The following is a 56,277-nucleotide window of genomic DNA, read 5'->3' as shown; positions in this document are numbered from 1 at the left end:
CCGGCAGTGGATCGCGTGATCCCGGTGGCCATTCGCCGCTGGCGCAAAAACTGGTTCGGCAGCGACACCCGACAGCAGCGCTGCGACTTCAAGCGCGCGCTGCAAGAACGCCGTTACGATGTAGTGATCGACGCGCAGGGCCTGATCAAAAGCGCCGCGCTAATCACCCGCGTCGCCAAAGGCAACAAACATGGCCCAGACTGCAAGAGCGCGCGCGAGCCGTTCGCCAGCTGGTTCTACAACGTGCGCCATGAGATAGACAAACAGCAGCACGCGGTGGAACGCACGCGCGAGCTGTTCGCCAAAAGCCTCGGCTACGATAAACCGGGCAGCTACGGCGATTACGCCATCGCCGCGCGTTTTCTCAGCCGGCCGCCGGTCGATGCCGGTCAATATCTGGTGTTTTTGCACGCGACGACGCGTGACGACAAGCACTGGCCGGAGCAGAACTGGCGCGAGCTGATCGCGCTGGCGGCCGACAGCGGGCTGAAGATCAAACTGCCGTGGGGCGCAGAACATGAACATCAGCGCGCGCTGCGTTTGGCGGAAGGTTTTTCACATGTCGAAGTGCTGCCGAAGCTCAGCCTGCAGCAGGTGGCCGAGGTGCTGGCCGGCGCCAAGGGCGTGGTCTCGGTCGACACCGGGCTCAGCCATTTGACCGCCGCGCTCGACAAACCGAACATCACGCTGTTCGGGCCAACCGATCCCGGCCTGATCGGCGGCTACGGGCAAAATCAGCACTCGCTGATTTCGCCGGAAAAGAGCATGGCGACAATCGACGCCGATACGGCATGGCAGGCGTTGCAAAAGGTTATAGCATGAAAAAACTGCATATTATCAACCTGGGTAAAATGGGCGGCGTCGAGCGCCTGTTCCTGCAGTACATCAACGATACCACCGACGGTAGCAACCAGGTGTTGTGTATCAGCGGCGACATTGGCGAAGAGATCCGCCGCCAGTTGCCTGCGCATCAGCCCGTCACCTTCGCCAATCGCCTGATCAATGCGCTGCCGCTGCGCTGCCCGCAGTTCCTGCGTAAATTTTTGCTGAAGTGGAAAATTGAACGGGCGAACGCCGACGTGGTGATCGTCTGGGACCTGGTACCGGGGCTGGCGGCCAAACCCAAGCGCGGCAAGCTGGTTTACTACGATCACGGTTGCTCCTGGCGTTACCCCAAGAATAAAAAGACGCTGAGTTTCTTCGCCATGCTGGACGGCGTCATTTCCGCCTCGCACGCGTCGAAGCGGGTGATGGAGCTGCGTTTTAATCTGCCTTGCCCAAATCACGTGGTGATCAACCGCATCAAGACGCCGGCGGGGATCGACACTGCGCCGAAAACGCTGTCGCAGCCGGTCAGGATCGGCACCGCCTCACGCCTGGTCAGCCTGAAAGGCATCAGCGTTTCATTATTGATGATGCAGGAACTGCTGCGGCGCGGGCATGACGTCACGCTGGAAGTGGCCGGCAAAGGGCCGGATCGCGCGGCGTTCGAGGCACTTGCGGCCCGGCTTCAGCTCGGCGATCGCGTCACCTTCAGCGGTTATCAGGATGACGTCGCCGGCTTCTTCAATCGCACGCACATCTACATGAGCACGCCGATCACCGAGCCGTTCGGCTTGTCCTGCATGGAATCGCTCTATTTCGGCGTGCCGGTCATCTTCCCGCAGGTCGACGGCCAGCCGGAAGCGGTGAAGGACGGGGTCTGCGGCATTGGCCTGACGCCGTCGGTCACCGTCGAACAACACCGGCAGCTCACCGATATCGAGGTCGACTTCCCGCATGAGGTCTACGATCCGTTGACCGACAGCCTGGTGGCGCCCAAGCTGCTGTCGCATCTCGACTGTGCGGATGCCGTTGAGACATTGCTGGCGCGCGACACCTACCAGACTCTGAGCCGAAATGCGCAGCGCTATCCTGCGGAACATTTCAACTATGCTCAGTTCAAAGCTGAGTTCGACGACACGCTGCGATCCTTTATCGCTTAATTGAAACGTGAGCCGGAAAACACGCCCGATGCTAAAACACAGAACGCCGCACCCTGCCTTCAGCTACTTGATCTATCTGGGATGCGCCATCGCTTTTTGCACCATTCCTTTCGGTTCCGCGACCGGACGCAATCTGTTCTACGTTTCCAGCTACATCGCCTTTATCGCCGTTTGCCTGTACCCGCGCTACTACTTCAGCAACGTTAGAAATCTGCTGCTGCCCGCGCTGATGTTCAGCGTGGGGATGGGAACCATCCTCTGGATGCATCACTTCAAACAGCCGGGCGAATATATCAATGTTTATCGTTCCTATATGTCGACCGGCAAACTGCAGCTCGCGACCGCTTTCATCTTACTGATCGCACTCAATGAGCGGTTGTGCGTGCAGCGCCTGCTCATCGTCGTGGCTCTCGCCACCGGCCTGGCGGTCAACGGCTATTCCCTCTATCAGGGATTGCGGCTGGATATCCCGCGCGTAGAGCTCAACTTCGATCGCGCCACGGTCGCCGCCTACCTGATGACCGCCATCGATCTGGTGATGATGCAAGCCATTCTGATGCTGCGCACCCGCTACCGCCTGGTGTTGTACATCGCGGCATTCCTGCTGTCCTTCTCTGCGCTGGTGCTCACCGGCACGCGCGCGGCCATGTTGGTCTACCCGGTGGCAGTCTGCCTGTCGTTGCTGGCGACCAAGCAGCTGGTATCCAGAAAACACAAGTTTATACTGGTTTGCTCGGTGCCATTGTTGCTGTTCATTTGTGGATTCGTCTTTAAAACGCAGATTGAGCAACGCATTGCCGACTTCAAAACCAACATGCAACTGATCGATCAACCCGAGATAGATAACTCCATCATTTCCCGTCTATCGATGCAGGTTATTGCATGGCGCACGGGAACGGATGCCCCATGGGGCCAATCCGCCGAACAGCGCGGTGAAGAGATCCGCACCATGGTCGCACAGCAGCCACACCTGTCTGGCGTCATGCCCTATATCAACGTGCATCTGCATAACGAACTGCTGGAAACCTATTCGCTCAAGGGCGTTTGGGGGGGGCTGCTATTGCTGGCGCTCTATATCAGCCTGCTTTTCTCTTCATTTCGACCACAGCGCAACGCGCTGCTGCTGAGCGTGAGCGCCAGCCTGTTTGTCTACGGCTTGAGCGATGTCATCTTCTTCAGCACGGAAGGCACCGCCATGTTCTGTCTGGCGTTGATCGCAGGGGTGCTCTCCGTGGCGAGACAGCCTTCCGCTCAGGAGCAGACCACGTGAAAATTCAACCACCGCTGCTCAGCGTTATCGTGCCGTTTTATAATAACGAAGCGTTCGTTATCACTGCGTTGGATTCGTTATTTGCACAGATTAGCGACGATATCGAGGTGGTGATCATCGACGATGGCTCTACCGATGCATCAGGGACGCTGGTCAGCCGATATCTGGCGCAGCGGCGGCACCCCCGTGTGATCTTTACTTCACAGGCCAATGGCGGCATTGCGTACGCCCGCAACGTCGGCTTACGGTTGGCTACCGGACGCTATCTCACCTTCCTCGACGGCGACGATCTGCTGAGCGACGACTATCTGGCAATCCTGCGCCCCCTGCTGATCGCCGATGAATATGACCTGATCGATTTTAATTATCAGAAGTTCACCGAACAACCGCCGAAATCCGAGAACCGCGCGACGCAGCCCGTAGCCTACGACTTCTCACAGTTGGGGCTCGGCTGCCTGCAACCACTTTTCGCACGCTCGATGTGGCATCTCTGGAGCCGGGTATATAAACGCACGCTGCTGGAAGGGGAAACGTTCGAAGACGGCAGGCGCTATGAAGACGTGATTTTCACGCCTTTTCAGTATTTCAAAACCCGCCGCATCGCCCATCTGGACTGCGAGCTCTATTTCTATCGGGATAACAGCCAAGGCATCACTCGCAATATCAAACCCAAAGATATTGAAGATCTGCTGTTCGCCATGGAGAAGATGCTGCGTTTTGTGGCGCAGCATCCCGGGGATGAGCCGCTGCGCCGGTTGGCCGCCCTGATGCTGGCCAACTGCTTTTCCGAGGTGAAAAGCATGTCGAAGGTGGTGTACGGCTATTATCATTACGCGCCGACAACGCTGCACATCCTGCGCCGCGCCGCCGATATCTGCCGCAACAGCGACGTGCCGGGTAAAAAAGTCCGCCAGATGCGCTATGCGCGAGTGGATACCTTGCTTTCGAAGCTGCGCAGGCCACGCTAACCGCATCGGCCGAGCGGCCGATGCGTCGCCGCGCCCTCAGCGCGTCAGAGGCACGTGCGCGACCAGCTCATCATAAATCCGCTGCGGCTGGATGACCCCCATCGGGCTTTCTGCCTCCAGCGGCATCGTATAGCCGGTACGCGACACCTGAATGATGCGGTGCAGCTCAGCATCCTGAATCGGGCCGGTGGAGCGTGAGTCGGCGGTCACGAACAGGCTGATGGTTTTCACCTTCAACGCCACCGCCAGATGCAGCGGCCCGGTATCGCCGGTGACCAGAACATGGAAACTGTCGATCAACGTCAGCAAGCCTTGCAGCCCCGTTTTACCGATCTGGTTATCCACGCAGGCCTGCGTTTGCGGGCCGATCAGGCTCATAAACTGTTTGGCCTTGCCGTCGTCGAACGGTGCGCCAATCAGCACGATGCGCACATTTGGGTGCTTCGCCACCAGCTCATCGGCCAGCTGCGCATAGTGCGAAACCGGCCAGCAACGCGACTCTGTTGACGCCCCCAGCTGAAAACCGATGGTGGGATGCTCGCTGCTTTTGACGCCGCGCTGATAATCCACGGGAATTTCCATCGTCGGATCGTCGCTGCGGCAGCCTAAGATGGAAATCAGCTCCAGTTTGCGGCGTACGAAGTGGCCGTAATAATGGAAGATATAGTTGGTCAGCCAAGGCTCCAGCCCGCAAATGCCCGAGCTGTAGTTATCCCTGATAATGTACTTCGCACCGGCCAGTACGGCGCTGATGATGTCATAAGGCAGGTGGGAGTGCAGAATCAGCGCCAAATCCGGCTGATGTTCGCGCAGCGATTTCAGCAACGGGCGTATCGTCTTGATCTTGCTGTCCCAATACACCACGCGATCGTAATAACGGCCGTTTTCCACCAGCTCGCGGTTTTTCTTGTGCACCACCAGCGTGATGTGCGCATTGGGGTAGCGTTCCCTCATCGCCCTCAATGCCGGCGTGTTGAACATGAAGTCGCCCAACGCCGTGGTGGAATAGATGACGATATTGTCAAACTGCTGGGCGCCGTCGAACGTCGCCTTGTCCTGAAAGCGGCCGTACTTCGCCGTATAGCGCCGCAAGAACCAGTCGGCAACCTTAATTTTCCATTTCTTCGACATGTGCGTGCTTAGTTCGCTTTAAGTTGATAATACTCGGCCAGCGTCATGCCTACCGTGCGCTGCTGCAGCCAGTCAAACAGCTGCTCCAGATCGCGATACAGCCCTTCGATATCCTGCTCGGTTTCGAACGTCGGGCTGCCGCCCGGCATAAATTCGGAGGAGTGCAGCATAAATTCGACGTAGTCATGCCCCTGCGCCAGCGACGCTTCAGCCACGCTGATCATCTTGGCCACGTTGCCGCCACTTGGCCGCAGCCAGTTGACGGACGGCGAACGGCGCTTGCCGCGCAGCCGATCATAACCCTGCTTGAACGCGTTCATCAGCGCAGAATGCTTGTACTGAATGCTCATCGGCACTTCCAGCAGCGGCGACGCGCCCGGTTTGGCAATGTTCTGCGGATCGATGAAATAGGCCTGCGACGGGAACCGGCTGTAATCGGTGCCGCCGTTGCCCTGCGGATTGCCCGGCGAAAACTGCCAGTTGACCCGCGGCGTCACCGAACAGTCCACCTGATAGCCGTATTCCAGCAGCAGCGAGGCATAATATTCGTTGAACGCCCAGCGGCCGGCGCGATGGCTGAGCATTTTGGTCTGGAAGGCATCTTCCAGCAGCTTGGTCATGTGATCGACCTTGGCGCGGATCTGATCGACGGGATACTCGATCAAATAAGGCTTGTGTCGCCAGTCGTCGTCGGTCAGCGGCGTCAGCGGCGGGCTGTTCCAGGCGTGCAGGTGCATGCCCACTTCACCCGCACCGCGGGCGATCACGTCGCGCGCGAACTCGACGTAAGCCGGATCCATCGCCATTTCATAGTTGGTGAGATAAACCGGTTTGAAGGCGTATTTTTCGCACAATGCCTGAAAGCGCGGCAAGAAACGCGTGTTTTCGGTCGCGATGCGATCGTGGTTTTGCCACAGATTATCGCCTTCGGTATCAATGGTGATGAGAAACGCCGGTTTAGTCATGAATATCGAGCCTGATATCAACAGAATGCACTATGTTACGCAGGCCGTTTCGCCAGGGCAAACGACTTTGCTGCCTGGTTTGGACAACGTTGAAGCGCATTCGTCCCCGGCCCGGCGATTTTTTTGCAGCCCGGCAAGAAAACCTTGCAACAGTAGCCACATGCGATCGGGTCATTTAGAATCAAAGATTGGTTTCCCAGATAGCGACTCATGATGAACGACGCGCCAGCCCCAACTTCCGCCCCATCCGTACAGCGTATTTTGATCATAAAACTGCGCCATCACGGCGATATGCTGCTGGTCACGCCGGTCATCAGCAGCCTGCGGCAAAACTACCCGCAGGCACAGATCGATGTGCTGCTGTATCAGGAAACGCAGGAGATGCTGGCCAGCAATCCGGAGCTGTCGACGCTGTTCGCCATCGACCGCCAATGGAAAAAACTGGGCGCCCGCGCGCATCTGGGGCACGAGCTGGCGCTGCTGCGCCGCCTGAAGGCGCAGCGCTACGATCTGGTGGTCAACCTGGCCGATCAGTGGCGCAGCGCCATTATCACGCGCCTGACCGGCGCGCGCATCCGTCTGGGCTTCGATTTTCCCAAACGCCGCGGCTTTCTGTGGCGCCACTGCCACACGCAGCTGGTGCCGGTCGACAATCACGCCCACCTGCATACCGTCGAACAGAATCTTTCGCTGTTGGCGCCGCTGAGCCTGCCCGCGCTCAGCGAACATGTGACCATGAGTTATCAGCCACAAGATTGGCAGGCTTGTGAGCAACGGTTGCAGAAACAGGGCGTCGCCGGCAGTTATATTGTGGTACAGCCCACCTCGCGCTGGTTCTTCAAATGCTGGAGCGAAGAGAAAATGGCCGCCACCCTCACCGCCTTGCAGGCCGACGGCCACCAGCTGGTGATCACCTCCGGCCCCGACGCCAGAGAACAAGCCATGGTAGAACGCATTTTGGCGCTCTGCCCGCCGCAGGGCGTGATCTCGTTGGCCGGCCAGCTGACGCTGCGCCAGCTGGCCGCCCTGATCGACCACGCCAAGCTGTTTATCGGCGTGGATTCGGTGCCGATGCACATGGCCGCCGCGCTGCAAACGCCGTGCGTGGCGCTGTTCGGCCCTTCCAAGCTGACTTTCTGGCGGCCATGGCAGGCTACCGGCGCCGTGATCTGGGCCGGCGACTTCGGCGAACTGCCCGATCCGGACGCCATTGATACCGGCACCGACGAACGGTATCTCGACCTTATTCCTACAGACGCGGTGATTGCAGCCGCGCGGAGCACGCTGGCATGAAAGCATTTCGTTTGGCGATCGTTCGCCAAAAATACCGCCCGGACGGCGGAGCCGAACGTTTCGTTTCCCGCGCCCTGGAAGCGCTGGAACAACAGGATCTCGATCTGAACGTCATCACCCGCGAATGGCAGGGTGACGCCAATCCCAACTGGCATATCCACCTGTGCAACCCGTTAAAACTCGGCCGCATCAGCCGCGAGCGAGGCTTCGCCGTGGCGGCCAGGGCGCTGTGGCAGAAAGAGCGTTTCGATCTGGTGCAAAGCCACGAGCGCATTCCCGGCTGTGACATCTACCGCGCCGGCGACGGCGTACACCGCCGCTGGCTGCTGCAGCGTGCGCGTCTGCTGCCGGAATGGCGCCGCAAATGGCTGTTCTCCAATCGCTATCACCGCTATGTGATGTGCGCCGAACGCGCCATGTACGCCGCGCCGGAGCTGAAAGCCGTCATCTGTAACGCCGAGATGATCAAGCAGGAAATCATCGCCGACTTTGGCGTGCCCGCCGACAAAATCACGGTGATCTATAACGCCATCGACAATCAAAAGTTCCCGCCCGCCGACGAGGCCCAGCGCCAACGTCTGCGCGAGCAGTATCAGATCCCACAACAGGCGCACTGCCTGATCTTCGTCGGCTCCGGCTTTGAGCGCAAAGGGCTGGCCGCCGCCATCCGCGCCGTGGCGGCGACCGACAGCCACCTGTTAGTGGTCGGCAAAGACAAGGCCGAAAAACGCTACCGGGCGCTGGCGCAGTCGCTGGGCTGCGGCGATCGGGTTCACTTTATGGGCGTGCAGAAGCAGACCTTGCCGTTCTATCAGGCCGCGGACGCGCTGCTGCTGCCGACGCTGTACGATCCGTTCCCGAATGTGATTCTGGAAGCGATGTCGTGCGGCCTGCCGGTTATCACCAGCACCACCTGCGGCGGCGCCGAGTTTATCACCCCCGGCCAGAACGGCTTCGTGACCGACGCGCTCGACGTACCGGCCATCACGGAGGCCATTCGGGCGCTGCCGCGCCAGGCGCTGGGATCATCCATGGGCGAAGCGGCGAGATTGCGCATTATGACGGCTACGCCGGCGCATCTATCCGAACAGCTGATTTCCCTCTATAACCGGTTACTGGATTAGCTATGCGTATTCTGATGATCATCGACGGCCTGCCGGGAGGCGGCGCGGAAAAAGTGGTGCTGACCCTGTGCCAGGGCATGCAGCAACATGGGCATGACGTCAGTCTGATCTCGCTGCGCGACGTCTGCAATTACCCTATCCCGTCAGGCATTGATTATCAGGTGGTGGCCGATCGCAGCCGTGCCCCCTGGCGCAAGCTGACCGAGCTGTCGCGCCGCGCCGCCGCGCTGGATCGGGCGATAGCCGAACACGAGCGCCAACGCGGCGCGTTCGATCTGGTGTTCTCCAATCTGCATAAAACCGATCGCATCGTCAGCCGCAGCAAGCGGTTGGCTGCGGATCGCCTGTGGTTCTGCATTCACGGCATTCTCTCCACCTCCTACCTTGGCCACCGCAAGGGCCTGGACCGCTGGCTGAAGCAGCGCAAAATCGCCAACGTTTACCAAGGGAGAAATATCGTCGCCGTTTCACGGGCGGTTGGCGACGATCTGCAGCAGAACTTGCCGATTCGCCCACGCCGGCTGGCGGTCATCAACAACCCGTTCGACATCGACGCCATCCAACAACAGGCGGCTGCGCCTTGCGAACTGGCCGGCCAGGACTATCTGGTGCACGTCGGCCGCTTTCACGCCACCAAGCGGCATGACCGTCTGCTGAAAGCCTATGCGCACTCGGGCATTCAGGCACCGCTGGCCTTGATAGGCACCGGGGACGACGCCCGCGTCGCCGAGGTCAAACGTCTGGCAACAGACTTAGGTATCGCAGAGCGCGTGCTATTCCTCGGTTTCCAGGCCAATCCCTATCCGTTTATTCGCCATGCCTCGCTGCTGGTGCTCAGCTCCGACAGCGAAGGGTTTGGTAACGTGCTGGTGGAATCGCTGCTGTGCGGCACGCCGGTGGTCAGCACTCGCTGCCCGGGCGGCCCTGCGGAAATTCTGGAAAAAGCCGGCATGGCTAACGCGCTGGCGGAATTAAACGAAGCGTCGCTGGCAGAAAAAATGGCGGAAATTTACGCCAATCCGCCGCAGATAAATCAACAGCAATTGCTGAGTTATGGGCTGGAGCCTATTTGCCGTCAATATATTGAGCTGAAAGAAAAATAATAGAGAAATAAATAAGGCAGGGGATACCTGCCTTATTTTCTTCGTTAGCTGAGCGCCTGCATTTTCTGCCAAACCTCATCGACAGAAACATCTTCACAGTGCCCCGACTCACTCTGCAAAATATGATGACGGCCGGTCCATGGATGCCAGGAGGCTTTATCGGTATCGCCAAAGAACACCACCATGTCCTTATTCAGCGCGGCGGCAAGATGCATCTGCCCACCGTCGCTGCACAGCACCCGGTCGCATAAATCGAACCCGCCCAACAGCTCGCGCACCGAGGCCGTCGGATAAAGTGCGACGCGTTCGTTTTGGCACAGCGCCAACAGCTGTTCGGCGCGCTGCCGATCGCCGATGTCGTCCGGCGCCAGCGTGCCCTGCGGTGACCAGAAGATCAGCACGCCGGTGTGGGGATCGGCAACCAGACGGTTGATGATTTCGGCATAGCGTTCAACCGGCCAACGTCGTTTCGGGCTGCGGCTGCTGATGTGTACGGCGCATACGCGTTCGACCGGCGGCAGGCTTTCTTGCAACCGCTGCGCCGCCAATTGCCGCTCTTCAGGCGTCAGAAACACCCGCACCGGCGGGATCGGAATGGATTGGTCGGTTATCGCCGATAAATAACTGTAGGTGTGTTCGACCTGATGGAGGCCGCGGAAATCGTCCTTGCGGAACGGGCGATGAATCTCTTTCGTACCCAAATCGGCGCCGATGATATGGGTGGCGCCGGCCATTTTCGCTAAACGCAGGCTGTATTTACAAGGCACCGGGTTGGCCAGAATGACCGCATCGAACTTTATTTTTCGCAGCTTCAGGAAGATCATCAGGCGTTCGAAATAAACGCCCAACGTCGTTTCATTTTTCGCTTTGTGCTTGGCCTTTTTATAGACAAAGACTTTCTCGAGATGAGGATTGTTTTTAACAACGTCCTGGCTGACTTTATTGATCAGCAGATAAACTTTAGCGTCCGGATAGGCAATTTTCACCCCTTCAATCAGAGGCGTGGTGCAAACAAGATCGCCGATGTTGTCGCGGCGAATAATTAAAATATTCTTCATTCCGAGCCTGTCGGCGAAATCGCTCGCCGGTTGTCTGAAACTGACACCCAAGGTTACCAAATTAGCGCCTTTCCCTTCCAGTTATGGTACTATTCCGAATAACCCATATAAATGAAATTGATAGAATGTTGCTGCGTTTATATCAGGTACTACTCTACCTCATCCAACCCCTGATCTGGCTCCGCTTACTGCTGCGCAGCCGCAAAGCTCCAGCCTACCGTAAACGCTGGGCGGAACGCTATGGCTTCTGCGCCGGGAAAGTCGTGCCAGGCGGCATCATGCTGCATTCCGTCTCCGTCGGCGAAACGCTGGCGGCCATCCCGTTGGTACGGGCGCTGCGCCATCGTTACCCCGCTTTGCCGATAACTGTGACCACAATGACCCCAACAGGTTCAGAACGCGTCCAGTCCGCTTTCGGCAAAGACGTACATCATGTCTATCTGCCCTACGATCTGCCCGGTTCCATGAACCGCTTCCTCGACCAGGTGAATCCCAAGCTGGTGATCATCATGGAAACCGAGCTATGGCCTAACCTGATCAACGCGCTGCATCAGCGGCAGATCCCCCTGGTGATCGCCAATGCGCGTCTGTCGGCCCGCTCCGCGGCCGGCTATAAGAAAATTGGCGGGTTCATGCGCGATATGCTGCGCCGCATTACGCTGATCGCCGCACAGAACCAGGAAGACGGCGATCGGTTTATCGAACTGGGCCTGAAGCGCTCGCAGCTGGCCGTAACCGGCAGCCTGAAATTCGATATCTCCGTCACCCCGGAGCTGGCCGCCCGCGCCGTTACGCTGCGCCGCCAATGGGCGCCGCGCCGCCCGGTGTGGATCGCCACCAGCACCCATGACGGTGAAGAAACCATCCTGCTGGAAGCCCACCGCAAACTGCTGGAAAAACACCCCGACCTGCTGCTGATCCTGGTGCCACGTCACCCGGAACGCTTCCCGACTGCCAAAGAGCTGGTGCAGAAGGCCGGCTTCAGCTACACCCTGCGCAGCAGCGGCGAAATCCCGTCCGGCAGCACCCAGGTGGTGATCGGCGATACCATGGGTGAGCTGATGCTGCTGTACGGCATCGCCGATCTGGCCTTTGTCGGCGGCAGTCTGGTGGAGCGCGGCGGGCACAACCCGCTGGAAGCGGCCGCGCACGCCATCCCGGTGCTGATGGGGCCGCATACCTTCAACTTCAAAGACATCTGCGCCAAGCTCTCGCAGGCCGAAGGCCTGATCACCGTGACCGACGTGGATTCGCTGGTGAAGGAAGTGGAAACCCTGTTGACCGACGAAGACTACCGTCGCTACTACGGCCGCCATGCGGTGGAAGTGCTGTATCAGAATCAGGGAGCGTTGCAGCGCCTGCTGCAGCTGCTGGAACCGCACCTGCCGCCCCGGAGTCACTGAATGAGCAGCCGCAAAAGCCTGTCGGTGGTGATGATCGCCAAAAACGAAGCCGGGCTGTTGCCGGACTGTCTGCGATCGGTCGAGTGGGCCGATGAAATCATCGTGCTGGACTCCGGCAGCGAGGACGACAGCGTTGCCGTCGCCGAAAGCCTGGGCGCCAAAGTCTTCACGCACACCGACTGGCAAGGGTTCGGCAAGCAGCGTCAGCTGGCACAAAGCTACGCCAGCCATGACTACGTGTTGATGATCGACGCCGACGAACGCGTCACGCCCGAGCTGCGGCAATCCATCGAGCAGGTGTTGAACGCGCCGGACGACGGCGCCGTCTACAGCTGTGCGCGGCGCAACCTGTTCCTTGGCCGTTTCATGCGCCACAGCGGCTGGTATCCCGACCGCGTCAATCGCCTGTACGCCAACCAACGCTATCGCTATAACGACGATCTGGTGCACGAATCGCTGAACATCGGCGGCGCCAAAGTCATCCCCCTCAGCGGCGATATGCTGCACCTGACCTGCCGCGATTTCTTCGCCTTCCAGCGCAAACAGCTGCGCTACGCCGAAGAGTGGGCCACGCAGCGCCACCGGGCCGGCAAGCGCTGCGGCTATCTGTCTATCCTGACCCACACGCTCGGCGCCTTCGTCAAAACCTGGCTGCTGCGCGCCGGCTTCCTCGACGGTAAACAGGGGTTGCTGTTAGCGGTGGTCAACGCGCAATATACCTTCAATAAATATGCCGCATTATGGGCATTGGGCCGCAACTACTCAGAGAAGTGAATCATGACCAGCAAAGCCATCTATCCCGGGACCTTCGATCCCATGACCAACGGCCACCTGGATTTAGTGACGCGCGCGTCACTGATGTTCGATCACGTGATTCTGGCCATCGCCGCCAGCCCAAGCAAAAAGCCGCTGTTCAGCCTGGATGAGCGCGTGGCGTTGGCGACGCAGGTCACCTCGCATCTGGACAATGTGGAAGTGCTGGGCTTCAGCGAGCTGATGGCGCACTTTGCCGCTCACCAAAATGCCAATATCCTGGTGCGCGGCCTGCGTGCGGTGTCTGACTTTGAATACGAATTGCAGCTGGCGAACATGAACCGCCATTTGATGCCGACGCTGGAAAGCGTGTTCCTGATGCCTTCCGAGGAGTGGTCGTTCATCTCCTCCTCTCTGGTGAAGGAGGTCGCGCGTCACGGCGGCGATATCGCGCCTTTCCTGCCTGACGTGGTCACCCAGGCACTGATGGCGAAGCTCGCCGCCGAGTGATGCTCAGCGCTGGCAGCGGCGGCAAAAGAAGGTGCTGCGCTGCCCGTGCTTGGCGGATTCGATCGGCGTGCCGCACGCGCGGCACGGCTCTCCTGCCCGCCCATAAACCTGCAGCTCCTGCGCGAAATACCCCGGTTTGCCGTCCGACTGCAAAAAGTCGCGTAATGTCGTACCGCCCTGCTCGATAGAACGCTGCAACACCGCCTTGATGGTCTTCACCAGCAGTTCCGCTTCGGCTTTGCTCAACGATCCCGCCGGACGATCGGGCAGGATCCCGGCGCTGAACAGCGATTCGCTGGCGTAAATATTGCCGACCCCGACCACCAGCTTGTTATCCATCAGCCACGGTTTAATCAACGTGCGCTTATTGCGTGATTTTTCATACAGGTAGTCACCGTTGAACGCTTCGCTCAGCGGTTCCGGCCCCAGGTGCGCCAACACGCTGCTGGTCGCCAAATCTTCGCACCACAGCCAGGCGCCGAAACGGCGCGGATCGGTATAGCGCAGGATCATGCCGTTGCTGATCACCAGATCGACGTGGTCGTGCTTGCCGGCTTCGTCTTCGTTTTCCTCGCGCAGCATGCGCAGGCTGCCCGACATGCCCAGGTGCACGATAATCCAACCGTTCTCCAGCTCGATCAGCAGGTATTTAGCCCTGCGCTGCACGCTGAGCACCGGCCGATCGCTCAGCGTCAGGATCTGCTCGGAAACCGGCCAGCGCAGGCGCGCGTTGCGCACCACCGCATACTGAATGCTGTGGCCGACAAGATAAGGCTCTATACCGCGTCTGCTCGTCTCAACTTCCGGTAATTCAGGCATCTGGCTTCCCCTCCGACGTTTTCTACCCTTTATAAAACAAAAAACCCGGCCAAGGCCGGGTTTTTCATTAATCCACTAAAATTATTTAATTTTAGCTTCTTTGTATACTACGTGCTGACGGACAACTGGATCGAATTTCTTCAGTTCCAATTTTTCCGGCTTAGTACGCTTGTTCTTCGTGGTGGTATAGAAGTGACCAGTACCAGCAGAAGAAACCAGCTTGATCTTCTCGCGAACACCTTTAGCCATGATTCAGTTCCTTAATACTTCTCACCACGGGCACGCAGATCGGCCAGAACCGTCTCAATACCCTTCTTATCGATAACACGCATACCTTTAGCAGATACACGCAGAGTTACAAAGCGCTTCTCAGCCTCAACCCAAAAACGGTGTGAGTGCAGGTTAGGCAGAAAACGGCGTTTGGTCGCGTTCATTGCGTGGGAACGGTTGTTACCGCTCACCGGGCGCTTGCCAGTAACTTGGCAGACTCGGGACATGTCTATTCTCCAAAAATCAAATCAGCTCGAGCTTCGTATAGGGTATGGCCGCCTCGTCAGGCTTTTAGAGCCCATCTCAGCAAACTTCATACTGAGGAGACTCTCGTCATCAGGTAGAAACCACACATCAGGTCAGAAACCTGCTGAGATAGGCTCTTGCGCCAAACCCAAGATTCTCAAAGGTGGCGTAGTATACGCTCTGAAGCGTAAGTGCTCAAGTCCCGAACAGCTAAAGATCCCACAAGGATCGCGAAAAAATCGCTTAAAGCCATCCGCGCTCGGCAAAAGAGACGCATTCACCCCGACCGATCACCAAATGATCAAGCACTCGGATCTCCAATAACTGACAGGCTTTCACCACCTGTTCCGTTATCAAACGGTCGGCATGACTGGGTTCAGCCTTACCCGAAGGGTGATTATGCGCGAGAATCAGCGCGGCGGCATTAGCCTTCAACGCTTCGCGTACAATTTCTCTCGGGTAGACGACGACGCTGCTGATGGTACCAGCAAACATCTCCTGATGGCGAATAACCCGGTGCTGATTGTCTAAAAACAATACCAAAAAGACCTCTCGCTCGCGATGCACCAGCAGGCTTTGCAGATAATGCTGGGTGACGCGCGGATTGAGCATGGCGTTTTCCTGCGACAAATGACTGGAAAAGAAGCGCAGCGCCAACTCGGCAATCGCCTGCAGCTGCGTATAGCTGGCGTCCCCCAGGCCTTTTTGGCTGCAAAAAGCCTGATGATCGGCCGACATCAGGTGATAAAGCGAGCCGAACCGGCGCAGCAGCTGCTCCGCCAGCTGCATCACGTGCACGCCGGGCAACCCGGTGCGCAAGAAAATGGCCAACAGTTCTGCGTCGGACAGCGCCGCCGCCCCCTGCATCAACAGCTTTTCACGCGGCGCCAGCGCGCCCGGCCAGCACGCCACAATCGGGTTGCTCATCGTGTTCCTCCCTGAAAGGGCTACAGCATGCCATGTGCTGCCCGGCGCGTTCGACAGGTGTTTGATAACATTGCGAAGTGTTTCGCAAAGCACAATGTAACGCCCTGCAGCCATTGCGGAATCACTCACCTGAACGGCGGATATGCTAAAATGGCGCATCTTTCGGCTTTCAATCGGACAATGATGATGACGGGACTTTCCGGCAAACATATTGTGCTTGGCATCAGCGGCGGCATCGCCGCCTACAAATGCCCAGAGCTGGTGCGCCGCCTGCGCGACAGGGGTGCAGAAGTGCGCGTGGTGATGACCCACGCCGCCAAGGCGTTCATTACGCCACTGACGCTGCAGGCCGTTTCCGGCTACCCGGTGTCCGACGATCTGTTGGATCCCGCCGCCGAAGCCGCCATGGGCCACATCGAACTGGGCAAGTGGGCGGATCTGGTGATTCTGGCGCCGGCGACCGCCGATCTGCTGGCGCGCGTCGCTGCCGGCATGGCCAACGATCTATTGACTACCGTCTGCCTGGCGACCGACGCCCCCATCGCCGCCGCCCCCGCCATGAACCAGCAGATGTATCGCGCCGCCGCCACGCAGGCCAACCTGCAAACGCTGCAGGCGCGCGGCGTGCTGTTCTGGGGGCCGGACAGCGGCAGCCAGGCCTGCGGCGACGTCGGCCCAGGCCGCATGCTGGATCCGCTGGACATCGTCGACCTGGCGAACGCGCATTTCTCCGCCCCGCAGGATCTGCAACATTTGCAGGTTATGATCACCGCCGGCCCGACGCGTGAAGCGCTGGATCCGGTACGCTTCATCAGCAACCACAGCTCCGGCAAAATGGGCTTCGCCATCGCCCGCGCCGCCGCCGCCCGCGGCGCGCAGGTGACGCTGATCGCCGGGCCGGTGAGCCTGCCGACGCCGCCATCGGTCACCCGAGTGGACGTCACCAGCGCGCTGGAGATGGAGCAGGCAGTGCAACAGCGCGCCGCGCAGCAGCAGATTTTCATCTCCTGCGCCGCCGTGGCCGACTACCGCCCCGAGCAGATCGCCGATGAAAAAATAAAAAAACAGGGTGATGAAATCGTCCTCAAGATGGTAAAAAACCCCGATATCGTCGCCGGCGTGGCGGCGATGGCCAAAAATCGACCGTTTGTCGTGGGGTTTGCCGCCGAAACCCAGAATGTGGAAGAATACGCGCGGCAAAAACTGGCGCGTAAGAAGCTGGATTTGATTTGCGCTAACGATGTATCGCTTGCAGAGCACGGGTTCAACAGCGACACCAATGCCCTGCACCTTTTTTGGCAGGATGGAGAAAAGCGCCTGGCGCTGAGCGACAAGGCACTCCTTGGCCAACGTTTAATAGACGAGATAGTCAGCCGTTATGATGAAAAAAATCGACGTTAAGATCCTCGACCCGCGCATCGGTCAGGATTTCCCGCTACCGACCTATGCCACGCCGGGCTCTGCCGGTCTAGACCTGCGCGCCTGCCTGGACAGCGCAGTGGAACTGGCGCCGGGTGAAACCACGCTGTTGCCTACCGGCCTCGCGATCCACATCGCCGACGCCGGCCTGGCGGCGGTGATCCTGCCGCGCTCCGGCCTGGGCCACAAGCACGGCGTCGTGCTGGGCAACCTGGTCGGCCTGATCGACTCCGATTACCAGGGCCAGCTGATGGTGTCCGTTTGGAACCGCGGCCAGAAGCACTTCACCATCGAGCCGGGCGAACGCATCGCGCAGATGGTCTTTGTGCCGGTGGTGCAGGCCGAATTCAACCTGGTGGAAGAGTTCGACGGCAGCGAGCGCGGCGAAGGTGGCTTCGGCCACTCGGGGCGCCACTAAGCGCCACCCAAGGCACGATGGCCGGCAGGGAAACATCGCCTGAACCTTGCCTTTCCGGGGAGAAGGATGTCTCTGCGGCAAGGTTTTACCGCGACAATTGCAGCACACACCAGGCAGCGCGGAAAAAGGCCGTTAAGGCCGCTGACCCCAGCATCGTAAAAAAGCTATCACATAAGCCGCACAGAGCCTGCTCTGCAGCGGCCGGTGCGCGGGTTTCCGTCAGTTAAGTTTTAGCAAGGGTCTAATCAGACATGGCAGAAAAAGAAAAGACGAAAAGGAATCGGCGCGAGGAAATATTGCAGGCGTTAGCCCAGATGCTGGAATCCAGCGACGGCAGCCAGCGCATCACCACCGCCAAGCTCGCCGCGAACGTGGGCGTTTCTGAAGCTGCGCTGTACCGGCATTTCCCCAGCAAGACACGGATGTTCGACAGCCTGATCGAGTTTATCGAAGACAGCCTGATCACCCGCATCAACCTGATCTTGCAGGACGAGAAAGAGACGTTTAATCGTCTGCGCCTGATTTTACTGCTGATTCTGGGCTTTGCGGAACGCAACCCGGGGCTGACGCGCATCATGACCGGCCACGCGCTGATGTTTGAACAAGATCGCCTGCAGGGCCGCATCAACCAGCTGTTCGAACGCATCGAGGCGCAGCTGCGCCAGGTATTGAAAGAGCGTAAATTGCGCGAAGGCAAAGGCTTTATCGTCGATGAAACGCTGTTGGCCAGCCAACTGCTGGCCTTCTGCGAAGGCATGTTGTCGCGCTATGTGCGTTCGGAATTCCGCTATCGCCCAACGCAGGAATTCGACGCCCGCTGGCCGCTGTTGGCGGCCCAGCTGCAATAAAGATAACGCCGGGCATGCCCGGCGTTTTTACTTACACCCCGTACTGCTCGCGGTAAGCGCGCACCGCCGCCAGGTGGTCCGCCATTTCCGGTTTCTCTTCCAGATAGACGATCAGGTCCTTCAGCGTGACGATTGAAATCACCTTGCAGTGATAGTCGCGCTCCACTTCCTGAATGGCGGAGATGTCCGCACGGCCGCGTTCCTGACGGTCGAGAGAGATCAGCACCCCCGCCAGCGAAGCGCCGCTGGCGCCGATGATTTCCATCGACTCGCGGATCGCGGTGCCGGCGGTGATCACATCATCCACCAACATCACGCGCCCCTGCAGCGGGCTGCCCACCAGCGAACCGCCTTCGCCGTGGGTCTTGGCTTCCTTGCGGTTAAAGCAGTAAGGCACGTCGCGCTCATGGTGTTCCGCCAGCGCCACCGCCGTGGTGGTGGCAATAGGAATGCCTTTATAAGCCGGGCCAAACAGCAGGTCGAAATCGATGCCGGAGTCCATTAGGGCTTCGGCGTAGAAGCGCCCCAACAGCGCAAGATCGCGCCCGGTATTAAACAGGCCGGCATTGAAGAAATACGGGCTGGTGCGGCCGGACTTCAGGGTGAACTCGCCGAATTTCAATACCTGCTTGTTAAGCGCGAACTCGATAAACTGGCGCTGATAGGCTTTCATTACTGCTTCTCCTCGTCTGAATCTGCTTGGGTCTTGTCATTACTGCCGCCCGATCGTCGGGCATAAAAAAGGCGACTTCTCAGTCGCCTTAAAAAATCAGTCCGCCAGCGCCGCTTTCTGCGCCTGGAAGATGGTTTCGATGCCCCCTCGGGCCAGCGCCAATAGCGCCAATAGCTCATCGTGGCTGAACGGCTCGCCTTCGGCGGTGCCCTGCACTTCAATCATGCGGCCGTCTTCCATCATCACTACGTTCATGTCGGTTTCAGCCGCGGAATCTTCCACATACTCCAGATCGCACAGCGCTTCGCCATTGACGATGCCGACGGAAACCGCCGCCACCATCCCCTTCATCGGGTTAGCTTTCAGCTTGCCGTTGGCCACCAGCGTGTTCAGCGCATCGGCCAGCGCCACGCAGGCGCCGGAGATGGAGGCGGTGCGGGTACCGCCGTCGGCCTGCAGTACGTCGCAGTCGAGGGTGATGGTGAATTCACCGAGCTTTTTCAGGTCTACCGCGGCGCGCAGCGAGCGAGCGATCAGGCGCTGGATCTCCAGCGTGCGGCCACCCTGTTTGCCTTTGGCGGCTTCACGGGCGTTGCGGCTATGGGTGGAGCGCGGCAGCATGCCGTACTCGGCGGTGATCCAACCTTGCCCCTGGCCTTTCAGGAAGCGCGGAACGCCCTCTTCTACCGTGGCGGTGCACAAGACTTTGGTATCGCCAAACTCAACCAGCACTGAACCTTCAGCGTGTTTGGTATAGTGACGGGTCAGTGTCAGGGGGCGAACTTGCTGTGGTGCTCTGCCTGCAGGACGCATGGGCTCTCTCCGGCTTCAAATCAACTATTGGCTGCGCATTATACGGGCTTCGTGACGTAATGCCTATCCTGCCCGCAGCCGCGACGCTATAATCGCCCCATCTTTTCCTATTACGGGTACGCATCAATGATCCGCAGCATGACCGCCTACGCCCGGCGTGAAATCAAGGGTGAATGGGGCAGCGCAGCCTGGGAGCTGCGTTCCGTTAACCAGCGCTACTTAGAAACCTACATCCGCCTGCCGGAACAATTCCGCAGCCTGGAGCCGGTGATCCGTGAACGTATCCGTGGCCGCCTGACGCGCGGCAAAGTCGAATGCAACCTGCGTTTCGAACTGGATCCAAGCGCGCAAAGCTCGCTGATCCTGAACGAAAAACTGGCCAAACAGCTGGTCGAAGCCGCCAACTGGGTGAAAATGCAGAGCGACGAAGGGGAAATCAACCCGATCGACGTGCTGCGCTGGCCGGGCGTGATGTCCGCGCAGGAGCAGGATCTGGACGTCATCAGCGCCGAGCTGATGCAAGCGCTGGACGGCGCGCTGGATGACTTTATCGTCGCACGCGAAAGCGAAGGTGCCGCGCTGAAAACGCTGATCGAACAGCGCCTCGACGGCGTCAGCGCCGAAGTGGTCAACGTGCGCGCCCAGATGCCGAACATCCTGCAATGGCAGCGCGAGCGTCTGGTCAGCAAGCTGGAAGAGGCGCAGGTACAGCTGGAAAACACCCGCCTGGAGCAAGAGCTGGTGCTGATGGCGCAACGCATCGACGTCGCCGAAGAGCTGGACCGCCTGGAAGCGCACGTGAAAGAGACGCACAACATCCTGAAGAAGAAAGAAGCCGTCGGCCGCCGCCTCGACTTTATGATGCAGGAGTTCAACCGCGAATCGAATACCCTGGCCTCCAAGTCGATCAATGCCGACGTCACCGCTTCCGCCATCGAGCTGAAAGTGCTGATCGAGCAAATGCGCGAGCAGATCCAGAATATCGAGTGATCTCACTCCGCTCACCAGCAAGCCCGCGCCACGCGGGCTTTTTTATGGCTGCAAATCAGCGATAGGCGGCCGCCTGTTCCTCACCGATCAACCCCATTTTCTGCAGCTGTACCGCAATGATCCAGGTTGAGCGCTCGAACTCATCGCTCAGCGCTTCCAGCGTCGCCCCGGCCGCATGGCTCTCGCGCAGCCGCAGTTTTTCCTCTTCCGGCCAGGGGAGATAGGCATTGGCCTGCCGGCCCTCGGCCAGATTCTTCTGCCGCTTCTCCTCCGGCGTCAACCGGGCTTTTTTCTGTAGTTCGGCTTCACCGTCGAACTCGTTGGCCAACGCGAACAGCAGGCGGATAGCCTCCGGCGCGCAGGCCGCCGAAGCCGGTCTCAACAGCTCGCCGGTGTCAGGATTAACCCCGTTGGCCAGCGCCCTGAGCAACGTGCCGGTATTCATCGTTCGCCTCCTTATCCGAGAAAATGCGCCGGTCGTGGCGCCTTGTTCAGGCATTTTTCTCTGCCTCCCTCGAGAAAACCACGCTTTGCGTCGGGAAAAATCGCTCATTGCGAGCCAGATTCCAGGCACCTGCACGCGCGGGACAGTGGTTGCATCAGGTTGCGAGCCGGCAGACCTCTGGGGAGACGGATCACCGGGGAGCTTATGAAAAACTGCCGGACAGCGCGTGTGGATGACATTCGGCAAGATATCCCGCATGCCATAAGTATTTTGTTCTAATTATCACGCAATGTAATGAAAGGACGTCGATGCTGTGGCTAAATGTGTTTTTTCTCTGCCCGTGAACCGTACGGACCGTTTATGCCACAAATTCTGCAATTTATTATGGCTCTGGTGGTGATCATCGCCCTGGCGCTGCTGGTCAGCAACAATCGCAAGAAAATCCGCCTGCGCTATATCATCCAGCTGCTGGTGATCGAAGGCGCGCTGGCCTATTTCTTCCTGCACTCCGCCAGCGGGCTCAGCGTGATCAAACACGTCGCCGGCTTCTTCGACACCCTGCTCGCCTATGCTGCCCAAGGATCGGAGTTCGTGTTCGGCGGCATGAGCAAGGATGGCCTGGCGTTCATCTTCCTCGGCGTTTTGTGCCCTATCATCTTTATTTCCGCCCTGATCGGCATTTTGCAGCATTTCCGCATCCTGCCGCTGATCATCCGCCTGGTCGGCACCCTGCTGTCCAAGGTCAACGGTATGGGCAAGCTGGAATCGTTCAACGCCGTCAGCACGCTGGTGCTGGGGCAGTCAGAGAACTTTATCGCCTACAAGGGCATCATCGGCGATATCTCGCCGCGCCGCATGTACACCATGGCCGCGACCGCCATGTCGACGGTATCGCTCTCCATCGTCGGCGCCTACATGTCGATGATCGATGCGCAGTATGTGGTGGCGGCATTGATCCTTAATATGTTCAGCACCTTTATCATCCTGTCGATCATCAACCCGTATCAGGTCGAAGACGAACCGGAGCTGAAGCTGAACAAACTGCATGAAGATCAGAGCTTCTTCGAAATGTTGGGCGAGTACATTCTGGCCGGCTTCAAGATTGCGATGATCATCGCGGCGATGCTGATCGGCTTTATCGCGCTGATCTCCGCCGTCAATGCGCTGTTCTCCGCGGTGCTCGGTATCAGCTTCCAGCAGATCCTCGGTTATGTGTTCTATCCGCTGGCCTGGCTGATCGGCATCCCGGCGGAAGAGGCCCTGCAGGCGGGCAGCATCATGGCGACCAAACTGGTGGCCAACGAATTCGTGGCGATGATTGAGCTGAAGAAGATCGCGGCGGAGCTGTCGCCGCGCGGGCTGGGCATTCTGTCGGTGTTCCTGGTGTCGTTCGCCAACTTCGCCTCCATCGGCATCGTCGCCGGCGCCATCAAAGGACTGAACGAGCAACAAGGCAACGTGGTTTCCCGTTTTGGCCTGAAGCTGGTTTATGGCTCGACGCTGGTGAGCCTGCTGTCGGCGGCCATCGCCGGCCTGGTGCTGTAATCCTCATTCCCGGCCGCATGGCCGGGAGTTCGCTTTAAAACGCCACGCACACCGGCGCATCCACCCGCATCACCGAATCCTGCGCAAACTGCTGCTTATAGCCGCTGCGCAGCGCCTCGATATTCGCCTCGCTCTCTTTGCCCGGCGCATGGATCAGCAGCAGCGCCTTGCTGTTCTCGCGCGCCAGCTTGCCGTCGTGGCCCAGCCACTGCCCTTTGGCATCAAAGACCGTCAGCCCGTCTTTAAAACGTGGCGTCACCTGGCTGTCGACGAAGGTTTGCCACTCGGCGGCGGTGATCGCCGGCCCCGCCGGGCGATTCAGGCCGAAGTAGAGCGTTGTTTGCATCATCGGATCGCCGGTACGGCAAGCCGGGGCGGGTGACACAGCCTGGTGGCCTGGCGCCACGCAGCCGCTCAGCAGCAGGGCGGCCACCACGACGCCGGCGGCCAGTTTTGAGGAGTTTTTCATCTGCAGTCTCAGTTTCTCGGTTGAAGGATTCGCTGCAAAAAGCATAGTCAGCAATGGAAATCAGCGCGAAATTTCTAATGCTTTTATCAACAGCAAAATGTTAAAAAAGGCTGGTTATCGGCAATAAAAATGGAGTTTGGATTAGCTATATTAATCCGAAATGCCATCGGTGAAAAAAACTCAGTGGCGCGGGCTCTCGGCGGCGATTACCCTGCCGGCCATCATTCTGAGGCAAGTACGCTGTGAACCCCTTATGTTACTGAGCATCCTTTATATCATCGGCATCACCGCCGAAGCCATGACCGGCGCGCTGGCGGCCGGCCGCCGCCAAATGGACATGTTTGGCGTGATCATCATCGCTTCGGTCACCGCAATCGGCGGCGGGTCGGTGCGCGATATGCTGCTCGGGCATTTTCCATTGGGCTGGGTCAAACACCCGGAATACATCGTCATCGTCGCGATAGCGGCGATCGTCACCACCTGGGTGGCCCCGCTGATGCGCCATCTGCGCCGCCTGTTCCTCGTGCTCGACGCCGTCGGCCTGATCGTCTTCTCCATCATCGGCGCGCAGGTGGCGCTGGATATGGGGCACAGCGCCATTATCGCCGCCATCGCCGCGGTGATCACCGGCGTCTTCGGCGGGGTGCTGCGCGACATGTTCTGCAACCGCATCCCGCTGGTTTTCCAGAAAGAGATCTATGCCGGCATCTCCTTCAGCGCCGCCTGGCTGTATATCGGCCTGCAGCACCTCAGCCTGCCGCATAATCTGGTGGTGATCCTCACGTTGGTCGCCGGCCTGAGCGCGCGTCTGATCGCCCTGCGCTTCCGCCTCGGCCTGCCGGTGTTCAACTACCAGCATCCGGATCACTGATCTCGGGGCGGCAACGCGCCGCCGCCGAGGCCAAAACTGCAGAAATGTTGCCCTTCGACGCGCAAATTCGCTCATTCGCCGCTTTTTCCGCGCAAAGCGGCGGGCAAAATGCGAGCTAACGCTGCACCCGGCGCGTTAGCCGTGTATACTGTGCGGAGAAAATACACATCCGCTGTTATTGGCATATCAACCGTTATCAACGAACATCATCATGGCTCAAGGCACGCTTTATATTGTCTCTGCTCCCAGTGGCGCAGGTAAATCAAGTCTGATTCAGGCTTTGTTAAAGACGCAACCGCTGTACGACACGCAGGTTTCGGTTTCGCACACCACGCGCGACAGTCGCCCGGGTGAAAATCACGGCGAGCATTATTTCTTCGTCTCGAAAGACGAATTCCGCCGGATGATCGAGCAGGACGCGTTTCTTGAGCACGCCGAAGTGTTCGGCAACTATTACGGCACCTCGCGCGCCGCCATCGAACAAGTGTTGGCAACCGGCGTGGACGTGTTTCTGGATATCGACTGGCAGGGCGCGCAGCAAATCCGCGCCAAAATGCCGCAGGCGCGCAGCATCTTCATTCTGCCGCCGTCGAAGGAAGAACTGGGCCGCCGCCTGCGCGGGCGCGGTCAGGATTCCGACGAGGTGATCGCCAAGCGCATGGCTCAGGCCGTGGCGGAAATGACGCATTACGCGGAGTACGATTACCTGATCGTGAACGATGATTTCGATCTGGCGCTGTCCGATCTGAAGACCATCATTCGCGCCGAACGCCTGCGTTTGGGCCGCCAGTTGCTGCGGCATGACGCTTTAATCAGCAAACTATTGGCAGACTGAAGGCAGTTTCAGTATCATGCCCAGTCTTTTCGTCACCTGTGGAGTAGCACAAATATGGCACGCGTAACTGTTCAAGACGCTGTAGAGAAAATTGGTAACCGTTTTGACCTGGTGTTGGTCGCTGCTCGTCGGGCGCGTCAGATCCAGACCGGCGGCAAAGATGCACTGGTTCCGGAAGAGAACGACAAGTACACCGTTATTGCCCTGCGCGAAATCGAAGAAGGCCTGATCACCAGCCAGATCCTCGACGTGCGTGAGCGCCAGGAACAGCAAGAGCAGGAAGCCGCAGAGATTCAAGCGGTTACCGCGATTGCTGAAGGTCGTCGTTAATTAGACTGCGAGTCCGCCTTGTACCTGTTTGAAAGCCTGAATCTGCTGATTCAACGTTACCTGCCCGAGGAGCAGATTAAGCGCCTCAAACAGGCATACCTCGTCGCGCGCGACGCGCACGAGGGCCAGACACGTTCCAGCGGTGAGCCCTACATTACTCACCCGGTCGCCGTGGCCTGCATCCTGGCGGAAATGCGTCTCGATCACGAGACGCTGATGGCGGCATTGCTGCACGACGTCATCGAAGACACCCCAGCCACCTATCAAGATATGGAACAGCTGTTCGGCAAGAGCGTCGCCGAACTGGTTGAGGGCGTCTCCAAGCTCGACAAGCTGAAGTTCCAGGACAAGAAAGAAGCGCAGGCGGAAAACTTCCGCAAGATGATCATGGCGATGGTGCAGGATATCCGCGTCGTGCTGATCAAGCTGGCCGACCGTACGCACAACATGCGCACCCTCGGTTCGCTGCGCCCCGACAAACGCCGGCGCATCGCGCGTGAAACCCTGGAAATCTACAGCCCGCTCGCCCACCGTCTGGGTATTCATCACCTGAAGACCGAGCTGGAAGAGCTGGGCTTCGAGGCGCTGTACCCGAACCGTTATCGCGTGATCAAGGAAGTGGTGAAAGCCGCACGCGGCAACCGCAAAGAGATGATTCAAAAAATCCTCTCCGAGATCGAAGGGCGACTGACCGAAGCCGGCATCGCCTGCCGCGTCAGCGGGCGGGAAAAACACCTCTACTCCATCTACCTCAAGATGCACCTCAAAGAACAGCGTTTCCATTCCATCATGGATATCTACGCGTTCCGGGTGATCGTGAAAGAGGTCGATACCTGCTACCGCGTACTCGGCCAGGTGCACAGCCTGTACAAACCGCGCCCGGGGCGGGTGAAAGATTACATCGCCATTCCCAAGGCCAACGGCTATCAATCGCTGCATACCTCGCTGATCGGCCCACACGGCGTGCCGGTCGAAGTGCAGATCCGCACCGAAGACATGGATCAGATGGCTGAGATGGGGGTGGCCGCGCACTGGGCTTACAAGGAAAGAGAACAGGGCGAAACCGGTACTACGGCGCAGATCCGCGCCCAGCGCTGGATGCAAAGCCTGCTGGAGCTGCAGCAAAGCGCCGGCAGTTCGTTTGAATTTATCGAGAGCGTCAAATCCGATCTGTTCCCGGATGAGATTTACGTTTTCACCCCGGAAGGCCGCATCGTCGAGCTGCCCGCCGGCGCCACGCCGGTCGATTTCGCCTATGCGGTGCATACCGATATCGGCCATGCCTGCGTCGGCGCGCGCGTCGATCGTCAGCCGTACCCGCTGTCGCAGTCGCTGACCAGCGGCCAGACCGTCGAGATCATCACCGCACCGGGCGCACGGCCCAACGCCGCCTGGCTGAACTTCGTGGTCAGCTCGAAAGCGCGCGCCAAAATTCGCCAAATGCTCAAGAACCTCAAGCGCGACGACTCCGTTGGCCTCGGCCGCCGTCTGCTCAACCATGCGCTGGGCGGCAGCCGCAAGCTGGCCGAAATCCCGCAGGAAAACATTCAGCACGAGCTGGACCGCATGAAGCTGGCGACGCTGGACGATCTGCTGGCGGAAATCGGCCTCGGCAACGCCATGAGCGTGGTGGTGGCGAAGAATCTGCAGGGCGATCAATCCAGCCTGGGCACTTCATCCGGCGTACGTAACCTGGCCATCAAGGGCGCCGACGGCGTGTTGATCACCTTCGCCAAGTGCTGCCGTCCGATTCCGGGCGACCCGATTATCGCTCACGTCAGCCCGGGCAAAGGGCTGGTGATCCACCATGAATCCTGCCGCAATATTCGCGGCTATCAGAAAGAGCCTGAGAAGTTCATGGCGGTCGAGTGGGATAAAGAGACCGAGCAGGAGTTCATCGCCGAGATCAAGGTGGATATGTTCAACCACCAGGGCGCGCTGGCCAACCTGACGGCGGCGATCAACGCGGCCGAGTCCAATATTCAGAGCCTGAACACCGAAGAGAAAGACGGTCGGGTTTATAGCGCCTTTATCCGCTTGACCACCCGCGATCGCATCCATTTGGCAAACATTATGCGTAAAATCCGTATCATGCCGGATGTGATCAAAGTTAACCGCAACCGAAACTAGCGCTTATGAGTCCTGAACGCTATGCGCGGATTTGTGAAATGCTCGCGACCCGGCAGCCGGATTTGACGGTCTGCCTGGAGCAAGTGCACAAGCCGCATAACGTCTCCGCCATTATCCGCACCGCCGACGCCGTCGGCGTGCATCAGGTCCACGCCGTGTGGCCCACCACCCGCATGCGTACCCTGGTTTCCTCCGCCGCCGGCAGCAACAGCTGGGTCAGCGTTAAAACCCATCCCACCATCGGCGACGCGGTCGGTCACCTGAAAGCGCAGGGCATGCAAATTCTGGCCACCAACCTGTCTGCGCGCGCGGTCGATTTCCGCGAAGTGGACTACACTCGGCCAACCTGCGTGCTGCTCGGCCAGGAAAAAACCGGCATCACCGAAGAAGCGCTGGCGCTCGCCGACCAGGACATCGTCATTCCGATGATCGGCATGGTGCAATCGCTCAACGTCTCCGTGGCTTCGGCGCTGATCCTGTATGAAGCGCAGCGCCAGCGGCAGAATGCCGGCCTGTATCGCCGCGACAACAGCATGTTGGATGAAGAAGAGCAGCAGCGTCTGCTGTTCGAAGGCGGCTACCCGGTGCTGGCCAACGTGGCCAAGCGCAAAGGGCTGCCACGCCCGCAGATTGACGAGCAGGGCCAGGTGGTCGCCAGCGCCGAATGGTGGGCGGCCATGCAGGCGACGGTGCGCAAATGAAAGGCCGCCTGCTGGATGCTGTCCCACTCACCACGCTTTCCGGGGTTGGCGCCAGCCAGGCGGGCAAACTGGCCAAGCTTGGCCTCGAGACCATTCAGGATCTGCTGCTGCACCTGCCGCTGCGCTACGAAGACCGTACCCGCCTCTACCCGATCAACGATCTGCTGCCGGGCATCTACGCCACGGTAGAAGGGGAAGTGCTGCGCAGCGACATCAGCTTCGGCCGCCGTCGCATGCTGACCTGCCAGATCAGCGACGGTACCGGCATCCTCACCATGCGGTTCTTCAATTTCAACGCCGCAATGAAGAACAGCCTGGCCACCGGCCGCCGCGTGACCGCCTACGGCGAGATCAAACGCGGCAACCACGGCGCGGAGATCATTCATCCGGAATACCGTATTCAGGGCGAAGCCAGCGAGGTCGAGCTGCAGGAGTCGCTGACGCCGGTCTACCCCACCACCGAAGGGGTGCGGCAAGCCACGCTGCGCAAGCTGACCGATCAGGCGCTGGAGCTGCTGGATACCTGCGCCATCGCCGAACTGCTGCCGCCGGAGTTGAGCGGCGGCCTGATGAGCCTGCCGCAGGCGCTGCACACCCTGCATCGCCCGCCGCCGGACATCCAGCTGGCGGATTTGGAGCAGGGCAAACACCCGGCGCAAAAACGCCTGATCCTCGAAGAGCTGCTGGCGCATAACCTCAGCATGCTGGCGGTGCGCGCCGGCGCCCAGAGTTATCAGGCGCAGCCGCTGCTGCCGGACGATCGGCTGAAAAACCGTTTTCTCGCCCAGCTGCCGTTCTCGCCGACCGGCGCGCAGACACGCGTGGTGGCCGACATCGAAGCCGACATGCAAAAAGACTTCCCGATGATGCGGCTGGTGCAGGGCGACGTCGGTTCCGGCAAAACGCTGGTGGCGGCGCTGGCGGCGCTGCGCGCCATCGCGCATGGCAAGCAGGTGGCGCTGATGGCGCCGACCGAGCTACTGGCCGAGCAGCACGCCAACAACTTCCGCCAGTGGTTCGAGCCGCTGGGGCTGGAAGTCGGCTGGCTGGCGGGCAAACAGAAAGGCAAGGCGCGCATCGCGCAGCAGGAAGCCATCGCCAGCGGCCAGGTATCTATGGTGGTCGGCACCCACGCCATCTTCCAGGAGCAGGTGCAGTTCAACGGCCTGGCATTGGTGATTATCGATGAGCAGCACCGCTTCGGGGTACATCAGCGGCTGGCGCTGTGGGAGAAAGGCGAAGAGCAAGGCTTCCACGCCCATCAGTTGATCATGACCGCCACGCCGATCCCGCGCACGCTGGCAATGACCGCCTACGCCGATCTCGATACCTCAGTCATCGACGAGCTGCCGCCGGGCCGTACGCCGGTGACCACCGTGGCCATTCCCGATACCCGCCGCGCCGACATCATTCAACGGGTGAAAAGCGCCTGTCTGGAAGAGGGGCGACAGGCTTACTGGGTGTGCACGCTGATCGAAGAGTCCGAACTGCTGGAAGCGCAGGCGGCGGAAGCCACCTGGGAAGAATTGAAAACCGCGCTGCCGGAGCTGAAGGTGGCGCTGGTGCACGGTCGCATGAAAGCGCAGGAAAAGCAGGCTGTGATGCAGGCGTTTAAACAGGGCGAGCTGCAGCTGTTGGTCGCCACGACGGTGATCGAAGTCGGCGTCGACGTGCCGAACGCCAGCCTGATGATCATCGAAAACCCGGAGCGGCTGGGCCTGGCGCAGCTGCACCAGCTGCGCGGCCGCGTAGGACGCGGTGCCGTGGCCTCACACTGCGTGCTGCTGTACAAAACGCCGCTGAGCAAAACCGCGCAAACGCGCCTGCAGGTGCTGCGCGACAGCAACGATGGCTTCGTCATCGCGCAGCGCGATCTGGAGATCCGCGGCCCGGGCGAGCTGCTCGGCACCCGCCAGACCGGCAGCGCCGAATTCAAGGTGGCGGACCTGCTGCGCGATCAGGCGATGATCCCCGAAGTGCAACGCGTCGCTCGCCATCTCCATCAGCACTATCCGGAACACGCCCTGGCGCTGATTGAACGCTGGCTGCCGGAGAAGGCGCGCTACTCCAACGCATAAAAAAGGGCGCCTGCGGCGCCCTTTTCGTCATGACTCGCTATATCACCCCACCGCCGGGAACACCGGCAGCAGCAAATACAGCTTAATGACGATGGCGTTGGCGATATCGATAAAGAACGCCCCCACCATCGGCACCACCAGAAACGCCAGGTGCGACGGGCCGAAGCGATCGGTGATCGCCTGCATGTTGGCGATCGCCGTCGGCGTGGCGCCCATACCGAAGCCGCAGTGGCCAGCGGCCAGCACCGCCGCGTCGTAGTTCTTGCCCATCACCCGGTAGGTGACAAAGATCGCGTACAGCGCCATCACCAGCGTCTGCACCGCCAGGATCGCCAGCATCGGCAACGCCAGCGAAGCCAGCTCCCACAGGCGCAGGCTCATCAACGCCATCGCCAGGAACAGCGACAGGCTGACGTTACCCAGCACCGATACCGCCCGCTCGAACACGGTATAGAAACCGGTGAAGGCCAACGTATTGCTGAGGATCACCCCGACGAACAGCACGCAAACGAAGTTTGGCAGCTCAAACACCGTCCCGTTCAGCAGGCCGGCAATCAGCTGCCCCAGGCTCAGACAGATGGCGATCATGGCGATGGTTTCGATCATCACCAGCGAGGTGATCAGGCGGCCGCTTTCCGGCTTCTCGAAGCCGCTCGGCTGCACGCTGTCTTCCGGCGTGCCTTCCGGCGTAGAGGAGTGTTTGACCAGATAGCGCGCCACAGGGCCGCCGATCAGGCCGCCCAGCACCAGGCCGAAGGTGGCGCAGGCCATGGCGACTTCCGTCGCGTTTTCAAAGCCGTAGCGCTCGATGAACAGCTTGCTCCAGGCGGCCCCGGTACCGTGGCCGCCAGACAGAGTGATCGACCCGGCGATCAGGCCCATCAGCGGATCCAACCCCAACATTTTCGCCATGCCAATGCCGATGGCGTTCTGCACCAGCAGCAGCCCCAGCACCACGAACAGGAATACCATCAGTGCCTTGCCGCCGGCGCGCAACCGCGCCAGGTTGGCGTTCAGGCCGATGGTGGCGAAGAAGGCCAGCATCAGCGGATCCTTCAGCGACATGTCGAAGCTGATTTCCCAGTTGGCGAACTTTTTCAGGGCTAACAACAGGAGGGCCACCAGCAAACCGCCGGCGACGGGGGCAGGAATGGTATATTTTCGCAGCAGAGGAATGCTTCTGACGCACTTGCCCCCGAGGAGCAAAACCAGCGTCGCGGCGACTAACGTGCCATAAGTATCAAGATGAAACATCCAGGTACTCCATGTAAGGGAAAAGATCCAAATAAAAATAATAAGTTATAGAAAACCACTGAGTTTTTAAACTTGATGAGTGCAGGATTAGAAGTAAAAAACGCTGCTATGACAAGAAAAAATGAATGAAAATGCGACATAAACGAGAAAGTCGGCAACATAATATTTATGCGCAACCGTTTGCTTTTGCGGGGCGGGGCATTAAAATGCCTGCTTTGCCGTATCTGGAAACGCCACACCATGAGCATGTCATCCTCAGAGCTTGATGCCGCGCGTCAAGCCGCCTCTGAACCCCGCGCCAGTGAACTGATTTATCGTCTGGAAGATCGCCCGCCGCTGCCGCAAACGCTGTTTGCCGCCGGCCAGCATCTCCTGGCGATGTTCGTCGCGGTGATCACACCGGCCCTGCTGATCTGCCAGGCGCTGGGCCTGCCGGCACAGGATACCCAGCACATCATCAGCATGTCGCTGTTCGCCTCCGGTCTGGCTTCCATTCTGCAAATCAAAACCTGGGGGCCGGTGGGTTCCGGGCTGCTGTCGATTCAGGGCACCAGCTTCAACTTCGTTTCGCCGCTGATCATGGGCGGCCTGGCACTGAAAAACGGCGGCGCCGACGTGCCGACCATGATGGCCGCGCTGTTCGGCACCCTGATGGTCGCCTCCTGCACCGAAATTTTGCTGTCGCGCGTGCTGCATCTGGCGCGCCGCATCATCACCCCGCTGGTTTCCGGCATTGTGGTGATGATCATCGGCCTGTCGCTGATTCAGGTCGGTCTGACCTCTATCGGCGGCGGCTACGCCGCGATGAACGATCATAGCTTCGGCTCGCCGAAAAACCTCCTGCTGGCCGGCGCAGTGTTGGCGGTCATCATCCTGCTGAACCGCCAGCGCAACCCTTACCTGCGCGTCGCTTCGTTGGTGATCGCCATGGCGGTCGGCTATCTGTTGGCCTGGGCGATGGATATGCTGCCCGCCGACGCACCGGCGGCCCCCACGGCGGCGATCACCATCCCCACGCCGCTCTATTACGGCCTGGGCTTCGACTGGAACCTGCTGCTGCCGCTGATGCTGATCTTTATGGTCACGTCGCTGGAAACCATCGGCGACATCACCGCCACCTCCGACGTCTCCGAACAGCCGGTCAGCGGGCCGCTGTATATGAAGCGCCTGAAGGGCGGCGTGCTGGCCAACGGCCTGAACTCGATGCTGTCGGCGGTGTTCAACACCTTCCCCAACTCCTGCTTCGGCCAGAACAACGGCGTGATCCAGCTGACCGGCGTCGCCAGCCGCTACGTCGGCTTCGTGGTGGCGCTGATGCTGATCGCGCTGGGGCTGTTCCCGGCGGTGGCCGGCTTCGTGCAGCACATCCCCGAGCCGGTACTGGGCGGCGCGACCATCGTGATGTTCGGCACCATCGCCGCCTCCGGCGTGCGTATCGTGTCGCGCGAGCGTCTGAACCGCCGCGCCATCATGATCATGGCGCTGTCGCTGGCTGTCGGCATGGGCGTGTCCCAGCAGCCGCTGATCCTGCAGTTCGCGCCGGACTGGCTGAAAACCCTGCTCTCTTCCGGCATCGCCGCCGGCGGTATTACCGCCATCGTGCTGAACCTGGTGTTCCCGCAGGAACACGAGAAAAAGTAACCCCTCCATTGATGTTCAAGCGGCCGCTTGCGGCCGTTTTTTATTGTCTATCAGACCATTGCCCTTGAGATGCCCGGCCAATTGCGGCATAAACAGGGTATCTTTTTTGACCGATGCGGATGTAGACGATGAAATTTATCGGAAAGCTGTTGCTGACGTTGCTGCTGCTGATCGTGCTGGCGGTGGTGGTGCTGTACCTGGTCGGGCAAACCCGCTGGGCGGCAGGCCGCCTGAGCGCCTGGATCAGCGACAATAGCGAATACCGCCTGTCGATAGGAAAAATCACCCACTCGTGGAACCAACCGGACCAGATCGGTCTGGAAGACGTGCAGCTGGCGCGCAACGGCCAGCCGCAGGCGCTGGTCGCCAAACGCGTCGATCTCGGCCTCAGCCTGCGCCAAATCACCGAGCCGCGCTATTTCCACAGCGTCACGCTGCGCGACGGCACGCTGAACGTGCAGCCGCAGGCGGCGGCGCTGCCTGTACAGGCCGACGTGCTGCAGTTGAGCAACATGGCGCTGCAGTCCAACGATAACGAGTGGCAGCTCAATGCGCAGCAGGTCACGGCCGGCATCACGCCGTGGCGCCCGCTGGTCGGCCATCTGCTGGGGGACAACAACCAGTTTCAGTTCAGCGCCGGTTCGATGACGCTGAACGGCATTCCCACCTCGAAGGTGTTGGTGCAGGGGGAGCAAAAGCAGGGCCAGCTGCTGTTGAACAACTTCGGCGCCAATCTGGCGCAGGGCGACCTGACCGGCGTGGCCAGCCGCGCCGCCGACGGCAGTTGGCTGGTGGATCGCCTGCGGCTGAGCGGCGTGCGCCTGCAGACCCCGCTGACGCTGGCGGAATTCATGCAGCGCTTTACCACGCTGCCACCGGTCACCCTCAAGCGTTTCGATCTGATCGACGCACGCCTGGAAGGCAAGGCATGGGCGTTTAACGATCTCGATCTGTCGCTGCAAAACGTCAGCGTCGAAAAAGGCGACTGGCGCAGCGAAGACGGCTCGCTCAACGTCAACGCCGGCGACGTGATCAACGGCGGTTTCCACCTGATCGATCCGATCGCCACCCTGCGGCTCTCTTCCGCCGGCATCGCCATTCAGCAATTCACCACCCGCTGGGAAGGCGGGTTGCTGCGCACCTCCGGCAACTGGCTGCGCGCCGGCAAACGCCTGCAGCTGGATGAAGTGGCCATGGCGGCGCTGGAGTACACCCTGCCGATCGACTGGCGTGAGCTGTGGCTGAAACCGCTGCCGGACTGGTTGGCGGAGGTGTACGTCACCAAGCTGACCACCAACCGCAATCTGATCATCGATATCAACCCGGCATTTCCGTTCCAGATCACCGCGCTGGACGGCTACGGCAGCAATCTGCTGCTGGCGCGCGATCGCCAATGGGGCATCTGGTCCGGCTCGCTGAACCTGAACGGCAGCGAGGCCACCTTCAACAAAATCGACGTGCGGCGCCCTTCGCTGGCGCTGAACGCCGACGGCAACCAGATCAACGTCACCGAGCTCAGCGCCTTTATGCCCAATGGGTTGCTTGAGGCCAAAGCGACCGTCGATCAACTGCCGGGCAAACCGTTCCAGCTGACGCTGCACGGCCGTTCGGTACCGATCAATACCTTGCAGCAATGGGGATGGCAGCCTGTGCCGCTGACGGGCGACGGCAACCTTGAGCTGCAGTTGAAAGGGCTGTTGAACAGCGACGGGCCGTTCAAAGCCTCATTGAAGGGCAACCTGCAGGCCACCGCCGGCGACGGCCAAGCGGTGAACCAACTACTGCCGTAATGCACTGCGCGGCCCGCCCTCAGGGCAGGGCCGCCGACTTACTCTTCCAGCGCCTCAGAGCCGCCCTGATCCAGCGGCACATCCGGCTCGGCCGGCAACACCATGTAGGTGCCTTCGAACACTGCGCCCTTGTCCTCGTCGCCGAACAGATGCACTTCGGCGTGTACGCGCGCGCGGCGGCCGCGCGCCAGACGCGCCAAATCGCCGCTCAGCGAGCCGAGATCCGCCACTGCCCGCGGCCTGCCGGTGATCGGTTTGCTGTAACGAATGTGCGCGTCCGCCAGAATGATGGTGCCGCCGAGATGGCGCTCGCGCAACAGCAGCCAAATCAGCCCCCAGGCGGTCAACGTCGCCAGCGAGAACAGGCTGCCGGCGAACAGCGTGTGGTGCGGATTTTGGTTGCCGATCTCCGGCATGGTGGTGACAAAGCGCTGGCCGGTGTATTGGCTGATGCGCACGCCCATCTTTTCGCTCAGCGGGATATGTTCATACCAGGCCTGCTGCAATTGGCCGCACCAGTCGGGGCGATGCAGGATATCGTCGAGCGTCGCCACCGGTTTGATCATCAAAAAGTGACGGATCGGGGTGGTCTGCGGTGCGGTGATCTCGCCCTGATTAACGAAGCCCAGCTTGGCGAAGAAATCCACCGCGTCCTCGCGGGCGCTACACACGACCCGCTTCACGCCTTCCTGCCGCGCAACGGACTCCAGCGTCATCGCCACCAGCGTCCCCAGCCCTTTATCCTGCAGCGTCGGGTCTACCGCCAGAAAACGGATCGCCGCCTCGTTGTCGGCATTGATGTACAGCCGCCCGATGGCGACGATTTTACCGGCCTCGTCCACCACCATTTGGTGATGGGCCATGGCGTCATAGGCATCCTTTTCCGAACCCACCGGCTGGTGCAACGGCTTGCGCAGCATTTCCCAGCGAAACTGGTAATATTCCTTCAGTTCTTGCTCTGTTACGGGTACTCGTAGGTGATACATAGACGCCTGTTCTCCGAATGCTTAGACCTGTAGCCAGAATGTCACCGGACCATCGTTGACCAGCGCCACCTGCATGTCGGCGGCGAACTCGCCGGTCTGGGTCTCTACGCCGCGTTCGCGGCATTGGCCAACAAAATATTGATACAACCGATCGGCTTCCTGCGGCGCGGCGCCGCGCGAGAAGCTGGGCCGCATGCCCTTCTGGGTGTCCGCCGCCAGGGTGAACTGCGAAACGACCAGCACGCTGCCCCCGGCCTGCTGGACGTTGAGATTCATCTTGTCGTTCTCGTCGCCGAAAATGCGGTATCCCAACACGCGTTCGCACAGGCGCTGCGCTTTTTGCTCGTTATCGCCCTGCTCCACGCCCAATAACACTAACAAACCGGGGCCAATCTTGCCTACCGTCTCGCCACCCACCGTGACGCTGGCGTTTAACACCCGTTGAATCAACGCAATCATTCCTGCTGCCCTTCTGGTTTTTGTTCCTGTTGCTCCGCCTTCTGCCGGCGGTAGTCGCGGTATTCACCGATGGTCACGGTGATTTCCGCGCCGAGTAACACGATACACCAGCTCCAATAGACCCACAGGAATAAAATCGGGATCACCGCCAGCACGCCGTAAATCAGCTGATAGGAGGGGAACATGGTGACGTACAGCGCAAATCCCTTCTTGCCCAGCTCGAACAGCAATCCAGCCACCACCGCGCCAATCAGCGCGTCTTTGGGCGGCACGCGCACCGTCGGCACGATGCAATACAGCAGCCAGAAGGAGATGCACGACAAAATCAGCGGGAAGATGCGCAGTACCTGATCCACCAGGCCATTGACGCCGGTCTGCGCCAACCAGTTGAGCGACAGCAAGTAAGAGCTGATGGCCATACTGGCGCCCACCAGCAGCGGCCCCAGCGTCAGCACCATCCAGTACACGGCGAAGGAGAAGACGATCGGCCGCTTGTTCTTGCTGCGCCAGATGGTGTTCAGCACGCTGTCCACCGAGGAAATCAGCAACAGCGCGGTGACGATCAGCCCGCAGGTGCCGACAGCGGTCATCTTGTTGGAATTGGCGACGAACTGTTCCAGGTAGTTTTGGATCACGTTGCCGGCGGCAGGCACGAAATTGGAAAAGATAAAGCTCTTCAGCTGCTCGCTGATGTCGGAAAACATCGGGAAAGCCGCGAACAGGGCGAACACCACGGTGACTAGCGGCACCAGCGACAGCAGGGAAACATAGGCGAGATGGCCCGCCAACATCGTCAGGCCATCGTGGTCGATGCGCTGGTACAGCAGCCGTCCGAAGGTGACGCCAGGCTTAATTGCAGAGGGCAGCTTCTTGCGGCGGAAAAACGACATGGTCACTCCTTGATGTCCGTTGATACGCCTTAAGCTTAACGCGCTCTGCGCTCATTGAGCAAAATAGGCCGGCACCACGTCGCGATCGGTGACGTGCACCGTCTTGATCCCCAGCGCCTGCGCGGCGAGGACGTTCGCCGGGTGATCGTCGAAAAACACCGCGTCGGCGGCAGCGGTGTTTTCCGCAGCCAGCACATGCTGGTAGATGTTGGCTTCCGGTTTGCGCATGCCGAGATCTTGCGACAAATAGAGATGATCGGCGGCGGCGGCCACTTCAGGGTAGTGCTGCGGCCAATAGTTGCAATGCAGGCGGTTGGTGTTCGACAGCACCACCACCCGGTGGCCTTCGTTGCGCAGACGCTGCATGATGTCGATCACCTCCGGACGCAGCGCGACGAATACCGCCTGCCAACCGGTGGCGAACTGTTCAAAGCTGAGCGCGATGCCCATTTCATCGCACAGCTTGCCGGCGAAGTCTTCGTCGCTGATTTCACCGCGCTCATGCTGCTGGAACACCTCACCCATGGCGAAACGATCGGACAGCACCGCCAACGGCGTGCCGCTCAAATTGCTCCACACACCCAGCACACGCTTGAAATCGATATCGACGATCACATTACCTAAATCAAAGATATACAGCATAGTCCTCTCCTATGGGCCGGTGAGATTTCACTGTAGCGGGAAAAGGAACAGCTGAACAGGGAACGAACGGAAAAGCGCATAGCGCGCCGCACAAACGGGGAACAACAGAGGAAAAAACTCAGGGCGCGAGAACCGCGCCCTAAGCATAGGACACTCAATCAGCGATTAAGCGTCTTTAGGACCGCGGCTGGCGCGCTTACGATCGTTTTCCGTCAGGTGACGCTTACGGATACGGATCGAGGTTGGCGTCACTTCTACCAGTTCGTCGTCATCGATGAACTCCAGAGCTTGCTCCAGGGTCATTTTGATGGCCGGAACCAGGGTAGTCGCTTCGTCAGTACCGGAAGCACGCATGTTGGTCAGCTTCTTACCGGTCAGGCAGTTTACGGTCAGGTCGTTAGAGCGTGAGTGAATACCGATGATCTGGCCTTCATACACTTCCGCACCGTGGCCCAGGAACAGCTTGCCGCGATCCTGCAGGCCGAACAGCGCGAACGCGACCGCTTTGCCCTGGCCGTTGGAGATCAGCACGCCGTTCTGACGCTGGCCCACTTCGCCCGGACGCACATCGTCGTAGTGGCTGAAAGTGGAGTACAGCAGACCGGTGCCCGAAGTCATTGTCATGAATTCGTTACGGAAGCCGATCAGACCGCGGCTTGGTATCACGTAGTCGAGACGCACGCGGCCCTTACCGTCCGGATCCATGTTTTTCAGGTCAGCTTTACGCTCACCCATCGCCTGCATCACGGAACCCTGATGCTGCTCTTCAATATCCAGCGTTACGTTCTCGAATGGCTCCTGCTTGCGGCCATCGATTTCACGGAAGATAACTTTCGGACGGGAAACCGCCAGCTCGAAACCTTCGCGACGCATGTTTTCGATCAGCACCGACAGGTGCAGTTCGCCACGGCCGGAGACGCGGAAGGCGTCCGCATCGTCGGTTTCTTCAACGCGCAGCGCTACGTTGTGCACCAGCTCTTTGTTCAGACGGTCAAGGATCTGACGCGACGTCACGTACTTACCTTCTTTACCGCAGAACGGCGAGGTGTTGACGTTGAAGAACATGGTTACGGTCGGTTCGTCGACGGACAGCGCCGGCAGCGCTTCTACGGCGTTGGTGTCGCAGATGGTGTCGGAGATGTTCAGCTCGCCCAGGCCGGTGATGGCGATGATGTCGCCCGCTTCCGCCAGGGTGCTGTCGATACGCTCCAGACCCAGGTGACCCAGCACTTTACCCACTTTACCGTTGCGAGTTTTACCTTCGCTGTCGATGATGGTGACCTGCTGGTTCGGCTTCACTTTACCGCGCTTGATGCGGCCGATGCCGATAACACCCAGGTAGTTGTTGTAGTCCAACTGGGAGATCTGCATCTGGAATGGCGCTTCCAGCTCAACCTGCGGCGCAGACACGTGGTCGACGATCGCCTGATACAGCGGGGTCATGTCTTCCGCCATGTCGGTGTGATCGACGCCGGCGATACCGTTCAGCGCAGAAGCGTAGATGATCGGGAAGTCGAGCTGCTCGTCGGTCGCGTCGAGGTTCACGAACAGGTCGAACACCTGATCCACAACCCAGTCAGGGCGCGCGCCAGGGCGGTCAACCTTGTTGATGACCACGATCGGCTTCAGACCGTTGGCGAAGGCCTTTTTGGTCACGAAGCGGGTTTGCGGCATAGGGCCATCCATTGCATCCACAACCAGCAGCACCGAGTCAACCATCGACATCACGCGCTCTACCTCGCCGCCGAAGTCGGCGTGTCCTGGGGTATCCACGATGTTGATACGGTAACCGTTCCAATTAATGGCGGTGTTTTTTGCGAGGATGGTAATCCCACGCTCTTTCTCCAAATCGTTGGAGTCCATTACGCGTTCGGTGGCTTCCGCACGCTCTCCGAAAGTACCGGATTGTTGCAGCAGCTTATCAACCAGGGTGGTTTTACCATGGTCAACGTGGGCAATAATGGCGATGTTACGCAAATTTTCGATCACAGCTTTGCCTCGGGCATTAGAAATAGCGCGCTATTGTACACGTATTAAGCGAGGGACTAAACAAGATCACAACCATCTCTTATAAACAACCGCGTACCGGTCAGTTTGTGATCCCTTTCACGGTGCAAAAAGCCGCAATCGTTGCACTTTTGCACCATTTCAGTGCCCACGCTCACCCCATTTGCACCATTTTGGTGCGATTTATCGCTAATGGTGCATACTGTGGTTGGGTAAAACCCGCGCAGAAAGGCGATGAACGCCTTTTTAAAAAGTTGGCACGCTTTTCGCTTTAGTCTTTTTAAGGCGAAAAAAAGCCAGTTCCACAGATTCGTTCCACGACGACGACAATGATAAACCGGGAGAGTTAAGTATGTCCGCTGAACACGTTTTGACGATGCTGAATGAGCATGAAGTGAAATTCGTAGACCTGCGTTTCACTGACACCAAGGGTAAGGAACAGCACGTGACTATCCCGGCTCACCAGGTAAACGCCGACTTCTTCGAAGAAGGTAAAATGTTTGACGGCTCCTCTATCGGTGGTTGGAAGGGCATCAACGAATCTGACATGGTGCTGATGCCGGACGCCAGCACGGCGGTTCTGGATCCGTTCTTCGAAGAACCTACGCTGATCATTCGCTGCGACATTCTCGAGCCGGGCACCATGCAAGGCTACGATCGCGACCCGCGCTCCATCTCCAAACGCGCCGAAGACTTTCTGCGCTCCTCCGGCATCGCGGATACCGTGCTGTTCGGACCAGAGCCTGAGTTCTTCCTGTTCGACGACATCCGCTTCGGCAGCAGCATCCGCGGTTCCCACGTGGCTATCGACGACATCGAAGGCGCCTGGAACTCCGGCACCCAATACGACGGCGGCAACAAAGGCCACCGTCCAGCGGTGAAAGGCGGTTACTTCCCGGTTCCACCGGTCGACTCTTCGCAGGATCTGCGTTCCACCATGTGTCTGACCATGGAAGAGATGGGCCTGGTGGTTGAAGCTCCCCACCACGAAGTGGCAACCGCCGGTCAGAACGAAGTGGCAACCCGCTTCAACACCATGACCAAGAAAGCTGACGAAATTCAGATCTATAAATACGTGGTGCATAACGTGGCGCACGCCTTCGGTAAAACCGCAACCTTCATGCCGAAGCCTATGTTCGGCGACAACGGTTCCGGCATGCACTGCCACATGTCGCTGTCCAAGAACGGCACCAACCTGTTCGCCGGCGACAAATACGGCGGCCTGTCTGAAACCGCGCTGTTCTACATCGGCGGCATCATCAAGCACGCCAAGGCGATCAACGCGCTGGCCAACCCGACCACCAACTCGTACAAGCGTCTGGTACCAGGCTACGAAGCGCCGGTGATGCTGGCCTACTCCGCCCGTAACCGCTCCGCGTCCATCCGTATCCCGGTGGTCTCCAGCCCGAAAGCGCGCCGCATCGAAGCCCGCTTCCCGGATCCGGCGGCTAACCCATACCTGTGCTTCGCCGCGCTGCTGATGGCCGGCCTGGACGGCATCATCAACAAGATCCACCCTGGCGACGCCATGGACAAAAACCTGTACGACCTGCCGCCGGAAGAAGAAGCCGAGATCCCAAAAGTGGCCGGCTCGCTGGACGAAGCGATGGCCGCACTGAACGAAGACCGCGAGTTCCTGACCCGTGGCGGCGTGTTCACCGACGATGCGATCGATGCCTACATCGAACTGCGTAAAGAAGAGATGGACCGCGTTCGCATGACGCCACACCCGGTTGAGTTCGAACTGTACTACAGCGTCTAAGCCCTACCCGCGCCGTCTGCACAGGCGGACGGCGCCCACATTTTTGTTATCGCTTTTTTGTTGCCGTGGAAACTTTCAGCCCATCTTCGGATGGGTTTTTTTCTCCACCGTATTTTCTGCAAAACTATTCCATACCGCGCCGATCCCGGATGGAGTAGGATAGATGCACTAAAAAGGTGCAGGAGTCTGCTGTATGGCAACTGGCAAGCTGCCCGATGCTGGGCAGATCCTCAATTCACTCATCAACAGCATCCTGCTGTTGGATGACTCACTGGCGGTTCACTACGCCAACCCGGCGGCACAGCAGCTGCTGGCGCAAAGCTCCCGCAAGCTGTTCGGCACGCCGCTGCCCGATTTGCTCGGTTATTTTTCGCTGAACGTCTCTTTGATGCGTGAAAGCCTGCGCGCCGGTCAGGGCTTCACCGACAACGAAGTCACCCTGGTGGTCGACGGCCGTGCGCACATCCTTTCCCTGACCGCTCAGGCGCTGCCGGAAGGCTATATCCTGGTCGAGCTGGCGCCGATGGACAATCAGCGCCGCCTGAGCCAGGAACAGCTGCAGCATGCCCAACAGGTGGCGGCCCGCGATCTGGTGCGCGGTTTGGCGCACGAGATTAAAAATCCGCTGGGTGGCCTGCGCGGTGCGGCGCAGCTGCTGGCCAAGGCGCTGCCCGATCCGGCGCTGACCGAATACACCAAGGTGATCATTGAGCAGGCCGATCGGCTGCGCAATCTGGTGGATCGCCTGCTCGGCCCACAGCGGCCCGGCCAGCACATCACCCAGAGCATTCATCAGGTCGCGGAGCGCGTCTGCCAGCTGGTGTCGCTGGAAATGCCGGATAACGTCACGCTGGTGCGCGACTACGATCCGAGCCTGCCGGAAATGGCCCACGACCCGGATCAGATTGAACAGGTGCTGCTGAACATCACCCGCAACGCGCTGCAGGCGCTGGGCGAGGCAGGCGGTACCATCACGCTGCGCACCCGCACCGCGTTTCAGATTACGTTGCACGGCACCCGCTACCGCCTGGCGGCGCGCATCGACGTCGAAGACGACGGCCCCGGCGTACCGGCGCAGCTGCAGGACACGCTGTTCTACCCGATGGTCAGCGGCCGTGAAGGCGGTACCGGCCTGGGCTTATCCATCGCCCGCAATCTTATCGATCAGCATTGCGGAAAAATTGAATTCAACAGTTGGCCAGGTCATACCGAATTCTCGGTCTACCTGCCCATTCGTCAGTGAGGTTTGCTATGCAACGAGGGATAGTCTGGATCGTCGATGACGATAGCTCCATCCGCTGGGTGCTCGAGCGCGCGCTCACCGGCGCGGGCCTGAGCTGCGCCACCTTCGAAGGCGGCAATGACGTGCTGGAAGCCTTGGCCACGCAAACCCCCGACGTGCTGCTGTCCGATATCCGCATGCCGGGTATAGACGGCCTGGCGCTGCTCAAGCAGATCAAACAGCGCCACCCGATGCTGCCAGTGATCATCATGACCGCGCATTCGGATTTGGACGCCGCCGTCAGCGCCTATCAGCAAGGGGCCTTCGACTACCTGCCGAAGCCGTTCGACATCGACGAAGCGGTGGCGCTGGTCGATCGCGCCATCAGCCATTATCAGGAGCAACAGCAGCCGGTGCGCAGCCAGCCGGCCAGCGATCCGGCGGCGGACATCATCGGCGAAGCGCCGGCGATGCAGGACGTATTTCGCATCATCGGCCGGCTGTCGCGTTCGTCGATCAGCGTGTTGATCAACGGCGAATCCGGCACCGGCAAGGAGCTGGTGGCGCATGCGCTGCACCGCCACAGCCCGCGCGCCAAGTCGCCGTTCATCGCCCTGAACATGGCCGCCATCCCCAAGGATCTGATCGAGTCCGAGCTGTTCGGCCACGAGAAAGGCGCCTTCACCGGCGCGAACCAAATCCGTCAGGGCCGCTTTGAACAGGCCGACGGCGGCACGCTGTTCCTCGACGAGATCGGCGATATGCCGCTCGACGTGCAAACGCGCCTGCTGCGGGTGCTGGCGGACGGCCAGTTCTACCGGGTCGGCGGCTATGCGCCGGTGAAGGTCGACGTGCGCATCATCGCCGCCACGCACCAGAACCTGGAGCTGCGTGTACAGGAAGGCAAGTTCCGCGAGGATCTGTTCCACCGCCTGAACGTGATCCGCGTACACCTGCCGCCGCTGCGCGAGCGCCGGGAAGACATCCCGCGGCTGGCGCGCCACTTCCTGCAGATCGCCGCCAAAGAGTTGGGTGTCGAGGCCAAGAACCTGCACCCGGAAACCGAAACCGCACTGACCCGCCTGCCCTGGCCGGGCAACGTGCGTCAGTTGGAGAACACCTGCCGCTGGCTGACGGTGATGGCCGCCGGGCAGGAAGTGCTGATCCAGGATCTGCCGGGTGAACTGTTCGAAACCGCCGCGCCGGAAAGCCCCAGCCACAGTCTGCCGGACAGCTGGGCCACGCTGCTGGCGCAGTGGGCCGATCGCGCGCTGCGTTCCGGTCATCAAAACCTGCTGTCGGAAGCGCAGCCGGAAATGGAGCGCACGCTGCTCACCACCGCCCTGCGCCACACCCAGGGACACAAACAGGAAGCCGCGCGCCTGCTGGGCTGGGGGCGCAATACCCTGACCCGCAAGCTCAAAGAGCTGGGCATGGAATAGGAACGTGGGTGGATGATGAAAAACGCAGTCCGGCGCACAAAAAAACGCCAACCTCAGGCTTTACAGCCGGTGCAGGCGCAGTATGATCGTGTCGCACACTCTGGAGGTTGACGATGCTGGACTCATTCATCGTGTTCATTTCTCAGGGCGCGGAGCTGGGCTCCGCTGCCAGCCACACCCCGCAAGCGGCAGTTGCCGCGGTGTTGTGCGCCGCGCTGATTAACTTCTTCAGTTAAAAAACAGCCGCATCAGCGGCTGTTTTTTCATCCTCAGATCACTCGAGAGAACTGCTGACTGCGCGCCTGTTGCCGCAGATAACGATCGAAGCACATACAGATATTGCGGATCAGCAAGCGCCCGCGCGGCGTGACGCGGATGCCCTGCTCGTCGCGCTCCACCAGACCATCGCGTTCAAACGGCGCCAGCAGCTGCAGGTCTTCGGCGAAGTAAGCGGTGAAGTCGATGCCGTATTGCCGTTCGAGCGGCTGATACGCCAACCGGAAGTTGCAGATCAGGGTTTTGATCAGATCGCGCCGCAGGCAATCGTCGTCCGTCAGCGCCAGCCCGCGCCACAGCGCGTTGCCCTGCGCCTGCACGCTGTCATAGTAATGCTTCAGCTCTTTCTGGTTCTGCGCATAGCTGTCGCCGAGCATGCTGATGGCCGACACGCCCAGCCCCAGCAGATCGCTGTCGCCCTGGGTGGTGTAGCCCTGGAAATTGCGGTGCAGCTTGCCTTCGCGTTGGGCGATTGCCAGCTCGTCGTCCGGGCGCGCAAAGTGATCCATGCCGATGAACTGATAGCCGGCGTCGGTCAGGAAAGCGATGCTCTGCTGCAGGATATCCAGCTTCTGCTGCGCGCCCGGCAGATCGGCGTCTTTGATTTTGCGCTGGGCGGCGAACAAATTCGGCATATGCGCGTAGTTGAACACGCTGAGGCGATCGGGATTCAGCTCAGCCACCCGCTGCAGCGTGAAAGCGAAGCTTTCCGGCGTCTGTTTCGGCAGGCCGTAGATCAGATCGATATTGGTTGAGCGGAAGCCCAGCGCTTTGGCCCGCTCAATCAGGGCGAAGATAAAGGCTTCGTCCTGCTCGCGATTGACCAGCTGCTGCACCTGCTTGTTGAAATCCTGCACCCCCATGCTCAGACGGTTAAAGCCTTCTGCGCGTAAATGATCGAGCACATCCAGCTCTATCTCGCGCGGATCGACCTCGATCGACATCTCCGCATCGGGCAGGAAATCAAAGTGTTCGCGCAGCAACGCCACCAGCCGGCTGATTTGCGCTTTATCCAGGTAGGTCGGCGTACCGCCGCCCCAGTGCATCTGGCCGACTTTACGGCCGGCGAACAGCGGCGCACGGCTGGCGATCTCTTGCGCCAAAACGTTCAGGTATTCGTCGGCCTTGTGCGTCTGGCGCGTCACCAGTTTGTTGCAGCCGCAGAAGTAGCACAGCTTATGGCAGAAAGGGATATGCACGTACAGCGACAGCGGCCGCTCAGGGTAACGCGCAGCGGCGCGTTGAAACGCCGCTTCGTCGTAGCTCTGGTTAAACTCCAGCGCCGTGGGGTATGAGGTATAACGCGGCCCTGAATAGTTATATTTTTGGATCAGGGCCAAATCCCAGACAATCGTCTGCTCTGACATGCTCACTCCTTCCGATATCTTTTTCTACCGGGCCGGGAGAGAGGCGGTTGTCTGCGCTGTCTGGCCACGGAAGCGCTGCGAAAACGCGCTTTGCGCTTAGACAGCCGCCATAGTTTACCGAATAACCACAGCAGATAACACATCAAGAGTAGGGCTATTGTCGGGATTAGCCACATGGCGCGTTAAAAGGCGTCTTTCGGATTGCCGCCTTTCAGCAGCTTCAGAATATCTTCCTGCTTCTCTTCTTCTTCTTCGTCGTCGTCTTCGCCCAGTTCGATGCCCAACACGTCCATCAGCACATCGATGCGATCCAACGTTTTGTCGACATAGGCCTGCTCTTCCGTATTCAGCGTTTCGCCGTCGTCGATACGATCCAGCAGCGCATTCAGACGCTCGTCATTTTCCAGCTTCGCCAATTCTTCTTCCGGCGACAGGCGCGGTTTCGCTTCGGCCTTCGGTTTCGGCTGCGGTTTAGCCTTCACTTTGGTCTCGTCGACCACCAGCGCAACCGGCACTTTACTGCCGATACGCGGATCTTTGGCTGCCGCCGCCGATTTGTTTTTCTGGCTGCCGGACTCGACCTGGGTGCGCGAACCGGAAGCGAGGCCGCGGCGCTTTTTCAGGCGTTTGCGCTCGCGCGCTTCCTGATCGAGCTCCATACGGCTTTTCTTTTTCGTTTTTGACTTCGCCGCGCTGCCGCGAGGTGCTTTTGATGGCTGGTTCATAGCGTGTGCTCTTAGGTATGTAGATTCAGTATAGAATTGCGGCGGAATCTAGCAGAAAGCGGACAAAGAAAAAAGGCGGCAGGTTAAACCTGCCGCCTATTTCGCACCTTCTCGCGAAGGGTATTCCTGTTACGCGCTCCTTGCGTACATGCAACATCCCGGTTTTTCCCTCTGCTATAACCGCATTCCCTGCCACTACGTCCTTCATCCTGAAAGAAAAATCGTCCATGGCGCAATCCATTCGCATCCGCTCTTCCCGAGCGCGCTTCCTGCGGGCATCCAAATTGCCGATACTTCACCATCCGATGTGCCTGCCGCCTATTCCGGTGCGAAAGGGTCACTTCCTTTTGCGTTCATCCTGGCACTCATTGCACGCCCTGTGCGTTCCCTGAGATTTGTCATCCTTCCCGGATGTTCCCTAATCCTGCGCAACCCTGCGTTAACGACTACTTTACGTTATTGTTGCGAAGGCTCAAGGCACCTGACGCCGATTTGGACAACATTTCCCTACAACGAAAAAACAACATGTTGTTTTTAAAATAAAAAAATAAATATTACTTTCGAATAAAGCGACATTACCCGCGATTCGAATGGCAAATGTCTCACAATGCACGCGCGGCATAACTGCCGTTTTATCGCGTCCCGCCGGTTAAAAACCGAGAAACACGCCATTTTTACCGCTGATGCAGTTATAATCGCCAACCAGTTAGCCATCCTCACGGAGACGAAAAATTTTGACCAGCAAGAATTACAACTATCATGTGACCCATTTCGTCACCAGCGCACCCGATATTCGCCATCTGCCGGGGGATGCAGGAATTGAAGTCGCCTTTGCCGGCCGTTCCAACGCCGGGAAATCCAGCGCGCTGAACACCCTGACCAACCAAAAAAGCCTGGCGCGCACCAGTAAGACACCGGGGCGCACCCAGCTGATCAACCTGTTCGAAGTGGAAGACGGCATCCGCCTGGTCGACCTGCCGGGTTACGGCTACGCCGAAGTGCCGGAAGAGATGAAGCGCAAATGGCAGCGCGCGCTGGGCGAATACCTGCAGATGCGCAACAGCCTGAAAGGCCTGGTGGTGCTGATGGATATCCGCCATCCGCTGAAAGATCTCGACCAGCAGATGATCCAGTGGGCAGTCGACGTCGGCACGCCGGTCCTGTTATTGCTGACCAAGGCCGACAAGCTGGCCTCCGGCGCACGCAAGGCGCAGCTCAATATGGTGCGTGAAGCGGTGCTGCCGTTTATGGGGGATATCCAGGTTGAAGCCTTCTCGTCGCTGAAGAAGATCGGCGTCGACAAGCTGCGCCAGAAGCTGGATACCTGGTTTAACGAGATCCCACCGGAAGTGCTGCCGGAAGACGAAACCGGCGAATAAGCCCAGGCTGAACGCCGGAGCCGATGCCTCACCGCATCGGCTTTTTTATGCCCGCAGTTCAGCCAAAGGCGGGATTTTTTGTTATCTAATTACAGTTTTGAAATAAAGCCATCATAAAAACTTATCGCCAAGGCGGGGCTTATCTCGCCGGATTACGGCGTTGAGGGAGAGGAAGTGGGAACGGGAAGTGGCGCGGAGCGAGAGGAAAAACGTATGGTTTGCTGCTGTTTTTACAATAAAAAACGCCCCAGTCAATACTGACTGGGGCGGCTAAATATTCAGCCAAATCCGATTACGTGAAGTAAAAGGTCTGAAAGATAGAACATCTTACCTCTGTACCCTACGCCTGTAACTCTACATCATTTTTTCGCAGGGCAAAAGAATTTTTTGTAGTTTACTTACACAATTTGCGGCGCAAGAACGGCGAAGTTGGGGAAACTATCGCCGCATCTTGTAGCTTAATTACGAAAAGTGCTTAGGTTCTCGCCAGTTAGCGCATCCGGCGATAAAGAGGCGATCAATGCGCCTCATCCCAGTTCATGCCGACACCCACATCGACCTTCAGCGGCACCGCCAGCGTCATGCTGCCCTCCATCAATTGCCGGATACGTTGGCTGGCTTCTTCGATCACCGACTCATGCACCTCAAACACCAATTCATCGTGCACCTGCATGATCGCGCGCACCAACGGCGTCTCCTGCCCTTGCAACCAGGCGTCGACCTCGATCATCGCACGCTTGATAATATCGGCCGCCGTGCCCTGCATCGGGGCGTTGATGGCGGCACGCTCGGCCGCCTTACGGCGCATGGCGTTGCTGGAGCGGACGTCCGGCAGGTACAGGCGGCGCCCATCCAGCGTGCTGACATAGCCCTGTTCGGAAGCCTGCTGGCGGGTACGCTCCATGTAGTCCAGCACGCCCGGGTAACGCTCGAAGTACAGATCCATATAGCGCTGGGCTTCCCCACGCGGGATCCCCAGCTGACGCGCCAGGCCAAAGGCGCTCATGCCGTAAATCAGACCGAAATTAATCGCCTTGGCGCTGCGGCGCTGTTCGCCGGTCACTTTATCCAACGGCACGCCGAAGACTTCCGACGCCGTGGCGCGGTGAATGTCTTTCCCTTCGGCGAAGGCCTTCAGCAGCCCTTCATCCTGTGACAGATGCGCCATGATGCGCAGCTCGATCTGCGAGTAGTCGGCCGCGACGATGCGGTAACCTTCCGGTGCGATAAAAGCCTGGCGGATGCGCCGCCCTTCTTCGTTGCGCACCGGGATGTTCTGCAGGTTCGGATCGCTCGAGGAGAGGCGACCGGTCGCAGTCACCGCCTGATGGTACGAAGTATGCACCCGGCCGCTGACCGGATTGATCATCAGCGGCAACTTGTCGGTATAGGTGGTCTTCAGCTTCGCCAGGCCGCGGTATTCCAGGATCACCTTCGGCAGCGGGTAGTCGAGCGCCAGCTCGGCCAGCACCTCTTCGTTAGTGGACGGCGCCCCGCCCGGGGTTTTCTTCAGCACCGGCAGCTTTTGTTTTTCGTACAAGATAGCCTGCAGCTGCTTGGTCGACGCCAGGTTGAACGGCTCTTCCGCCAGCTCATGGGCCTGCACCTCCAGTTCCGCCAAACGCTTGGCCAGCTCCTGAGAGTGGGCCGACAAAATGGCCGGATCGATCAGCACCCCGGTACGCTCGATATGCGAGAGCACCGGCAGCAGCGGCATTTCAATCTCGTTGAACACCGTCAGCAGCTCTGCGCTCTGTTTCAGCTGCGGCCACATCGCCAGGTGCAGCTGCAGCGTGACATCCGCGTCTTCGGCGGCGTAAGGCGCCGCCTGCTCCAGCGCGATCTGGTTGAACGTCAGCTGGTTTTTACCCTTGCCGGCGATCTCTTCGAAGGTGATGGTTTTGTGGCCCAGATAACGATCGGCCAGGCTGTCCATATCATGACGGCCACCGACGCTGTCCAGCACATAGGACTCCAACATGGTGTCATAGGCGATGCCGCGCATCTCGATGCCGTAGCGCGCCAGCAGGCTCATGTCGAACTTCAGGTTTTGCCCGACCTTGAGCGCCTTCTCGTCCTCCAGCAGCGGCTTGAGCGCTTCCAGCACGTAGGTGCGATCCAGCTGTGGCGGTGCATCCAGATAATCGTGTGCCACCGGCAAATAAGCCGCTTCACCCGGCGCGATCGCGAAGGACAGGCCAATCAGATTGGCGGTCAGCGTATCCAGGCCATCGGTTTCGGTATCGAAGGCAAATACGTCGGCCTTTTTCAGCCGCGCCAGCCAGTCGGTGAAGGCCGCTTCATCCAGGATAGTGACATAACCGTCCTGGGACAGCTTGGCCTCCGCCAGCGCCTTAGGCGCTTGTTCAGCGACGGCCGGTTTGGCGGCGCCGGCAGCTTTCGCACCCGCGCCTTTCTTGTTTTCCAGCCATATGCCGGCTTCCACGTCCGCCAGCCAGCGTTTGAACTCGTACTGTTTGAACAGCTGTTGCAACGTATCGACATCCGGCTCGGACACCGTCAGCTCAGCGCAGGTCAGATCCAGCTCGACGTCGGTTTTGATCGTCGCCAGCTTATAGGAGAGATACGCGACCTCTTTATTCTGCTCCAGCTTGGCCGCCATGGTTTTGGCACCGCGGAAGCTCAGCGTGGCGATGCTTTCCAGATTGCCGTACAAGGCATCCAAACCGCCGATGCCCTGCAGCAACGCCTGGGCGGTTTTCTCGCCCACGCCCGGCACGCCGGGAATGTTGTCCGATGAATCGCCCATCAACGCCAGGAAGTCGATGATCAGTTCCGGCGGAATACCGTACTTGTCGCACACTTCCTGCGGGCCGAGGATCGTGTTGTTCATGGTGTTGATCAGGGTGACGTTCGGTGTCACCAGCTGCGCCATATCTTTGTCGCCGGTGCTGATCAGCACCGCGTGGCCGGCCTTTTCGGCCTCCAGCGCCAGCGTACCGATGACGTCGTCCGCCTCAACGCCAGGCGTCACCAGCAGCGGCAGGCCCATCGCCTTGACCATGCTGTGCAACGGCTCGATCTGCGCACGCAGATCGTCCGGCATCGGCGGCCGGTGTGACTTGTATTCGGCGAACAGCTCATCGCGGAACGTCTTCCCTTTGGCATCAAACACCACGGCAACGTGGCTCGGTTGATACTGCAGCAGCAGGCTGCGCAGCATATTCAGCACGCCATACATCGCGCCGGTTGGCTCGCCCGCCGAGTTGGTCAGCGGCGGGAAGGCGTGATAAGCGCGGTAGAGGTAGGAGGAACCGTCAACCAGGATTAGTGGGTTTTCTGCAATCTGGGCCATAGCGTTTCTTTATCGTGATCGGACATAGGGGTAAGCATGCCATAGCTGGCCGTCGGAGACGAACCTTAGCGTACATTGCGGACGAAAATGATGTGATGGTGCGCGAGGATCCGCAAGATCTTACCTGTGGATAACTTTGTGCATAGAAAAGAGACCGAATTATAACGCTACGATTATCGTTATAACGGCGAATAAAATTCCTATTTAAATCACCGCGTTAAAAGAACGAATTCCGGCGACGCTTTATTACTGGCTTTTATTGAATTTGTGGATATAACTTTCGCCGGATTTTAATCGCACTATTAATCAAATTCGGCGCCTCAATTACCCTAGCACAAGCTGAGAAAGTTGCACGAAAACTCAGCAAATGGTTATCCGATGAGACGAAAAACAGTGATTTTTAGCGGCGCTTTACCCCGACGATCTCTGTTAAAATAGACTTTTGTTCATGCGCTTTGGCATGCAACGATGTTCCCAACAACCGTCAGCCCATAACCATGCCAAGATTGTTAACGCCTGTTATCTTTATCATTTCCGTCATACTCACCATTCTGGTGACGGTATTGTGTTCCATCCCCATCACGCTGGCCGGCATCGTGAAACTCCTGGTGCCTATTCCCGCCGTTTGGCGATATATCTCGGCTTTCGCCGATTTCATGATGTGGTGTTGGTGCCAGGGGCTGGCGCTGTTATTGCGCATTAACGGGCAATTGCGTTGGGATATTGAAGGGCTGGAAGGGCTGGATCGTAAAAACTGGTATCTGCTGATCAGCAACCACGAAAGTTGGTCAGACATTGTCGTGTTGTGCGTGCTGTTCAGAAATCATATTCCAATGAATAAGTATTTCCTCAAGCAACAGCTCGCCTGGGTACCTTTTGTCGGCCTGGCCTGCTGGGCGCTGGATATGCCATTCATGAAACGTTACTCCCGTGCCTATTTGCTCAAGCACCCTGAGAAACGCGGCAAGGATATCGAAACGACGCGCCATTCCTGCGAAAAATTCCGCCAGCGCCCAACCACCATCGTCAATTTCGTCGAAGGTTCACGCTTCACCGAAGCCAAGAAAATTAAAAGCAATTCACCCTACCGCAATTTGCTGGCGCCCAAAGCCGCCGGCATCGCGTTTACCCTTAGCGCGCTGGGCAATCAGTTCGACAAAGTGTTGAACGTCACCCTGCTCTATCCGGAAAATAACCAACGGCCTTTTCTGGACATGCTGTGCGGTCGTCTGACGCGTATCGTGGTAAGAATTGAGACGTTGCCGATCGATGAAACCCTGCACGGGGACTACTTCAACGACAAGCAGTTCAAGCGGCGCTTCCAGCTATGGCTGAATACGCTGTGGCAGGAAAAAGACCGGTTGCTGGATAAATTGAAACGGCAATATGGATAAAAAAACGCCGGCAATGCCGGCGTTTTTCATGCTGAATCTGGCTTATTTCTGCTGGCTGAGGAATTTAACCACATCGGCGAACTGCTTCACGTAAGCGTCCATCGAGCTGGTGTCCAGGCCATCGTTTTTAACCATGTATTTGCCGTTCACAAATACCGCCGGCACACCGCGCAGCTGCAGATCCTCTGCGGCTTTCTCCTGTTGAACCACCAGAGATTTCACCACGAAGCTGTTCCAGGCCGCATCATAATCTGCGGCGGTCACGCCCGCTTTCACGAAGACGTTACGGATATCGTCCGGCGTTTGCACGGTCTGGGTTTTCTGCACCGCTTCAAACATCAGCGGGCTCACCTTGTCTTCCACGCCCAGCGCCATCGCCACCGCCCACGCCTGAGTCAGCTGTTTGCCCAGCGGCCCCAGGAACTCCACGTGGTACTTGGTCATTTTGGTGCCGGCAGGCAGCGCCTTTTTCACGTTTTCGGACACGTGATAGACCTGCTCGAACTGGTAGCAGTGCGGGCAGTAGAAGGAGAAGAACTCCAATACCTGCGGCTCGCCGGTCACCGGCTTGTCCAGAGTCACGTACTGAGCGCCATCGCTAAACTGTGCCGCCGAGGCACTGAATGCCATCACCATGCCAACGAGCGCCAACCATATTTTTTTCATAAGACTAAACTCTCCATTGTGTTAAAGCTTCAATACATTGGCGTCAGCTGCAGAGGAGGCTCCTGCAACAGCTTAACCTGTTCGGTGAAGGCCGCAGTCTGAGATAACCAGAAATCAGACTCCGCCATCCACGGAAAACTCTTAGGGAAGGCCGGATCCTGCCAACGGCGGGCGACCCAGGCCAGGTAATACACCATGCGCATCGCCCGCAGCGGCTCGATCAACGCCAGCTCGCGCTGGTCGAACTCGGCAAATTCGCCGTACGCTTCCAGCAAGACGTCCAGCTGCATCAGTTGATCGCGCCGCTCGCCGTGCAGCAGCATCCACAAGTCTTGCACCGCCGGGCCGTTGCGCGCGTCATCAAGATCGACGAACAGCGGGCCGTCGCGCCACAGAATATTGCCCGGATGGCAATCGCCGTGCAAACGGCGCGGCTGCCAGTTCAGATGCCAATGCGGCTTGATCGCCGCGATCAGCTTATCCGTCGCCTGCAGGAACGCATCACGCTGCGCGGCCGGCAACAGCTCACAACCGGCCAGCACCTGACGCGGGGCGGTGAGATACTCTTCAACCCCCATCGTCGGCCGCTCGGCGAACAAATGCTCACCACCGACCTGATGGATGCGCCCCAGGAAACGGCCCACCCATTCCAACTGATCCAGGTTGTCTATCTCATACTGCCGTCCCCCCACGCTGGGGAACAGGGTAAAGAAGAAACCGCCGTGCGTATGCAGCGTAGCACCTTGCAACGCCAGCGGCGCTACCGCCGGGATCTCCGCCTTAGCCAGATCCAGAGCGAACTGATGCTCCTCACCAATCTGCGCAGCGCTCCAGCGCTCCGGGCGGTAAAACTTCACCACGTAGCGCCGGCGATCTTCGTCCATGAACTGATAGACGCGGTTCTCGTAGCTGTTCAGCGCCGTCAGACCGGAGTCGACGCGCAGGCCAACCCCTTCTAGCGCGTCCATAATCAAATCGGGCGACAGAGTGTCGAAATTAAAAGCAGAGTTATTCATAACGTTCGTTTGATCGCTGACAGCATGGTGCCGGGAATGAGAAATAGTAGCATTAATGGCGCATTTCACGCGCTATGCTTTCTCGCACCGCACGAGGTTCAGTCCTTGATAACGCCGCGAGCGCGCAACAGCGCCGTTTTAAAATCTTCTTCGTAATCTTTCTTCAGGCCCGGGATCTGATCCGTGCCGGCGCTACCGCGCATTTTCAGGTGGTAAATAAGAATATCATCGCTCAATTCAGACAACTCGCCCTGGAAGCCCGCTTCCTTGGCCAGCTTTTGCAAAAACTGCATCAAATTGAGATCGGGATCTTCCTGCCAGGCCGGGTGCAACAGCTCGATCAACTCATTTACGCGATGCGTTTTCATCTCAATATCGTCCAATAGCATGAATAAACTCACAAAGTAACAGGCTTACCCACGCAGTGAAAGAACCGGCTTGTCAATAAAGGTAAATCCTGATGTCACGCCGGCTTTAGCGCTACAATCAGCGCATCGACAAGGCGGGATAAACGAGATGCATAAAGAAATCAGCGGCGTAATTTTGGCCGGCGGACGAGCCACGCGTATGGGCGGTGAGGACAAAGGCCTGGTGTCGATTGGCGGTATCGCACTCTATCAGCATGTTCTGGCCCGGTTACGGCCGCAGGTGGCTTCCGTCGCCATCAGCGCCAATCGCAATCAGGCATGTTACCAGGCAAGCGGTTTGCCGGTGATTGGCGATCTGATGCCCGATTTCGCCGGGCCGTTGGCCGGGATGCTCGCCGGGCTCAAACAGGTTCGCAGCGAGTGGGTGGTCTTCGTCCCTTGTGATGTCCCCGACTTTCCCGCCGACTTAGTCGCACAACTCTGGCGGCAAAAAGGCGCGGCGCAGGCGGCCTTTGCCAGCGATGGTGAACGAGATCACCCTACGCTGGCGTTATTGCATACCCAAATAGCGCCGCAGCTGGCTGACTATCTGGCGCGAGGTGAACGCAAGCTGATGCTGTTCCTGCATCAGATTAACGCACAACGCGTGGTGTTCAGCGGGCAACAAGCGGCATTTCATAACCTGAATACGCCGGAAGACTGCCGACACTGGCAGCAAGCGCGAGAGCTAAAAAAATGAATCGTTCATTGCCCCCTTTACTGGCTATCGGTGCCTATAGCGGAACGGGAAAAACCACCCTGCTCAAGCAGCTGATCCCGATGCTGAAACAGCGCCAGGTGCGGGTTGGCCTGATAAAGCATACACACCACGATATGGATGTGGATACGCCGGGTAAAGACAGCTATGAGCTGCGCAAAGCGGGTGCCGACCAAACGTTGGTCGCCAGCGATCGCCGCTGGGCATTAATGACCGAAACGCCGGAACAACAACCGTTGGACCTGCGCTACCTGGCAGAGCGTTTTGATACCGATAAGGTCGATTTGATTCTGGTGGAAGGGTTCAAACATGAGCCGGTCAGCAAGATCCTGCTTTATCGGGCCGAGATCGGCAGACCGTTGGAAGACATGTTGGATCAGTTTGTCGTGGCGGTAGCCAGCGACCGACCGCTATCCATCACGACTAAGCAGCTGGATCTCAATCAACCGGAAAGCATCGCCGATTTTATTGTCGAGTGGTTGAAAGGCGCAGCGTAGCTGCGCTTTTTTTGCGTTTTACGCACAGCCG

55 protein-coding genes (1 of these 55 only partly in view) are annotated in these 56,277 nt (G+C 59.0%); 31 read left to right on the top strand and 24 right to left on the bottom strand.

What is annotated here, in order from left to right:
- The 4 genes in view from rfaC to FUU19_RS11010 are tightly spaced (at most 28 nt apart) and all read left to right on the top strand, a layout consistent with a single transcriptional unit that may run on beyond the window.
- Positions 1-822, top strand: partial view of a lipopolysaccharide heptosyltransferase RfaC gene (rfaC, locus tag FUU19_RS11025; RefSeq protein WP_141971922.1) — the 3' portion only. 144 nt of this gene lie to the left of the window's left edge; the window shows 822 of its 966 coding nt (coding positions 145-966); its start codon lies off the left edge, out of view; its stop codon occupies positions 820-822.
- Positions 819-1,985, top strand: coding sequence for a glycosyltransferase (locus FUU19_RS11020; protein WP_197834477.1), 1,167 nt, complete (start codon positions 819-821; stop codon positions 1,983-1,985). The genes rfaC and FUU19_RS11020 overlap by 4 nt, the downstream gene beginning before the upstream one ends.
- Before the next feature lie 28 nt (positions 1,986-2,013).
- Complete coding sequence (locus tag FUU19_RS11015; protein WP_230489727.1) at positions 2,014-3,255, top strand: O-antigen ligase family protein; 1,242 nt, start codon at positions 2,014-2,016, stop codon at positions 3,253-3,255.
- Positions 3,252-4,223 (top strand): glycosyltransferase, encoded by a 972-nt coding sequence (locus FUU19_RS11010; RefSeq protein ID WP_202670520.1) that lies wholly within the window; start codon positions 3,252-3,254, stop codon positions 4,221-4,223. Before FUU19_RS11015 ends, FUU19_RS11010 begins: the two co-directional genes overlap by 4 nt.
- 36 nt (positions 4,224-4,259) lie before the next feature.
- On the opposite strand, the gene FUU19_RS11005 is transcribed toward FUU19_RS11010, so the two are convergent.
- Positions 4,260-5,354: a glycosyltransferase family 9 protein gene (locus FUU19_RS11005; protein WP_141971914.1), complete on the bottom strand. Its 1,095-nt coding sequence runs from the start codon at positions 5,352-5,354 to the stop codon at positions 4,260-4,262.
- Between the two features lie 8 nt (positions 5,355-5,362).
- Positions 5,363-6,319, bottom strand: coding sequence for a polysaccharide deacetylase family protein (locus tag FUU19_RS11000; protein WP_230489728.1), 957 nt, complete (start codon positions 6,317-6,319; stop codon positions 5,363-5,365).
- 210 nt (positions 6,320-6,529) lie between these two features.
- Here FUU19_RS11000 and rfaQ point away from each other — a divergent pair, with 210 nt between their 5' ends.
- The 3 genes from rfaQ to FUU19_RS10985 are packed head-to-tail and all read left to right on the top strand — an operon-like array spanning position 6,530 to position 9,839.
- Positions 6,530-7,612: a putative lipopolysaccharide heptosyltransferase III gene (gene rfaQ, locus FUU19_RS10995; RefSeq protein ID WP_197834473.1), complete on the top strand. Its 1,083-nt coding sequence runs from the start codon at positions 6,530-6,532 to the stop codon at positions 7,610-7,612.
- On the top strand, positions 7,609-8,736 hold the full coding sequence (locus FUU19_RS10990) for a glycosyltransferase family 4 protein (RefSeq protein ID WP_130017766.1): 1,128 nt from the start codon (positions 7,609-7,611) through the stop codon (positions 8,734-8,736). The genes rfaQ and FUU19_RS10990 overlap by 4 nt, the downstream gene beginning before the upstream one ends.
- A gap of 2 nt (positions 8,737-8,738) precedes the next feature.
- Positions 8,739-9,839, top strand: a complete 1,101-nt coding sequence (locus tag FUU19_RS10985) for a glycosyltransferase (RefSeq protein ID WP_230489729.1) — start codon at positions 8,739-8,741, stop codon at positions 9,837-9,839.
- A gap of 44 nt (positions 9,840-9,883) precedes the next feature.
- Here FUU19_RS10985 and FUU19_RS10980 read toward each other — a convergent pair whose 3' ends face one another.
- On the bottom strand, positions 9,884-10,897 hold the full coding sequence (locus FUU19_RS10980) for a glycosyltransferase family 9 protein (protein WP_202670517.1): 1,014 nt from the start codon (positions 10,895-10,897) through the stop codon (positions 9,884-9,886).
- A 125-nt stretch (positions 10,898-11,022) separates the two neighbouring features.
- Between FUU19_RS10980 and waaA the strand changes: the two genes are divergently transcribed.
- The 3 genes from waaA to coaD are packed head-to-tail and all read left to right on the top strand — an operon-like array spanning position 11,023 to position 13,563.
- Positions 11,023-12,300, top strand: a complete 1,278-nt coding sequence (gene waaA, locus FUU19_RS10975; RefSeq protein WP_025304695.1) for a lipid IV(A) 3-deoxy-D-manno-octulosonic acid transferase — start codon at positions 11,023-11,025, stop codon at positions 12,298-12,300.
- Positions 12,301-13,074 carry a glycosyltransferase family 2 protein gene (locus FUU19_RS10970; protein WP_015379437.1) on the top strand — a complete coding sequence of 258 codons (774 nt, stop codon included), beginning with the start codon at positions 12,301-12,303 and terminating at the stop codon, positions 13,072-13,074.
- A gap of 3 nt (positions 13,075-13,077) precedes the next feature.
- The gene (gene coaD, locus FUU19_RS10965; protein ID WP_004931181.1) at positions 13,078-13,563 is read left to right on the top strand and encodes a pantetheine-phosphate adenylyltransferase; all 486 of its coding nucleotides are present in this window, start codon (positions 13,078-13,080) and stop codon (positions 13,561-13,563) included.
- Between the two features lie 3 nt (positions 13,564-13,566).
- Here the strand turns inward: coaD and mutM are convergent, their stop codons facing one another.
- The 4 genes from mutM to radC all read right to left on the bottom strand — a co-directional run bounded on the left by mutM (position 13,567) and on the right by radC (position 15,825).
- Positions 13,567-14,382, bottom strand: coding sequence for a bifunctional DNA-formamidopyrimidine glycosylase/DNA-(apurinic or apyrimidinic site) lyase (gene mutM, locus FUU19_RS10960; RefSeq protein ID WP_004931185.1), 816 nt, complete (start codon positions 14,380-14,382; stop codon positions 13,567-13,569).
- 81 nt (positions 14,383-14,463) lie between these two features.
- Positions 14,464-14,631 carry a 50S ribosomal protein L33 gene (rpmG, locus tag FUU19_RS10955; RefSeq protein WP_002442576.1) on the bottom strand — a complete coding sequence of 56 codons (168 nt, stop codon included), beginning with the start codon at positions 14,629-14,631 and terminating at the stop codon, positions 14,464-14,466.
- 11 nt (positions 14,632-14,642) lie between these two features.
- Positions 14,643-14,879, bottom strand: a complete 237-nt coding sequence (gene rpmB, locus FUU19_RS10950; protein ID WP_004931195.1) for a 50S ribosomal protein L28 — start codon at positions 14,877-14,879, stop codon at positions 14,643-14,645.
- A gap of 262 nt (positions 14,880-15,141) precedes the next feature.
- Positions 15,142-15,825 (bottom strand): RadC family protein, encoded by a 684-nt coding sequence (gene radC / locus FUU19_RS10945; RefSeq protein WP_087762536.1) that lies wholly within the window; start codon positions 15,823-15,825, stop codon positions 15,142-15,144.
- 183 nt (positions 15,826-16,008) lie between these two features.
- Here radC and coaBC point away from each other — a divergent pair, with 183 nt between their 5' ends.
- The 3 genes from coaBC to slmA all read left to right on the top strand — a co-directional run bounded on the left by coaBC (position 16,009) and on the right by slmA (position 18,510).
- On the top strand, positions 16,009-17,226 hold the full coding sequence (gene coaBC / locus FUU19_RS10940; RefSeq protein ID WP_230489730.1) for a bifunctional phosphopantothenoylcysteine decarboxylase/phosphopantothenate--cysteine ligase CoaBC: 1,218 nt from the start codon (positions 16,009-16,011) through the stop codon (positions 17,224-17,226).
- Complete coding sequence (gene dut, locus FUU19_RS10935; protein ID WP_100397017.1) at positions 17,204-17,662, top strand: dUTP diphosphatase; 459 nt, start codon at positions 17,204-17,206, stop codon at positions 17,660-17,662. The genes coaBC and dut overlap by 23 nt, the downstream gene beginning before the upstream one ends.
- A 251-nt stretch (positions 17,663-17,913) precedes the next feature.
- Entirely contained in the window at positions 17,914-18,510 is a 597-nt protein-coding gene (gene slmA / locus FUU19_RS10930; protein WP_004931203.1) for a nucleoid occlusion factor SlmA, read from the top strand.
- A gap of 31 nt (positions 18,511-18,541) precedes the next feature.
- Here slmA and pyrE read toward each other — a convergent pair whose 3' ends face one another.
- Together pyrE and rph are read right to left on the bottom strand one after the other, a co-directional pair.
- A complete protein-coding gene (pyrE, locus tag FUU19_RS10925; protein ID WP_141971900.1) occupies positions 18,542-19,183 on the bottom strand; it encodes an orotate phosphoribosyltransferase in 642 nt (213 codons plus the stop codon).
- 96 nt (positions 19,184-19,279) lie between these two features.
- Positions 19,280-19,996 carry a ribonuclease PH gene (rph, locus tag FUU19_RS10920; RefSeq protein ID WP_025160305.1) on the bottom strand — a complete coding sequence of 239 codons (717 nt, stop codon included), beginning with the start codon at positions 19,994-19,996 and terminating at the stop codon, positions 19,280-19,282.
- Between the two features lie 126 nt (positions 19,997-20,122).
- Here rph and FUU19_RS10915 point away from each other — a divergent pair, with 126 nt between their 5' ends.
- Positions 20,123-20,986 carry a YicC/YloC family endoribonuclease gene (locus tag FUU19_RS10915; protein ID WP_141971898.1) on the top strand — a complete coding sequence of 288 codons (864 nt, stop codon included), beginning with the start codon at positions 20,123-20,125 and terminating at the stop codon, positions 20,984-20,986.
- Positions 20,987-21,041: 55 nt separating this feature from the next.
- Here FUU19_RS10915 and FUU19_RS10910 read toward each other — a convergent pair whose 3' ends face one another.
- Positions 21,042-21,431 (bottom strand): hypothetical protein, encoded by a 390-nt coding sequence (locus tag FUU19_RS10910; RefSeq protein ID WP_141971896.1) that lies wholly within the window; start codon positions 21,429-21,431, stop codon positions 21,042-21,044.
- 360 nt (positions 21,432-21,791) lie between these two features.
- On the opposite strand from FUU19_RS10910, the gene FUU19_RS10905 reads away from it, so the two are divergent.
- Positions 21,792-22,976: a NupC/NupG family nucleoside CNT transporter gene (locus tag FUU19_RS10905; RefSeq protein ID WP_060435300.1), complete on the top strand. Its 1,185-nt coding sequence runs from the start codon at positions 21,792-21,794 to the stop codon at positions 22,974-22,976.
- A 34-nt stretch (positions 22,977-23,010) separates the two neighbouring features.
- Here the strand turns inward: FUU19_RS10905 and FUU19_RS10900 are convergent, their stop codons facing one another.
- Positions 23,011-23,445, bottom strand: a complete 435-nt coding sequence (locus FUU19_RS10900; protein WP_202670514.1) for a DUF3574 domain-containing protein — start codon at positions 23,443-23,445, stop codon at positions 23,011-23,013.
- A 253-nt stretch (positions 23,446-23,698) separates the two neighbouring features.
- On the opposite strand from FUU19_RS10900, the gene FUU19_RS10895 reads away from it, so the two are divergent.
- The 6 genes from FUU19_RS10895 (at position 23,699) to recG (ending at position 30,390) form a co-directional block, all read left to right on the top strand.
- Positions 23,699-24,316, top strand: coding sequence for a trimeric intracellular cation channel family protein (locus FUU19_RS10895; protein WP_025304704.1), 618 nt, complete (start codon positions 23,699-23,701; stop codon positions 24,314-24,316).
- A 211-nt stretch (positions 24,317-24,527) separates the two neighbouring features.
- Positions 24,528-25,151, top strand: a complete 624-nt coding sequence (gmk, locus tag FUU19_RS10890; RefSeq protein WP_060435251.1) for a guanylate kinase — start codon at positions 24,528-24,530, stop codon at positions 25,149-25,151.
- A 54-nt stretch (positions 25,152-25,205) separates the two neighbouring features.
- Positions 25,206-25,481, top strand: a complete 276-nt coding sequence (gene rpoZ, locus FUU19_RS10885; protein ID WP_004931221.1) for a DNA-directed RNA polymerase subunit omega — start codon at positions 25,206-25,208, stop codon at positions 25,479-25,481.
- Between the two features lie 18 nt (positions 25,482-25,499).
- The gene (gene spoT, locus FUU19_RS10880) at positions 25,500-27,611 is read left to right on the top strand and encodes a bifunctional GTP diphosphokinase/guanosine-3',5'-bis pyrophosphate 3'-pyrophosphohydrolase (RefSeq protein ID WP_004931224.1); all 2,112 of its coding nucleotides are present in this window, start codon (positions 25,500-25,502) and stop codon (positions 27,609-27,611) included.
- 5 nt (positions 27,612-27,616) lie between these two features.
- A complete protein-coding gene (gene trmH, locus FUU19_RS10875) occupies positions 27,617-28,312 on the top strand; it encodes a tRNA (guanosine(18)-2'-O)-methyltransferase TrmH (protein ID WP_033639122.1) in 696 nt (231 codons plus the stop codon).
- Positions 28,309-30,390: an ATP-dependent DNA helicase RecG gene (gene recG, locus FUU19_RS10870; RefSeq protein ID WP_141971892.1), complete on the top strand. Its 2,082-nt coding sequence runs from the start codon at positions 28,309-28,311 to the stop codon at positions 30,388-30,390. Before trmH ends, recG begins: the two co-directional genes overlap by 4 nt.
- Positions 30,391-30,432: 42 nt before the next feature.
- Here recG and gltS read toward each other — a convergent pair whose 3' ends face one another.
- Positions 30,433-31,644: a sodium/glutamate symporter gene (gene gltS / locus FUU19_RS10865; protein ID WP_025304708.1), complete on the bottom strand. Its 1,212-nt coding sequence runs from the start codon at positions 31,642-31,644 to the stop codon at positions 30,433-30,435.
- Positions 31,645-31,884: 240 nt separating this feature from the next.
- Between gltS and FUU19_RS10860 the strand changes: the two genes are divergently transcribed.
- Both FUU19_RS10860 and FUU19_RS10855 read left to right on the top strand, forming a co-directional pair.
- A complete protein-coding gene (locus FUU19_RS10860; protein WP_019452186.1) occupies positions 31,885-33,285 on the top strand; it encodes a nucleobase:cation symporter-2 family protein in 1,401 nt (466 codons plus the stop codon).
- Between the two features lie 128 nt (positions 33,286-33,413).
- Positions 33,414-35,075 carry an AsmA family protein gene (locus FUU19_RS10855; protein ID WP_230489732.1) on the top strand — a complete coding sequence of 554 codons (1,662 nt, stop codon included), beginning with the start codon at positions 33,414-33,416 and terminating at the stop codon, positions 35,073-35,075.
- Between the two features lie 38 nt (positions 35,076-35,113).
- Here FUU19_RS10855 and fabY read toward each other — a convergent pair whose 3' ends face one another.
- The 5 genes from fabY to typA form a co-directional block, all read right to left on the bottom strand.
- The gene (gene fabY, locus FUU19_RS10850; RefSeq protein WP_004931235.1) at positions 35,114-36,061 is read right to left on the bottom strand and encodes a fatty acid biosynthesis protein FabY; all 948 of its coding nucleotides are present in this window, start codon (positions 36,059-36,061) and stop codon (positions 35,114-35,116) included.
- A 21-nt stretch (positions 36,062-36,082) separates the two neighbouring features.
- Positions 36,083-36,520, bottom strand: a complete 438-nt coding sequence (gene dtd / locus FUU19_RS10845; RefSeq protein ID WP_025304712.1) for a D-aminoacyl-tRNA deacylase — start codon at positions 36,518-36,520, stop codon at positions 36,083-36,085.
- Positions 36,517-37,410, bottom strand: coding sequence for a virulence factor BrkB family protein (locus FUU19_RS10840; RefSeq protein WP_049201866.1), 894 nt, complete (start codon positions 37,408-37,410; stop codon positions 36,517-36,519). Before FUU19_RS10840 ends, dtd begins: the two co-directional genes overlap by 4 nt.
- 51 nt (positions 37,411-37,461) lie before the next feature.
- Complete coding sequence (gene yihX / locus FUU19_RS10835) at positions 37,462-38,052, bottom strand: glucose-1-phosphatase (RefSeq protein ID WP_063991285.1); 591 nt, start codon at positions 38,050-38,052, stop codon at positions 37,462-37,464.
- 165 nt (positions 38,053-38,217) lie between these two features.
- Positions 38,218-40,041 (bottom strand): ribosome-dependent GTPase TypA, encoded by a 1,824-nt coding sequence (gene typA / locus FUU19_RS10830; RefSeq protein ID WP_004931243.1) that lies wholly within the window; start codon positions 40,039-40,041, stop codon positions 38,218-38,220.
- Between the two features lie 370 nt (positions 40,042-40,411).
- Here typA and glnA point away from each other — a divergent pair, with 370 nt between their 5' ends.
- From glnA to FUU19_RS10810, 4 genes are all read left to right on the top strand, one after another.
- Complete coding sequence (glnA, locus tag FUU19_RS10825) at positions 40,412-41,821, top strand: glutamate--ammonia ligase (RefSeq protein ID WP_230507124.1); 1,410 nt, start codon at positions 40,412-40,414, stop codon at positions 41,819-41,821.
- A gap of 193 nt (positions 41,822-42,014) precedes the next feature.
- The gene (glnL, locus tag FUU19_RS10820; RefSeq protein ID WP_004931246.1) at positions 42,015-43,064 is read left to right on the top strand and encodes a nitrogen regulation protein NR(II); all 1,050 of its coding nucleotides are present in this window, start codon (positions 42,015-42,017) and stop codon (positions 43,062-43,064) included.
- An 8-nt stretch (positions 43,065-43,072) separates the two neighbouring features.
- Complete coding sequence (gene glnG, locus FUU19_RS10815) at positions 43,073-44,485, top strand: nitrogen regulation protein NR(I) (protein WP_141971886.1); 1,413 nt, start codon at positions 43,073-43,075, stop codon at positions 44,483-44,485.
- A gap of 113 nt (positions 44,486-44,598) precedes the next feature.
- Positions 44,599-44,721, top strand: a complete 123-nt coding sequence (locus tag FUU19_RS10810; protein WP_015379453.1) for a YshB family small membrane protein — start codon at positions 44,599-44,601, stop codon at positions 44,719-44,721.
- A 33-nt stretch (positions 44,722-44,754) separates the two neighbouring features.
- Here FUU19_RS10810 and hemN read toward each other — a convergent pair whose 3' ends face one another.
- A complete protein-coding gene (gene hemN / locus FUU19_RS10805) occupies positions 44,755-46,128 on the bottom strand; it encodes an oxygen-independent coproporphyrinogen III oxidase (RefSeq protein ID WP_141971884.1) in 1,374 nt (457 codons plus the stop codon).
- Between the two features lie 182 nt (positions 46,129-46,310).
- Positions 46,311-46,853, bottom strand: coding sequence for a Der GTPase-activating protein YihI (yihI, locus tag FUU19_RS10800; protein ID WP_230489733.1), 543 nt, complete (start codon positions 46,851-46,853; stop codon positions 46,311-46,313).
- A 734-nt stretch (positions 46,854-47,587) separates the two neighbouring features.
- Here yihI and yihA point away from each other — a divergent pair.
- Entirely contained in the window at positions 47,588-48,232 is a 645-nt protein-coding gene (gene yihA / locus FUU19_RS10795; protein ID WP_141971880.1) for a ribosome biogenesis GTP-binding protein YihA/YsxC, read from the top strand.
- A 278-nt stretch (positions 48,233-48,510) separates the two neighbouring features.
- Here the strand turns inward: yihA and spfP are convergent, their stop codons facing one another.
- Positions 48,511-48,558 (bottom strand): small protein SpfP, encoded by a 48-nt coding sequence (spfP, locus tag FUU19_RS24805; RefSeq protein WP_071892919.1) that lies wholly within the window; start codon positions 48,556-48,558, stop codon positions 48,511-48,513.
- A 191-nt stretch (positions 48,559-48,749) separates the two neighbouring features.
- Positions 48,750-51,548, bottom strand: a complete 2,799-nt coding sequence (gene polA, locus FUU19_RS10790; protein ID WP_141971878.1) for a DNA polymerase I — start codon at positions 51,546-51,548, stop codon at positions 48,750-48,752.
- A gap of 497 nt (positions 51,549-52,045) precedes the next feature.
- Between polA and yihG the strand changes: the two genes are divergently transcribed.
- On the top strand, positions 52,046-52,942 hold the full coding sequence (gene yihG, locus FUU19_RS10785) for a 1-acylglycerol-3-phosphate O-acyltransferase, YihG family (protein ID WP_202670510.1): 897 nt from the start codon (positions 52,046-52,048) through the stop codon (positions 52,940-52,942).
- 42 nt (positions 52,943-52,984) lie between these two features.
- Here the strand turns inward: yihG and dsbA are convergent, their stop codons facing one another.
- The 3 genes from dsbA to FUU19_RS10770 all read right to left on the bottom strand — a co-directional run bounded on the left by dsbA (position 52,985) and on the right by FUU19_RS10770 (position 54,992).
- Positions 52,985-53,608: a thiol:disulfide interchange protein DsbA gene (gene dsbA, locus FUU19_RS10780; RefSeq protein ID WP_004931264.1), complete on the bottom strand. Its 624-nt coding sequence runs from the start codon at positions 53,606-53,608 to the stop codon at positions 52,985-52,987.
- Between the two features lie 29 nt (positions 53,609-53,637).
- A complete protein-coding gene (locus tag FUU19_RS10775; RefSeq protein WP_197834467.1) occupies positions 53,638-54,624 on the bottom strand; it encodes a serine/threonine protein kinase in 987 nt (328 codons plus the stop codon).
- A gap of 98 nt (positions 54,625-54,722) precedes the next feature.
- A complete protein-coding gene (locus FUU19_RS10770; protein ID WP_004931268.1) occupies positions 54,723-54,992 on the bottom strand; it encodes a YihD family protein in 270 nt (89 codons plus the stop codon).
- 148 nt (positions 54,993-55,140) lie between these two features.
- Between FUU19_RS10770 and mobA the strand changes: the two genes are divergently transcribed.
- Both mobA and mobB read left to right on the top strand, forming a co-directional pair.
- Complete coding sequence (gene mobA / locus FUU19_RS10765; protein ID WP_230489734.1) at positions 55,141-55,731, top strand: molybdenum cofactor guanylyltransferase MobA; 591 nt, start codon at positions 55,141-55,143, stop codon at positions 55,729-55,731.
- Positions 55,728-56,246, top strand: a complete 519-nt coding sequence (mobB, locus tag FUU19_RS10760) for a molybdopterin-guanine dinucleotide biosynthesis protein MobB (RefSeq protein ID WP_197834465.1) — start codon at positions 55,728-55,730, stop codon at positions 56,244-56,246. The genes mobA and mobB overlap by 4 nt, the downstream gene beginning before the upstream one ends.
- Positions 56,247-56,277: the final 31 nt, after the last annotated feature.

The sequence above is a fragment of the Serratia montpellierensis genome (assembly GCF_020858655.1).
GTDB classification, from domain to species: domain Bacteria; phylum Pseudomonadota; class Gammaproteobacteria; order Enterobacterales; family Enterobacteriaceae; genus Serratia; species Serratia montpellierensis.
This window is presented reverse-complemented; position numbering and strand designations above follow the sequence as displayed.

Excerpts from the sequence above, each read along its gene's own strand:
- FUU19_RS10840 (WP_049201866.1), bottom strand. The coding sequence starts at position 37,410 with ATGTCGTTTTTCCGCCGCAAGAAGCTGCCCTCTGCAATTAAGCCTGGC.
- FUU19_RS10970 (WP_015379437.1), top strand. The coding sequence starts at position 12,301 with ATGAGCAGCCGCAAAAGCCTGTCGGTGGTGATGATCGCCAAAAACGAA.
- glnA (WP_230507124.1), top strand. The coding sequence starts at position 40,412 with ATGTCCGCTGAACACGTTTTGACGATGCTGAATGAGCATGAAGTGAAA.
- mobB (WP_197834465.1), top strand. The coding sequence starts at position 55,728 with ATGAATCGTTCATTGCCCCCTTTACTGGCTATCGGTGCCTATAGCGGA.
- rpmB (WP_004931195.1), bottom strand. The coding sequence starts at position 14,879 with ATGTCCCGAGTCTGCCAAGTTACTGGCAAGCGCCCGGTGAGCGGTAAC.
- FUU19_RS10770 (WP_004931268.1), bottom strand. The coding sequence starts at position 54,992 with ATGAAAACGCATCGCGTAAATGAGTTGATCGAGCTGTTGCACCCGGCC.
- FUU19_RS10775 (WP_197834467.1), bottom strand. The coding sequence starts at position 54,624 with ATGAATAACTCTGCTTTTAATTTCGACACTCTGTCGCCCGATTTGATT.
- trmH (WP_033639122.1), top strand. The coding sequence starts at position 27,617 with ATGAGTCCTGAACGCTATGCGCGGATTTGTGAAATGCTCGCGACCCGG.
- pyrE (WP_141971900.1), bottom strand. The coding sequence starts at position 19,183 with ATGAAAGCCTATCAGCGCCAGTTTATCGAGTTCGCGCTTAACAAGCAG.
- FUU19_RS10895 (WP_025304704.1), top strand. The coding sequence starts at position 23,699 with ATGTTACTGAGCATCCTTTATATCATCGGCATCACCGCCGAAGCCATG.
- FUU19_RS10990 (WP_130017766.1), top strand. The coding sequence starts at position 7,609 with ATGAAAGCATTTCGTTTGGCGATCGTTCGCCAAAAATACCGCCCGGAC.
- gmk (WP_060435251.1), top strand. The coding sequence starts at position 24,528 with ATGGCTCAAGGCACGCTTTATATTGTCTCTGCTCCCAGTGGCGCAGGT.
- FUU19_RS11015 (WP_230489727.1), top strand. The coding sequence starts at position 2,014 with ATGCTAAAACACAGAACGCCGCACCCTGCCTTCAGCTACTTGATCTAT.
- yihG (WP_202670510.1), top strand. The coding sequence starts at position 52,046 with ATGCCAAGATTGTTAACGCCTGTTATCTTTATCATTTCCGTCATACTC.
- glnL (WP_004931246.1), top strand. The coding sequence starts at position 42,015 with ATGGCAACTGGCAAGCTGCCCGATGCTGGGCAGATCCTCAATTCACTC.
- FUU19_RS10980 (WP_202670517.1), bottom strand. The coding sequence starts at position 10,897 with ATGAAGAATATTTTAATTATTCGCCGCGACAACATCGGCGATCTTGTT.
- dut (WP_100397017.1), top strand. The coding sequence starts at position 17,204 with ATGATGAAAAAAATCGACGTTAAGATCCTCGACCCGCGCATCGGTCAG.
- dtd (WP_025304712.1), bottom strand. The coding sequence starts at position 36,520 with ATGATTGCGTTGATTCAACGGGTGTTAAACGCCAGCGTCACGGTGGGT.
- FUU19_RS10985 (WP_230489729.1), top strand. The coding sequence starts at position 8,739 with ATGCGTATTCTGATGATCATCGACGGCCTGCCGGGAGGCGGCGCGGAA.
- yihX (WP_063991285.1), bottom strand. The coding sequence starts at position 38,052 with ATGCTGTATATCTTTGATTTAGGTAATGTGATCGTCGATATCGATTTC.
- FUU19_RS10900 (WP_202670514.1), bottom strand. The coding sequence starts at position 23,445 with ATGAAAAACTCCTCAAAACTGGCCGCCGGCGTCGTGGTGGCCGCCCTG.
- coaD (WP_004931181.1), top strand. The coding sequence starts at position 13,078 with ATGACCAGCAAAGCCATCTATCCCGGGACCTTCGATCCCATGACCAAC.
- rpmG (WP_002442576.1), bottom strand. The coding sequence starts at position 14,631 with ATGGCTAAAGGTGTTCGCGAGAAGATCAAGCTGGTTTCTTCTGCTGGT.
- FUU19_RS10915 (WP_141971898.1), top strand. The coding sequence starts at position 20,123 with ATGATCCGCAGCATGACCGCCTACGCCCGGCGTGAAATCAAGGGTGAA.
- FUU19_RS11000 (WP_230489728.1), bottom strand. The coding sequence starts at position 6,319 with ATGACTAAACCGGCGTTTCTCATCACCATTGATACCGAAGGCGATAAT.
- FUU19_RS10855 (WP_230489732.1), top strand. The coding sequence starts at position 33,414 with ATGAAATTTATCGGAAAGCTGTTGCTGACGTTGCTGCTGCTGATCGTG.
- mutM (WP_004931185.1), bottom strand. The coding sequence starts at position 14,382 with ATGCCTGAATTACCGGAAGTTGAGACGAGCAGACGCGGTATAGAGCCT.
- hemN (WP_141971884.1), bottom strand. The coding sequence starts at position 46,128 with ATGTCAGAGCAGACGATTGTCTGGGATTTGGCCCTGATCCAAAAATAT.
- FUU19_RS10860 (WP_019452186.1), top strand. The coding sequence starts at position 31,885 with ATGAGCATGTCATCCTCAGAGCTTGATGCCGCGCGTCAAGCCGCCTCT.
- fabY (WP_004931235.1), bottom strand. The coding sequence starts at position 36,061 with ATGTATCACCTACGAGTACCCGTAACAGAGCAAGAACTGAAGGAATAT.
- FUU19_RS11005 (WP_141971914.1), bottom strand. The coding sequence starts at position 5,354 with ATGTCGAAGAAATGGAAAATTAAGGTTGCCGACTGGTTCTTGCGGCGC.
- FUU19_RS10905 (WP_060435300.1), top strand. The coding sequence starts at position 21,792 with ATGCCACAAATTCTGCAATTTATTATGGCTCTGGTGGTGATCATCGCC.
- radC (WP_087762536.1), bottom strand. The coding sequence starts at position 15,825 with ATGAGCAACCCGATTGTGGCGTGCTGGCCGGGCGCGCTGGCGCCGCGT.
- FUU19_RS10910 (WP_141971896.1), bottom strand. The coding sequence starts at position 21,431 with ATGAATACCGGCACGTTGCTCAGGGCGCTGGCCAACGGGGTTAATCCT.
- recG (WP_141971892.1), top strand. The coding sequence starts at position 28,309 with ATGAAAGGCCGCCTGCTGGATGCTGTCCCACTCACCACGCTTTCCGGG.
- rph (WP_025160305.1), bottom strand. The coding sequence starts at position 19,996 with ATGCGTCCTGCAGGCAGAGCACCACAGCAAGTTCGCCCCCTGACACTG.
- slmA (WP_004931203.1), top strand. The coding sequence starts at position 17,914 with ATGGCAGAAAAAGAAAAGACGAAAAGGAATCGGCGCGAGGAAATATTG.
- dsbA (WP_004931264.1), bottom strand. The coding sequence starts at position 53,608 with ATGAAAAAAATATGGTTGGCGCTCGTTGGCATGGTGATGGCATTCAGT.
- yihI (WP_230489733.1), bottom strand. The coding sequence starts at position 46,853 with ATGAACCAGCCATCAAAAGCACCTCGCGGCAGCGCGGCGAAGTCAAAA.
- FUU19_RS10810 (WP_015379453.1), top strand. The coding sequence starts at position 44,599 with ATGCTGGACTCATTCATCGTGTTCATTTCTCAGGGCGCGGAGCTGGGC.
- coaBC (WP_230489730.1), top strand. The coding sequence starts at position 16,009 with ATGATGACGGGACTTTCCGGCAAACATATTGTGCTTGGCATCAGCGGC.
- glnG (WP_141971886.1), top strand. The coding sequence starts at position 43,073 with ATGCAACGAGGGATAGTCTGGATCGTCGATGACGATAGCTCCATCCGC.
- FUU19_RS11020 (WP_197834477.1), top strand. The coding sequence starts at position 819 with ATGAAAAAACTGCATATTATCAACCTGGGTAAAATGGGCGGCGTCGAG.
- mobA (WP_230489734.1), top strand. The coding sequence starts at position 55,141 with ATGCATAAAGAAATCAGCGGCGTAATTTTGGCCGGCGGACGAGCCACG.
- rpoZ (WP_004931221.1), top strand. The coding sequence starts at position 25,206 with ATGGCACGCGTAACTGTTCAAGACGCTGTAGAGAAAATTGGTAACCGT.
- polA (WP_141971878.1), bottom strand. The coding sequence starts at position 51,548 with ATGGCCCAGATTGCAGAAAACCCACTAATCCTGGTTGACGGTTCCTCC.
- rfaQ (WP_197834473.1), top strand. The coding sequence starts at position 6,530 with ATGATGAACGACGCGCCAGCCCCAACTTCCGCCCCATCCGTACAGCGT.
- gltS (WP_025304708.1), bottom strand. The coding sequence starts at position 31,644 with ATGTTTCATCTTGATACTTATGGCACGTTAGTCGCCGCGACGCTGGTT.
- waaA (WP_025304695.1), top strand. The coding sequence starts at position 11,023 with ATGTTGCTGCGTTTATATCAGGTACTACTCTACCTCATCCAACCCCTG.